This is a genomic window from Parasphingopyxis lamellibrachiae (assembly GCF_003385775.1).
Taxonomy (GTDB): domain Bacteria; phylum Pseudomonadota; class Alphaproteobacteria; order Sphingomonadales; family Sphingomonadaceae; genus Parasphingopyxis; species Parasphingopyxis lamellibrachiae.
In genome coordinates this window covers 955,612-1,011,058 of sequence record NZ_QRDP01000004.1, presented here as the reverse complement: position 1 = coordinate 1,011,058, position 55,447 = coordinate 955,612, and the positions used below count along the sequence as shown (strand labels likewise).

Sequence of the window (55,447 nt, the reverse complement as noted above, 5' to 3'; positions counted from 1 at the left end):
CCGACCATCGCCACGACCTCGCCATCCGTACGCATGGCGACCATGGCGATCTGCGCGCCCGCCGGAACGTTGCTCCGGGTTACGCGCTCGGCCAGCGTCTGGAGATCCCAGTCCAGCGTGGTCGGTATTTCCAGGCTCTCATAACCGATTCCATAGGCCGCCCGTGCTTCCTCCTGCACCCATTCGGCGAAATGGCTGCCGCGCGGCATGGGCGGGGGCGGGCGGTGGTCGACCGTTGCGAGGGGAACGGCATCCGCCTCTTCCTGCGTCAGATAACCGGCATCGACCATCGCGGCGAGAACGACGCGCTCGCGTTCCTGCGCGCCTTCCAGGTTACTGGTCGGCGCAAGGCGGGAGGGCGCGCGGACAAGGCCGGCCAGCATCGCCGCCTGGGTCAGCGTCAGATTCTCGGGGTGACGGTAGAAATAGTGGAGCGATGCGGCGCGCAGCCCGTAGACATTGTCGCCGAAATAGGCGTTCGACAGATAGCGTTCGAGGATTTGATCCTTCGTCAGCCAGATTTCGAGCCACAGGGCTATCGGCACTTCCTGCGCCTTGCGGAACAGGGTCTGGTCCGAACTGAGATAGGTGAGCTTGGCAAGCTGCTGGGTGATCGTGCTGCCGCCGTGTCGCGTGCTGGATGTGAGGTTCGTCCAGAGCGCCCGGGCGATGCCGCGCGGGTCGATTCCCCAATGCTCTTCGAACCGCCGGTCTTCGATGGCGAGAAAGGCGTGCACAACATGAGGCGGGAGTTCGGCAATCTCGACCGGCCTGTCCATCACCGGCCCCATCCGCGCAATGGGCGTGCCATTGGAGGCCTGGAGGATCATCGGTGGCGGAACCAGCGGCTGGGCGGTGCGTGAAACGGGCGCGAAGATCGCCAGCCAGGCGATCAGCAGGAACAGGAAGATCGCAAAGGCCCGGAGCGCCCATTTCAGGATCAGCCAGCGGCGTTTCCGGCGCGGGGGAAGCGGCGGCCCATAGTCTCCGTCATAGTCCTCCGCATATTCGGCATCGTCCGGGTCGCCGAACACAAAATCATGGCAAGTGAGGTCTGGCTCTGGCTGCTCAAACGTACGCGCGTCGATGCGGTGCTCGGGATTGCGCCGATAATAGGGATCGAATGCCGGATCGTCTGCATAGGGACCGATCAACCGCGATTGGCGGTCGTCATAGCTTTTCCGCGGGAAAGATAGGTCGTCATCCGCCATAGTGTATTATGTGAATACTACACAAAGAACAATCATACCAGCCCGATCAGTTGCGCTGTTCAGAGGGCAAGATTCTCTTCGCCAAGTAGCTGCCCGAAATCCACCGGCTTTCGTACCAGATCTGCGACTGTAAACCTGTCCAGATGAACAAGGAATTGCTCTACTGCACCGCTTAAAGCATGTTTCAGGCCGCAGGCGGGCGTAACCACGCAATGGTTGGTTCCACTGTCGAAACATTCGACGAACTGGCTGGTGTCTTCCATCTGGCGGACCAGTGCGCCGACATTGATCTCGTCCGCCGGCCGGGCAAGGCGCAGGCCGCCATTGCGCCCGCGCTGGCTGTGGACAAGGCCGAGCGTTGCCAGGCGCTGGACGACTTTCATCACATGGTTGCGTGAGATGCCATAGGCTTGCGCGATCTCGTCGATCGTGCGCTGCTCGCCGGTTACCGCCAGCTGCATCAACACGCGCAGGGCATAGTCCGTCTGTACGGTCATTCTCATGAAACAGGCATATTATATATTGTTTTTACCGACAAGGACGCTAAACAAGTATATGAAATACATGTTTAGGAGTCGGCAATGGGTACAACGACCGAATATGCAATATCCGCGCGGCGGGACAAAGCCGAACATGCGGCCCGTATCGGCATAGACGATGCGCTGATTTCGACTCTTGTCGAGAGCTTTTACGCCGCCATTCGCCGCGATCCGCTGCTGGGCCCGATTTTCGAGAGCAAAATTGCAGACTGGCCGGCGCATCTTTCCCGGATGAAGGATTTCTGGGCTTCGATCGCCCTCGAGTCCGGCCGCTTTCACGGCAATCCCATGGTCAAGCATATCGCCATCGGTACGCTCGAACGTCACCATTTCGAAGCCTGGCTGAACCTGTTCTCGGCGACGCTCGATGCCGTCGTCCCAGGCGAAGCCGCGCGCATGTTTTTCCAGGAACGCGCCGCCCGGATTGCCGAAAGCCTGTTGATGGGCATCGAGGTCCAGCGATCGGGGCTGAAGGATATGAGTTCGCAATTGGTTGGGGAGACAAACCGTGTTGATGGATGAAATCGATGTTGCCGCAGCGACCGGCGCCGATGGCGTGGAAGTGCAGGAAGCCCGGGAAGGGCGGCGGGGTCCGACACACGAGGCCCGCACCTTCGACCTTCCGGGTTCGATCTGGGCAATCATGTTCCTGAGCTATGGCGTGTTCTTCGGGTCGCTCGCGCTGACGGTCGGGGGAACATTCGACGCGCTCGGCATGGTGATCATCAGCGTTTGTTACACCGTCATGTTTTTCGGCACGGCGATCGTTATGAGCCGGGTTGCGCGTAACCATCGGCCGGAGCAGGGAGCAGGGGCCGTGCACTCAGGCCCCGTCGAAACGGCAACCGGGCCGTTGGGCTATGGCGCGGCCGCCGCCCAGATTCTGACCGTGCCGATATTGTTTGCCTTTTTCGCAATCTGCATTGGCCTGATCAGCGCGCTGACGCTTACGGGTTGACCGGCAATGCCCGCCAAGCCGTATCGATCGACGCCAATATTCGATGAAAACAGCCTGCCATCCGCCCTGCGCCGCGACCACAGTCTGAAAGCGGGCGCATGGGGGAGGCTCAACGTCCTGTCCGGCGCGTTGCGCTATACTGTCTCGGAAACAGGGGAGGCGCTGGTTCTGGAGGCCGGCCACAGCACGACCATCCTGCCCGAACAGCTCCATTTCGTCGAACCGCTCGGACCGGTCGAAATGCGGGTGGATTTTTACGACGAGCCGCCGGACATGCTCGAAGAGATCAGCGGCGACAGGCCATAAAGCCTCTTGCCGCCTGAACTTTCGCTACACTTCGGCTTCGGGCGTTTTTTTCTTTTTCTTCTTCGGCGGCTTGCGCTTGGGCGGGGCAGGGGTGAGCAGGAAGTCGAGCGTGTCGTCCTTCACCGTCACGTCCACCTCACCGCCATTGACGAGTTTACCGAACAGCAGTTCCTCGGCGAGCGGCTGTTTGACCTTCTCCTGGATCAGGCGGCCCATCGGGCGGGCACCGTATAACTTGTCGTAGCCGCGCTCGGTCAGCCAGTTCTTCGCCTCATCGTCGAGCCGGATATGAACTTCGCGGTCGGAAAGCTGCAGTTCGAGCTCGAGAATGAATTTGTCGACAACGCGGGCGACCACGGCCGGCGGCAGATAGCCGAACGGAACAATCGCATCGAGGCGGTTGCGGAATTCAGGGGTGAACATCTTTTTCACCGCTTCCTCGCTCGCATCTTCACGAGAGATATCGCCAAAGCCGATGCCTTCGCTCGCCATGTCGGCGGCCCCGGCATTGGTCGTCATGATCAGCACGACATTGCGGAAATCGACGGTCTTGCCGTGATGATCGGTGAGCTTGCCGTTATCCATAACCTGCAACAGGACGTTGAAGAGGTCCGGATGGGCTTTCTCGATTTCGTCGAGCAGCAGCACGCAATGGGGGTGCTGGTCTACGGCATCGGTGAGAAGGCCGCCCTGATCGTAACCGACATAACCCGGAGGCGCGCCGATCAGGCGCGACACACTGTGCCGTTCCATATATTCGGACATGTCGAACCGCTCGAGCGGGATCCCCATGATCGAGGCAAGCTGCCGCGCGGCTTCCGTTTTGCCTACGCCCGTCGGGCCGGTGAACAGGTAATTGCCGATCGGCTTGTGCGGCTCGCGCAGGCCGGCGCGCGACAATTTGATCGCGGACGAAAGCGTCTCGATAGCCAGATCCTGGCCGAACACGACCCGTTTCAGATCGGTTTCAAGGGTTTCGAGGGCCTGCTTGTCGTTGGTCGACACCTGTTTCGGCGGGATCCGGGCCATCATCGAGATTACCTGTTCGATCTCGTTCGGCGTGATCATTTTGCGGCGCTTTGACGGCGCGACCAGCATCTGGCTGGCCCCGGTTTCGTCGATCACATCGATGGCCTTGTCCGGCTGTTTGCGGTCATTGATATAGCGGGAGGACAGCTCAACCGCGGCCTTGATCGCATCGGCCGTATATTTGACGTTGTGGTGCTCCTCATAATGGGGGCGCAGGCCCTGGAGGATCTTGATCGTATCTTCGGTCGACGGCTCGTTGACGTCGATCTTCTGGAAGCGCCGGAGCAAGGCCCGGTCCTTCTCGAAATGGTTGCGGAACTCTTTGTAGGTCGTCGAACCGATACACCTGATCGTGCCGCTGGAAAGCGCTGGCTTGAGCAGGTTCGAGGCATCCATCGCGCCGCCCGATGTTGCGCCCGCACCGATCACAGTATGAATTTCATCGATGAACAGGACTGCATCGGGCAGTTTTTCAAGCTCGTTGACGACGGCCTTCAGCCGTTCCTCGAAATCGCCGCGATAGCGCGTACCGGCGAGCAGCGCCCCCATATCCAGCGCGTAGATCACAGCCGGAAGCAGCACTTCGGGAACATCTTCTTCCACGATACGCCGCGCCAGGCCTTCGGCGATGGCGGTTTTGCCGACACCGGGTTCGCCCACATAAAGCGGATTGTTTTTTGATCGGCGGCAGAGAATCTGCACTGTCCGGTCGACCTCGACGGCTCGGCCGATCAGGGGATCGATTTTTCCGGCTTGCGCTTTCTCGTTAAGATTGACGCAGAACTGTTTGAGCGCGCTTTCATTCTTCTTCTTGCCGCCGGGCTTTTGCTCCGGCTGCTCTTCATCGTCCGCGCCACTGATTTCCCGGCTCTCACTGCCGGTTTCACCCTTGCCGACGCCATGCGAGATAAAGCTCACCGCATCGAGACGGCTCATATCCTGCTGCTGGAGGAAATAGACGGCATAGCTCTCGCGCTCGGAAAACAGGGCAACCAGCACATTGGCCCCGGTCACCTCGTCGCGGCCTGAAGACTGCACATGAAGAATAGCGCGTTGCACCACACGCTGGAAACCACTGGTCGGCGACGGATCGGTCGTGCCCTCGATACGCAGCGCTTCCAGCTCATTGTCGAGATAGACGCCCACGGCTTCCTGGAGCTCCGAAATTTCGACGCCGCAGGCCGTCATCACCTGCGCGGCGTGATCGTCATCGGTCAGCGCGAGCAGCAGATGTTCGAGCGTTGCATATTCATGTTTGCGGTTCGCGGCTTCCGCGAGCGCATTATGCAGCGTTTGTTCCAGTTCACGAGCAAAAGAGGGCATTAGTTAACTCCTTGCCGGTCTCTACACAGCTGAGACGCGGTATATCCTATATGGGAATGGTTAACGAAAAAGTTAACAAAAGGAATATTTTTGGCGGGAAAGGGCCGAAAATCTGCCGATTGAGGCGAGGTTTTCGTCCATTGCCTCATCGTTTGAACAGCTCGTCGGCTGCTTTGCGATGGGTGATCGCGCCGTCCAGCTTGGTCCTTACCCTGGCAATTTCACCTTCAAGTGCGTCAATTCGCGTTTCCAGTTCCTCAACGGAATATGGGTCGAGATCCTCCTTGCACAACAGTGTGAGAGGATCGCCGGGCGTTTTGGCGAAAAGTTCGTCCAAATCCATGACTGTAACGTTGACGCTCGACCCCCGGCTGTCAATATGGCCGCTCAAATTCGCGTACATGGACAGGGGATAATCATGGCCGCGGTGCCAGATCAAATGACTGCTATCGATATGGAAAATCCGGGAGGACCGGAGGTTCTGCAAGCCGTTGTCCGTCCCGTACCACAGCCGGACCCTGGCGAAGTGCTCGTGAAAGTGGCGGCAGCAGGGGTCAACCGGCCCGATATTGTCCAGCGCAAGGGCTTTTACCCGCCGCCGCCCGGCGCGCCGTCTATTCCGGGGCTGGAAATTGCCGGCCAGATTGTTGCCCTTGGCGAAGGCGTGGAAGATGCAGTGCTGGGCCAGTCGGTATGCGCGCTGGTTTCCGGCGGTGGCTATGCCGAATATTGCGCGGCGCCCATCGTCCAGTGCCTGGGCGTCCCGGAGGCGCTGTCGATGCAGGAGGCGGCGGCCTTGCCCGAAACGCTCTTCACCGTCTGGCACAATCTGTTCGAGCGCGCCTATGCGCGCGAGGGCGAGACCGTATTGGTCCATGGCGGCACAAGCGGGATCGGTTCGATGGCGATCATGCTGGGCAAGCTGTTCGACCTGACCGTGATCGTGACCTGTGGCAGCGACGAGAAATGCGCTGCCGCGCAGGAGATCGGCGCGACCCATGCAATCAACTATAAATCCCAGGATTTCGTCGAGGAAGTAAAGCGCTTAACCGACGGCGCGGGGGTGGAGATCGTGATCGACATGGTTGCCGGTGACTATGTCGCGCGCAATCTCCAATGCCTGAAGGAAGATGGCCGCCATGTGACGATCGCGGTTCAGGGCGGGCTCGAAGCGACCATCAACATGGCGCAGGTGATGAGCCGACGATTGATGCTCACCGGATCGACATTGCGGGCGCGTTCGGTGGAGTTCAAGGGCCTGCTCGCCGAAGAGATCGAGCGCAATGCCTGGTCGTTCGTCGAACAGGGCAAGCTGCGTCCGGTGATGGATCAGAGCTTCCCGCTGATCGATGCCGCTGCGGCCCATGCGCGGATGGAGGCGGGCGCACATATCGGAAAGATCATTCTGGAAATCTGAGAGGCGAGGCGGGGCGCTTGCCTTATGGCAAGGGCCCGATGGAGCCGGCAAACGCGCGGACTGCCTGGCGCATCCGAAAAAATTTCGGCCCGTCGTTTAGCTGTAACAATGAATCGCCATAGGCTTCCAGGCGGAACGACCGATGAGGTTTGTCATGGATACCCCGCAGGATTTTCTCATAGACGCGGCGATTTTCAATCTTTCGAACCGGCAGGTTTCCGGGCCGGAGCCCGACCGGCGACGCCGGCGTTTTCGCACCATCTGGGTGTCCGATATCCATCTCGGCACCAAAGGCTGCAACGCCGAACTGCTGATCGATTTTCTCGACAATACGGACAGCGAGACCATGTATCTGGTCGGCGATATTATCGACGGCTGGCGAATGAAGAAGAAGTTCTTCTGGCCGCCCGGGCATAATGACGTGATCTGGCGCGTGCTGAAACGCGCGCGGCGCGGCACACGGATTGTTTACATTCCCGGAAATCACGACGAGATGTTCCGCCAGTTCACCGGCCTCGATTTCGGCAAGGTCGAGATCCGGCGCAAGGCGATCCATGAAACCGCCGATGGCCGCCGACTGCTCGTTCTGCATGGCGACGAGTTTGACGCGATCATGCTCTCGCATCGCTGGCTCGCCCATGTCGGGGATTTTGCCTATGCGATGCTGATGGCGCTCAATCGCTGGGTCAACGCGGCCCGCAGGCGCTTCGGCATGCCTTACTGGTCGCTCTCGAAACACGCCAAGCACAAGGTGAAAAACGCGGTCGAATTCATCTCCAAATTCGAGGAAGTCGTTGCCGAGGAGGCCGGCAAACGGGGCGTGGACGGGGTCGTATGTGGCCATATCCACACCGCCGAGATCCGGGACATCAAAGGCATCGAATATTTTAACGACGGTGACTGGGTCGAGGGCTGTACTGCGCTGGTCGAACATTTCGACGGGCGGATGGAGATACTCCACTGGGCGGAGGAAGTGGCGACGCGGAATGCGGAGGCTGCCCGCATGTCGGAGGCGGCCTAGCCCATTTTATCACAAAGGACGGGATCATGCGGATTGCGATTGTTACCGATGCCTGGGAACCCCAGATCAACGGCGTGGTCCGCACGCTCCAGTCGGTCCGCCGCGAGCTCGAAAAGATGGGGCACGACGTGCATGTCTTCTCGCCTGACCAGTTCTATTCGCTCCCTTGTCCGACCTATTCGGAGATCAGGCTGGCGCTCGTTACGGCCGAGCAGCTGGGGGCGGCGCTGATGCGTATCGCGCCCGACGCCATCCATATCGCGACCGAAGGCCCGTTGGGTTTTGCCGCACGGCGCTGGTGCCGGCGCAATGGATTGGCCTTTACCACCGCCTATCACACGCAATTTCCCGATTATGTGTCCAAGCGCACCGGTTTGCCGGCCGACTGGATATGGCCCCTGATGCGCCGTTTCCACGCGCCGTCGAGTGCCGTCCTGACGGCGACCGACTCGATCCGGCGCGAGTTGCGGGTTCATGGGATCACCCATGTTGCGCCATGGGGCAGGGGCGTCGACCTCGCCAGCTTCTCGCCGGGCGCGCCGCCGCATCCCGCCCTTGCCGATCTGCCCGGGCCGGTGATGCTGTATGTCGGCCGGGTGGCGATCGAGAAGAATATCGAGGCCTTTCTCGGGTGCCGCCATCCCGGATCGAAAGTGGTTGTCGGGGATGGACCGGCGCGCACCGCCCTTCAGCGTCGCCATCCGGAGGCGCTTTTTCTCGGAGCCTTGTCGGGCCCGGCGCTGGCGGGGGCCTATGCCGGCGCCGATGCTTTCGTGTTTCCCAGCAGGACGGATACGTTCGGACTGGTGATGATCGAAGCGCTCGCGTCGGGAACGCCGGTTGCCGCCTATCCGGTTTCCGGCCCGCTGGATGTCCTCAACAGCGAGGTCGCCTGTCTCGACCCCGATCTCGATGCCGCGATTGCCGGAGCATTGACCCGGGATCGTTGCGCCTGTGCCCGCTATGGCGCGCTGTTCAGCTGGGAACGCAGCGCGCGGGAATTTCTGAGCGCGCTCGTTCCGATCATCCGGGAATTTGACAAAGCGGCCTGAGGGTTGCCGGAACCGGGAAGCGCAGAGCCGCTATTGCTCTTACGGCCCGGTTCGCCTAAATAGATGCCATATTCGGCCGTCCCGTGAGGGGCGGCCCTTTTATTATCCGGAGCCTATCATGTCCCACCCCCTGATGCCGCACGCAACCGCCAGCTGGCTGGTCGACAACAGCGCGCTTTCCTTTGAGCAGATCGCGGATTTTTGCGGTCTGCATATTCTCGAAGTGCAGGCGATTGCCGACGATACGGCAGCCACCAAGCTCACTGGCCGCGATCCTGTCGCCGCCCATGAAGTGACGATGGAAGAGATCGAAAAGGCCCAGGCCGACCCCGATTACCGCATGGAAATGCTCAGGGGTCCGGAACAGGTGCGTCGGACAAAAGGGCCGCGCTACACGCCGGTTTCCAAGCGTCAGGACAAGCCGGACGGCATCGCATGGCTGCTCCGCAACCACCCGGAAATTTCGGATGCGCAGGTTGGTAAATTGATCGGCACGACGCGCAACACGATTCACGCGATCCGCGACCGGACGCATTGGAACATCGTCGAGATCGTTCCCAAGGACCCGGTGACGCTGGGCCTGTGTTCGCAGCGCGAACTGGATGCGGTTGTGGAGAAAGCGGCCAAGAAAGCCGGTATCGAGGCGCCGAAGGACGAAACGATGGAAGGCGACCGCGAAGCGCTGATCGAAGAGCTGCGCAATGAACGCCGCGTAGCGGCCGCCGAGGCCGAGGCGGCTCTGGCTGCGGAAGCCGCAGAAGCGGCTGGCGAAACTGCGGAACCGGCTGCCGAGACGGAAGACGAAGCAACGCCGGGCGGCTGGCCTGATATGCCCGCCGAGAATACGCCCGCCAAACAGCTCCCCGAGGGCGCGGAAGAGCTATTTCGAAAGAAAGACGACTAGAAACCGGCGATTTTACTTACAATCCTGTCAGTAATTTGAATTGTCGTAAAGCCTTGCTATAGGGCGATTATGGTTGAAATTCCTGACATCTGGCGCAAGAAATACCGGCACCCCGAGCCTTGGGACCGGAGCTTCGCGCCGCTCACCGTACCGCAAATGTTTGCGAACAGCGCCGCGGCGCATCCTGACGCCTATCTGGCCGACTTTATGGGCCGGAAATACAGCTATGCTGATGTCCGCCTGGGCGTGAATCGCGTTGCCCGCGGCCTGCAGAAGCTGGGTGTAAAAAAGGGCGACCGGGTGGGGATATTCCTGCCCAATGTGCCGCATTATCTGGCCGCCTATTATGGCGCGATGAAAATGGGTGCGACGGTTGTCAATTTCTCGCCGCTCTACACCGTCGACGAGCTGGCCCATCAGGTTGAGGACTCGGGCACTAAAATACTGTTCACCTTGTCGGCAAAGGCGCTGTTGCCGACGGCGCTGGAAGTACTCGACAACAGCTCGCTCGAAAAGCTGATCGTCGGCACCGTGGTCGAGGCTTTGCCGCTCGCCAAATCCCTCATGTTCCGCGTGTTCAAGGGCGGGGAGTCGGTAGATATACCCAAGCGCCGCGATGTCATCCCGTTCAGCGAACTGGTCGACAATAAAGGCGATTGCGGCCGCGTTCCAATCGACCCGCGCAAGGATGTCGCGCTCATCCAATATACAGGCGGTACCACAGGCACGCCCAAGGGCGCGATGCTCACGCATCAGAATATCACCGCCAATGCGCGGCAGATACAGGCCCTGGACCCGGAACCCGAAGCGGAAGACCGGATCATGGGCGTGCTGCCCTTCTTCCATGTTTTCGCCAATGCCACCGTGCTTAACCGCACCGTGCTGCGCGGCGGCGAGATCATCATGCTGCCGCGCTGGAACGCGGCGCAGGCGCTGAAGGCGATCGAACGGACCAAGGCAACCGCGCTGCCCGGCGTACCGACCATGTACACGGCTTTGCTCGATCATCCGCAGACGGCGAAGACCGATTTCAGTTCCTTGCGGGTTTGTATTTCGGGCGGGGCGCCGCTGCCAGCCGAAACCAAGGCGAAGTTTGAGGCGATGACGGGCTCCAAGCTGGTCGAAGGCTATGGTCTTACCGAAAGCTCGGGTGTCGTTTCGTGCAACCCTTATGATGACGAGAACAAGACCGGATCGATTGGCCAACCGATAGCGGGAACGATTGTCAAGCTGGTCGACAAGGAAGATCCCAATGAGACGCCCCCGGACGGGGAGCCGGGCGAGATCGTCATCGCCGGGCCGCAGATCATGTATGGTTATTGGAACCGGCCCGATGCGGACGATCAGATATTGTATGACGGTTTCCTGCGCACCGGCGATGTCGGCAAGATCGACGAAGACGGCTATATCTTCATCGTCGACCGGCTGAAGGACATGATCGCGGTGTCGGGCTTCAAGGTTTTCCCCAGCCAGCTCGAGGAAATCCTCTACAGGCATCCGGCGGTTAAAGAGGCGCTCGTGATCGGCGTTCCCGATACCTATACCGGCGAAAAACCCAAGGCTTTCGTGACGCTGGAAAAAGGCGCGGATGTTACGGGAGAGGCGCTGGCCGACTGGCTGAACCCGCAGCTCGGCAAGCATGAGCGGGTCGATGCGGTGGTCGTCCGCGAGGAGCTGCCGAAGACGATGATCGGCAAACTGGACCGCAAGGCGCTCAGGGCTGAGGAACAGGAATAACTCAGCCTTCGCTGCGCTCTTTCATCAGCTGTTTGTGCGTCGCTTCAACTTCGCGAAAAGCGGCGAATACTGATCGGTCGGGTACAGTGTTGCCGGTACGGCCGAGCGCGTAGAGCTGGCTGTAGAACCAATAGGTTGTGGCAAAGCCGTCAATGGCCTTGAAGAGCTGAAAGCGTTTCAGAAAACCCAGCCAGCCCGGAATGAGGGCGAGATTGTCTTCAGGTGTCGGGAGCGCGTCCAGCCCGGCGAAAAGCCGTTTCGCGGCATCGGGCATATGGCAGAAGGGGCGGCCGATACCGACAATATCGGCAGCGCCGCTTTCCAGCGCATAGTCCATCGCCGCGCGGCTGCGGAAACCGCCCGTGACCATGAGCGGCACCGTGACTTTCTCCTGCATCGCCAGCGCGAAATCGACGAAATAGGCTTCGCGGCGTGCTGTCGAAGGCGCGACATTCTGCGTCTCTTCGCTTTCCATGCCCTCAATGCCGAGCAGCTTGGGCTGTTCGTAATTTCCGCCCGATATTTCGAGCAGGTCGATACCGGCTTGGCCGAGCCATTGCGCGACCTGCAAACTGTCTTCGAACCGAAAGCCGCCGCGCTGGAAATCGGCGCTGTTGAGTTTGACGGCAATCGGGAAGTCTGGACCGACAGCATCACGCACCGCCGCGACGGTTTCGAGCAGGAAACGCGCACGATTCTCGAGCGATCCACCATAGATGTCGTCACGCTGATTGGCCCGGGGCGACAGGAAAGACGAGAGGAGATAGCCATGGGCCGCGTGAATCTGTGCACCGGTAAAGCCCGTTTCTTTCACTGTCTTTGCTGCAATGGCGAAGCGATCGCGAATGTCGTGAATCTCATCGATCGTCAGCGCTACGGGTTCGCCGAACTGGCCGCCGGGTAGGCCAAGCTTAACCGCCGATGGTGCCTTGGGATGCGGATTGACCGCCGCCTGGGTCTGGCGCCCGGCATGGCTGATCTGCGCCCAGAAATGGTTTCCGCCCCGGGTCGCGGTTTTAGCCCAGCGCTCCAGCCGGGAGCGGAGCCCGGCATCGGGTTCGCCCTGAATGACGACATTGCCGGGCCGTTCCAGATGATCGCGATCGACCTGGATATTGCCGGATAACAGCATTCCCGCGCCGCCATCAGACCACAGGCCGTAAAGGCGCTCCAGTTCGTCAGTCGGCACGCCGTCCGCTGTCGCCAGGCCTTCTGTCATTGCGGCCTTGGCTATGCGGTTCGGCAGTATTGCTCCGCAGGGCAGGGAGAGAGGCTCGGTGAGTGCCGGGGCACTCATTCGGGCAGCATCACATTCTTCAGGTTCATGAACTCATGCAGGCCATGCGATCCCAGCTCGCGGCCATGACCGGAGCGCTTAATACCGCCAAAGGGCGCATAGGGATCGGAGGCCAGCATCTGATTGATCGCCGTCATGCCCGCCTCGATGTCGCGGATGAAGCGTTCCTTTTCGCTCTCATCGTTCGTCCAGGCACTTGAACCAAGGCCGAAGGGAATATTGTTCGCGACCTCGATCGCTTCGTCCAAATCCTTGACCTTGAACACCATCGCAACCGGGCCGAAAAATTCCTCGCGCGCGATTGGTGCGTCATCGGGAATATCGGTAAGGATAGCGGGCGTCATCCAGGCGCCGGGCTTGTCCGGGATTTCACCGCCATACAGTTTGGTTGCCCCCTGTTGCACGGCCTGTTCCAGCTGCTCGGCGATTTCGTCGCGCGCGCCTTCGCTCGACAATGGTCCCATTTCCGTGATTTCGTCGGTCGGATCGCCGATCTTTATCGTCTTCACGCCTTCAGCGAAGATTTCCATGAACGCGTCATAGACATCTTCATGAACGATCATCCGCTTGCCGCAGACGCAGCTTTGCCCGGCATTTTGCAGGCGCGCCGTAACGGCGGTCGTCGCCGCCTTTTCGATGTCGGCGCTCGGCATCACGATGAACGGGTCCGAACCGCCCAGCTCCAGCACGACCTTTTTCAGGTTGAAGCCGGCGGCTTCCGCAACCTTCTGCCCCGCAAATTCGCTGCCGGTGATGGTGACCGCGACGATCCGGTCGTCGGCGATGATCCCGGCCACCTTGGACGAACTGATATGGAGATTCTGGAACAGGCCTTCCGGCCCGCCTGCGTCGAGAACAATCTGTTCAAGGGCTGCAGCGCATCCGGGCGTTGAGCTTGCATGTTTGAGCAGGCCGACATTCCCGGCCATGATCGTTGGCGCCATGAAGCGCACGACCTGCCAGAACGGATAGTTCCAGGGCATGACGGCAAGCACCGGCCCATAGGGAAGCCAGTGCGATACCGAGCGGCCGCTGACCAGTTTCTGTTCCGTCGGAGCGAGCATGGCCGGGCCATTTTCTGCATAAAAACGAAAAGCCTTTTCGCATTTGTCCATTTCGGTGAGCGCCTGTTTGACAGGCTTGCCCATTTCCTTGGTAACGATGGCGGCGAGCGTGGTGCGCTGCGCGGCAAACTGGTCGGCAATTTTTATCAGCAGGTCGGTGCGTGTTTGGTAATCGGTATTGCGCCATTGGCGAAAAGTCTCGACGGATTTGGCCAGCTTCACTTCGATCTGGTCGTCGTTCAGGGCGGGGAAGGTATCACCCTCTTCACCGGTAGCCGGATTGACTTGCGTAGGCATGATTTAATTCCCCCGATTTTGGCAGTTGGTGCACTGGACCCGTCTAATCTTATATAGCGTGAGGCTCTTGCTTGACCATAGCTTGGTCGCTCGCCCATAGCGACACTATGACCGATGATAATAGCAACGATATTGCCACGCTCAGTTTCGAGGCGGCCCTCGAAGAGCTTGAAGCAATCGTCCGCAAGCTGGAGGCCGGGGAAGCCCCGCTCGATGAATCGATCGAACTCTATGCGCGCGGAGACAAGCTGCGACAGCAGTGCCAGGCCCGGTTAAAGGCTGCCGAGGCGCGGATCGACAAGCTCCAGCTTGATCCCGAGGGCAAGCCGGTCGGCGTCGAACCGCTTGATCCGGCCTAGCCGATGCCGGTTGTTTCCATCGGCCTCAAGCCCGCGCTCGAGCGCATGGGCAAGGATATCGATATCCTGTTCGATACCTGGCTCAAGGTGCCGGGCGATTCCCGCGTCAGACTCTATGAGGCGATGCGCTATGCGGCGATCGGCGGCGGCAAGCGGTTGCGGCCTATGCTCGTTGTTGCTGCGTGCGAAGCCTTCAACGTTGATCGGGACAGCGCGATGCGCGCCGGTTTCGCCGTGGAATGCATCCATGTCTATTCGCTGATTCACGACGATCTGCCCTGCATGGACGATGACGATATGCGCCGCGGCAAGCCCACGGTGCACAAGGCGTTCGATGAGGCCACCGCCGTGCTGGCCGGCGATTGCCTGTTGGCGCTAGCGTTTGAAATTCTCGGCGATGAGGCGACGCACAGCGATCCCTTTGTTCGCGCGGAACTGATGTCCGCGCTTGCGCTGGCCAGCGGGCCTTCCGGCATGGGCGGTGGCCAGATGATGGATCTGGAGGCCGAGCATCGCGAACTGGATCTCCCGGCCGTGACCCGGCTTCAGCAGCTCAAGACCGGCGCGCTGATCGGTTTCTGTCTCGAAGCAGCCTGTATCATGGCGCGAATCCCGCCCGAAAGCCGGACCCATTTGCGGGGCTATGCCCGCGATCTCGGTCTGGCATTCCAGATTGCCGACGATCTGCTTGATGAAACCGGCGACGAGAAGGAAACGGGCAAGCGGGTCGGCAAGGATGCGGATGCCGGAAAGGCGACATTTGTATCGCTTCTGGGGCTGGAACGGGCGCGGCAGCAGGCCGAGATGCTCGTCGAACAGGCGATTGACCATTTGCGGGACTTTGGCGACGAGGCAGACATGCTGCGCGCCATTGCCCGATTCTCGATTGAAAGGACGCATTGATGAGCGCCAAAAGAGTGGGAGTGTATCCCGGAACCTTTGACCCGATTACGCTGGGCCATATGGATATTATCCGGCGCGGCGCGAAGCTGGTCGACACGCTGATCATCGGGGTGACCACCAATCCCAGCAAATCGCCGATGTTCAGCGATGCCGAGCGACTGGAGACGGTGAAACGCGAAGTTGCGTCCTGCGACGGCGATATCCGCGTCGTACATTTCAACTCCTTGCTGATGGACTTTGCCGAACGGGAAGGCGCTACCGTTATCGTCCGCGGCCTGCGGGCCGTTGCGGATTTCGAATATGAATTCCAGATGGCGGGCATGAACCAGCAGCTCAACGACAATATCGAAACGCTGTTCCTGATGGCGGATGTGGCGTTGCAGCCTATTGCATCGCGGCTGGTGAAGGAAATTGCCATGTATGGCGGCAACATCCATAAATTCGTGACCCCGGCTGTCGAAAGCGAAATGAAGGCGCGGGTGGAAAAGATCGGGAAAAAAGGCGATTAACGGTTCGTCGTTCAGCCTCCTTTCAGCCGGAAGCTGGTTGGGCTAAGGGAATATCGAGATCCATCCGCCGATGCATGATGCACGCGGCGAGAGCGAATGTATGAGGATAGTATGCGTTTGAAATTATTCCTGTTTTCCCTGCTGGCTTTGATCATGGGCGGGACCGCCCATGCGCAGGACGACAATGGCATCACCGACGTCAGCGCGGCATCCAACATCACCTATGCCTCCGGCGTGACGCCAGCCGCCGATCCGGAAAATACGCTGCTGCTCGACCTGTCGACCGGCGGACGTGTCACGATCCGCCTGCGGCCAGATGCAGCGCCCAACCATGTGGAACGCATCAAAACGCTGGCCCGGCAGGGATTTTACAACGGTATCATCTTCCACCGCGTGATTGACGGTTTCATGGCCCAGACCGGGGATCCGACCGGAACCGGCCAGGGCGGTTCCGAGCTGCCCAATATCGCAGCCGAATTTTCGACTCTCCCGCATGTGCGCGGCACGGTTTCGATGGCGCGGGCGACCGATCCGAACAGCGCAAACAGCCAATTCTACATCATGTTCATGCCCAATCTCGGCCTCGACCATAACTATACCGCGTTCGGCAGGGTCGTGTCCGGCATGGAATATGTCGACATCATTCCGCGCGGCGAACCGCCGGCAAATCCGGCCCGGATCATCCGCGCATCGATTGCCGCTGACAATGTTCCGCCGCCGACCGCCGCCGAAATCGCTGCGATGACGCAGCCTGCCGCAAATAGCCAGGCGGCAGCGCTCGATGCGGCGCTGGGTGCCGCAGCGGCGGACGATACGCCGCAATAACCGATCCGTGCGCGTCGATCTTTTCGATTTCGCGCTTCCCGAAGACCGTATAGCGCTTCGCCCGGCTAGCCCGCGCGACAGCGCGCGCATGCTGGTTCTGGACGGGGATGCGATGGTGGACCGGTTGGTCAGTGATCTGCCCGACTGTCTGCGCGCGGGCGATATACTTGTGTTCAACGATACGCGGGTCATCCCTGCGCAGCTTGAGGGACGGCGCGGAGAGGCGAAGATCGGTGCAACTCTCCACAAGCGGGAGGGGCTGCGCCAATGGCGAGCCTTTATTCGCAACGCCAAACGGATTCGCGAAGGAGACCGGATCGATTTTGGCGGAGAGGTTGCGGCGATAGCCTCCGATCGCGGGGCCGATGGCAGCTTTCTCCTGACATTCGAAGGAAGCGAGCCTGTCGAGATATTGCTGGAGCGCGCGGGCACGATGCCACTGCCGCCCTATATCGCCGGCAAGCGCCCGACCGACGATCGCGACGCTGCGGATTACCAGACCATGTTCGCGCGGGAAAAGGGGGCGGTGGCCGCGCCGACTGCCGCGCTGCATTTTACGCCAGAGCTGCTGACACGCCTGACCGCCGCCGGTGTCGACCATGTCACGCTGACCCTGCATGTCGGGGCCGGGACTTTTCTGCCGATGAAGGCGGATGATAGCGACGACCATGTCATGCATGCCGAATGGGGCCGTATCGATACGGGCACGGCGAAGCGCCTGAACGCAGCGCGGGCCGCCGGCGGCCGGATTATAGGGGTCGGCACGACGAGTTTGCGCCTTCTGGAAAGCGCAGCCGACGAGGAGGGCCTTATCCATCCATTCGAGGATGACACGGCGATCTTCATCACGCCCGGCTATCGCTTCCGCGCGATCGACGGGCTGATGACGAACTTCCACCTGCCGCGTTCGACCCTGTTCATGCTCGTCAGCGCGCTGATGGGCCGCGAACGGATGCAGTCAGCCTATAAGCACGCCATTGCCGAGAAATACCGTTTCTACAGCTATGGTGACGCGAGCCTGTTGCTGCCCTAAGGCGCGCGGATGAGTGACCGTTTTTCCTTTTCCATCGCCGCGACCGATGGCGCTGCGCGCACCGGCACAATTGCCATGCAGCGCGGGGAAATCCGTACGCCTGCTTTCATGCCGGTGGGTACGGCGGCGACCGTCAAGGCGATGAAGCCGGCCGATGTGCGTGCGACGGGCGCGGATATCATCCTCGGGAACACTTATCATCTGATGCTGCGGCCGGGTGCCGAGCGTGTCGCCAAGCTGGGCGGGCTGCATGACTTTATGGGCTGGGATCGGCCTATCCTTACCGACAGCGGAGGGTTTCAGGTGATGAGCTTGTCCGAGCTTGCAAAGATGAGCGAGGAGGGGGTGTCTTTCAAAAGCCATCTGGATGGCTCGAAACATATGCTGACGCCCGAGCGCTCGATGGAAATCCAGCGGCTGCTCGGCTCCGATATCGTGATGGCCTTTGACGAGTGTACGCCTTTCCCGGCGACCCGCGACCAGGCCGCGGCATCGATGGACCGCTCAATGCGCTGGGCCAAACGATCCCGAGAGGGGTTCGATGCGGGCGGCGAGCATGCGTCGCGCGCAGCCCTGTTCGGAATCCAGCAGGGTTCGATGGATGAAACGCTTCGCCAGAGATCCTCCGATGCTCTGCGCGAGATCGGTTTCGATGGCTATGCAGTCGGCGGACTGGCGGTTGGCGAGGGGCAGGAGGAGATGTTCCGCGTGCTCGATTTCGCCGTGCCGATGCTGCCAGATGAAGCGCCGCACTATCTGATGGGGGTCGGCAAGCCCGACGATCTGGTCGGCGCCGTCGCGCGCGGGATTGATATGTTCGATTGCGTACTGCCGACACGATCCGGCCGCACCGGGCAGGCCTTTACCGCAGACGGACCCATCAACATCAAGAATGCGCGGTTTGGCGAAGATACCGGGCCGCTCGATCCCGAATGCGGTTGCCCGGTTTGCGGGCAATGGTCACGTGCCTATCTGCACCACCTGATCCGTTCGGGCGAGATACTCGGCGCGATGCTCATGACCGAGCATAACCTGTTTTTCTACCAGTCGCTGATGGCCGGTATGCGGGATGCTATCGCGACGGGCACATTCGCCGCCTTCGCTGCCGATTTTTCCACGCGCTACCGAAAGCCGCGCACGGAAGGATAGGGTATCGCGCTATTCGGCCGCGATTGCAGCGGTTTCTTCGGGTTCGGATGCAGTCGATGCCGCCGCCGATCTTTTCCGGAACTCGATCGCGCCATCGTCGATCGCGCCATGTTTGAGCGCGCGAATATCCTTGGGATAGTTCTGCAGATTCTGCCACACGCCCTTATGGCCCTGAGAAGGCAATTTGCTCTCGGCCCGCTTGAAATAACCGGATGAGAAATCGACCCAGGGCCTCCGTTCGATGACATCATCGTCCGGCAGGCGCGGCGTTGCGATTTCGACGCCATTGTCGTCCATATAATTGATCATCCGGCACACATATTCGTTCGTCAGGTCCGCGCGCAGCGTCCAGGAAGCATTGGTATAGCCGAAGGAGATGGCAAAGTTGGGCACGTCCGAGAACATCATCGCCTTATAGGTGATCGTGTCGTGGAAATTGATCGCTTTCCCATCCACCGTAACATCTATGCCGCCTGCCATTTGCAGATCGAGGCCGGTTGCCGTGACGATAATGTCGGCGGCTAGTTCCTCGCCGGACTGCAGTTTGATCCCCGTCTTGGTGAAGCGATCGATATGGTCGGTAACGACCGACGCTTTTCCGGCCTTCACCGCGCTGAAGAAATCACTGTCCGGCACCAGGCAAAGCCGCTGCTCCCAGGGGTTGTAGCTGGGCGTGAAATGGGTTGCGACATCGTAATTCTCGCCCAATTCCTCGCGCACATGTTTGAGCAATACCTCTTTCACCTTGTCCGGTTTGGTTCGGGCGCGGCGGAAGATCAGCTGCTGGAGCGTCACATGTTTCTTGCGGATAAGCGAATAGGCCCATTTCGAAGGGAGAATTCTGCGCAGGAAGTTGGCAAATCTGTCGCTGGCCGGGCGCGAGACCATATAGGTGGGGGAGCGCTGGAGCATGGTGACATGGCCGGCGGGATTCTCGCTGTCGAGCATGGCCGGGACCAGTGTCACGGCCGTCGCGCCGGACCCTATGACCAATACCTCTTTGCCCGCATAGTCGAGATCCTGGGGCCAGTGCTGGGGGTGCACGATCTGGCCTTCGAAATCCCCAAACCCTTTCCAGTCCGGCGTGTAGCCGGATTCATAATTGTAATAGCCGCTGCACATATAGAGGAAATTACAGGTATATTGCCGCGGCTCGGCATTCTCGCCCGCTTCGACATCCACCGTCCAGCAAGCGGTTTCGGATGACCAGCTCGCCGCTTTCACATTGTGGCGATAGCGGATCTTGTCATGGATGCCATATTCGGTGGCGGTCTCGTCCAGATAGTTGAGGATCGAGGGCCCGTCGGCGATGGCTTTCTGTTCGGTCCAGGGTTTGAAGGCATAGCCAAGCGTGAACATGTCGGAGTCCGAGCGGATCCCGGGATAGCGGAACAGGTCCCATGTGCCCCCGAAGCTCTCCCGATTTTCCAGGATCGCATAGCTTTTCCCCGGGCAATTCTGCTGCAGGTAAACGCCAGCGCCGATGCCGGAAATCCCGGCTCCAACAACTAGAATATCGAAATGCTGGGGTGCATCGTCTCGGGCCATATTCGCTTCCTCTCGCGCCAATCAGTTTCAATATAGAACGGATTGACGTTAACGGCAAGCTGACGGGACTCTCAGCCCAGTTGCTGTATTTTCTGCATATCGTCGTAAAGGCTGTACACGCTATCGCCGACCTTCACGATTACGCCAGCGACCTCCACATAAGGATTATTCTGTAGCGCGGGAACGGCCAGTTTTACGACATCGACCAGTTCGACCAGTGCGCGGCTCGATTTGATCATGGGCTTCACATAGGATTTCCGCTCGGGATCGGTGAAAGCATCGATCGCCGCGTGCGATGAGAAGACAAGTTCGACGCCGTCGACAGGGCCGATCGCTTCCGGAAAATATTTCTTGACGAGGCCAAGATTCTTGCCGGCGAAGCCAATGAGCGAATTGTTGAAATGCCGCCGTTGCGAATCGTTCCAGCCTTGGGTTTCCTCATCCAGTGCATGCAGGGCCTGATCGTCGGAGAGGGCAACATAACTGTTGGCCAGGGTTTCCGTCTCGGAAACGATGTCGCTGGAAACCGATATCGTATGACTGTCGCTGCCTATGTAAGACAACAGATCGTCCCGCGTTTTCGAATTCGTCTGCGATTTTCGGGTCGTCGTAGTGATATGCATGATATCCTCCGCGCTCGGTCGACCCGTTCAATCATAAGGGCGCGATCGCGCCCTGCAAATCAGCCGCCCAATTTCACGTTGAGAAAACCGGGCAGCGGGCCATTCCAGTCATCGTCATCGAAATCCGGCTCAGGCGCAGTTTTCTGTTCCGCGCTCTGGGCTTTCTGAGCCGATTTTTTTGGTTTCGTTATTTTCGGTTCTGCAGGGGCAGGGGATGTGTCCCCAGAATCCGCTTTGGGGCGCCGTTTCGATTTTCTCTTCGGTTCCTCGGCTGGCGTCTTTTCAGGCGCTTTTGGCGTATCAGCCTTGGGCGTATCGGTCTTTGGCGTTTGCTTGCCGCTGCTCTTGGCTCCGCGGCCAATGGTCTGTCCGGTCAGTTTTTCGATATTCTCGATAGCTTCTTCGTCGGCCGGCGTGACCAGCGTGATCGCGGTGCCGGTGGCGCCTGCGCGGCCCGTGCGGCCGATGCGGTGAACATAATCGTCGGGATGCCATGGCGCATCATAGTTGAAGACATGGCTGACGCCCTTGATGTCGAGCCCGCGGGCGGCAACATCGGAAGCGACGAGGATGTTGATCTCGCCCGCCTTGAAGAGGTCGAGCTCTTTCATCCGTTCGGGCTGGCTCATATCGCCATGAATCTGGCCCGCCTTGAAACCGTCCTGCTGGAGGGATTTCTGGAGGTCGCGAACCGTCGTCTTGCGGTTCGAGAAGATGATTGCGGTGCTGATATCTTCGCTACGCAGAAGCTTTTTGAGCGTTGTCTTTTTGGTGCGGGAGCTCGTTTCGACCAGGCGCTGCGCGATGTTGGTCGCGGCTGTTGCCGGACGGGCCACTTCGATCTGTTTCGGGTTGCTCAGGAATTTGTCCGACAGCTTCTTGATCGGCGGGGGCATCGTCGCCGAGAAGAGCAGGGTCTGGCGGTTCGCGGGGAGTTTCTGGCAGATGCTCTCGATATCGGGAATGAAACCCATGTCGAGCATCCGGTCGGCCTCGTCGATGACAAGAATATCGCACCCGGAAAGCAGAATTTTCCCGCGATCGAACAAATCCATCAACCGGCCCGGGGTGGCGATCAGCACATCGACGCCCTTTTCGAGTGCCTTCATCTGGTCGCCCATGCTCACGCCGCCGATAAGCAGCGCCATTTCGAGCTTCTGATATTTGCCGTATTTCTCGAAATTCTCGGCAACCTGCGCGGCGAGTTCGCGCGTCGGTTCGAGGATCAGCGAGCGCGGCATCAGCGCGCGACTGCGGCCATGGCTCAATATATCGATCATCGGCAGCACGAAGCTTGCCGTTTTCCCGGTGCCCGTCTGCGCAATGCCGACAATGTCCTTCATCATCAGGATGGGAGGAATCGTCTCCGCCTGGATCGGTGTCGGTTCGGTATAACCGGCATCGCCTACAGCGCGCAGTAATTCATCAGAAAGGCCGAGGTCGGCAAAATTCATAAAATATCCGAAAAACGTTGAGTGTGCGCGGTTTTGATGCATCGCGCTTTCGCGGCTGGCGATTGGGCGCTGGAGCCTGAAAAGTCAAGTGAAAGGCCGTCCATAACACCGGATTGACCGGTTAGTTGCCCGAGCGCGGCTCGAGGATGTGAAAGTCGGAGATCGTGCATTCGCTCCCCGCCCGGGAAACGATGGAGTCGCGGGTTGCGCATATGCGTCCATCGTCGCCGGGAACAAGGTAAAAGGCCGAATAATAGCCAAGCGTTACGCATTCGGAATCGAGCCGTGCGCGAATCAGGCGGTTGTCGTGCGTCAGCAGGTCGACAACTCCGGGCCGGGTGAAGCGTGCGCGCGCGATTGTGGACACGGCCTGGCAGTCATCGGCGGGCCGCTCGCGCCAGACGATGCCGGTCGGCGCCCGGCGGCGGGGCCTCAGGGTCCGGCGGGTCGGGATACGGATGATGATCCGCCGTTCAACGCTTTGCATGGCGAGCTGGACGGGGGCGCTCACCGGCCCAGTCGCGCTGGCCAAAAACAATAGTGCTGCACTGACGAGTGACACGGGCAATCCTAACGTTGTCAGCCGTGTCGCGCTTTCCCGTTTAACCGGAGATGAATTGGCCAGGCGGCGCAATGCGGCTATTGCGAGCGGCATGGAAGATCGCGCCATTCTCGAACGGCTTGAAACGATAGCGGGGCCGCGCAACGTGACGATGCATGCAGACGATCTTGCGCCGTGGCTCTCGGACTGGCGAGGCCGCATAACGGGGCGGGCGATTGCGCTGGTGTCTCCGGAAACCGCGGAGCAGGTGCAGGCCATAGTGAGGCTGGCGGGGGAAACCGGGCTCGCGATCGTTCCGCAGGGCGGCAATACAGGCATGGTAGCGGGCGGCATTCCGCGCCCCGATGATCGCGCCATCCTGCTTTCCCTGCGCAAGATGAATATGATCCGGTCGATCGATCCTGACGACAACAGCATCACGGTCGAAGCGGGCGCAGTACTGAGCGTGGTGCATCAGGCCGCCGAAGAGCATGGCCGCCGCTTCCCGCTCTCGCTTGGTTCCAAGGACAGTGCAACGATTGGCGGGCTCATCGCCACCAATGCGGGCGGTACGCAGGTGCTGCGGTTCGGGTCGATGCGCGCGCTGACACTCGGGATCGAGGCGGTACTTCCCGATGGCAGCCTGTTCGAGGGGCTTTCGACACTGCGCAAGGATAATCGCGGCTATGACATCAGGCAGTTGCTGGCGGGATCGGAAGGAACGCTTGGCGTGATAACCGCCGCCAGCCTGGAACTCGTGCCGGCCGCGCCGCACCGCGTCGTTGCCTGGCTGGGCCTCGGTTCGGCGCGTGGAGCGCTTGCCATGCTGCGCAGGCTTGAGGGCGTGCTTGGGGATGCGGTCGAGAGTTTCGAACTGGTTCCCGATACGGCGCTGGCGCTCGTCCTCGAACATATTCCCGATACGCGCGCACCGCTTGCCGGGGGCCATCCGTGGCACGCGCTGGTCGAACTGCGCACGGCGAACGACCCCGAAGAGATGCGGAAATATTGTGAAGATGTGCTGGCGAAGGCGTTGGACGACGGGCTGATTGCGGACGCGGTGCTGGCTGAAAGCGAAGGCCAGGCTGCGGCTTTCTGGAAATTACGGGAGGTGATTTCCGAGGCGGAGCGGGCGGACGGGATGGCCGCGAAGCATGACGTTTCCGTGCCGGTTTCCGCAATGCCGGAGTTCATTGAAACGGCGCGCGAGGCTGTGGAGGCCCGCTTTGCCGGAGCCCGGGTCATCGCGTTCGGCCATCTGGGCGACGGCAATGTCCATTTCAACGTGCGGGCACCGGCGGGAAGCGATGACCGCGCCTGGTTTGCGCAAACCGGAGATGCGGTCAGCCGGTTCGTGCATGACATGACGCGGGATGCGGGCGGATCACTGTCGGCCGAACACGGTATCGGACAGCTCAAGCTTGCCGAATTCGGGCGGCTGGCCGACCCGGTCCGGCTTGCGACCATGCGGGCCATTAAGCAGGCGCTCGATCCACTGGGCATAATGAACCCCGGAAAGCTCGTTCCGCTTGCGAATCCGCCCAAGAATCCATAGAGGGCAGGGCAATCCGGGCTACCATGTTCAACGGCAGCCTTTCTTTATTCCGGCCGCAGGAGATATTTCATGGCTAAGGCTGCCCCGCAGCAGAATTTTCCGCTGTTGTATAACGACCTTGTTCCGCTTTCGAGCCAGGAGCATGCAAAGTATAAATTGCAGGTCCGGCCGAAGATGCCCTTCCTTGCGGAAACGCATGCCGTCCCCGTGACGATCGATGAGTTCGTCATGGTCCAGCGCCACATGCCGATCGTTTTTTCATCGGGCGAGAATCCGGTGCCGCTTGCGTTGATGGGGCTCAACCAGGGCGTTAACGTGTTCCTGAACGAAGAGGGCGAACTGGCCGGTAACCCGACCTATATGCCCGCCTATGCGCGCCGCTATCCGTTCCTGCTGGCGAAAATTCGCGAGGATTCCGAAGAATTGTCGCTGTGTTTCGATCCGACGACCGATATTGTCGGCGAGTATGACGAGGGCGAAGATCTGTTTACGGACGGTCAGCCGTCCGAAACGACCAAGAGCCTGTTGCAGTTCTGCGAACAGGTCGAAACCTCCGGTCATCGCACCGTGCAATTCGTCGAAGAGCTGGTGAAAGCCGAACTTCTGATGGAAGGCGAAGTTTCGATCGACACGCCCAATTCGGACAAACCGTTCGTATATCGCGGCTTCCAGATGGTGAACGAAGAAAAATTGAAGGAAATCCGCGGTGACCAGGCCCGGAAATTCGTGCAGAGCGGCATGATGCCGCTTATCTATGCACATATGATGTCGCTGCAGCTGGTGCGCGATATTTTCGGGATGCAGCTCCAGCAGGGCAAAGTTCCGCCGCAGCCGGATGCCAATGTTCCCCAGGGAATGGACCAAGGCTAGCAAGAGTGGCGGTTTGGACGGGATTTTCGATCGCCGCTTGAAACCCTGACACTTCGTTAATATCTTTGGGGGGCGCGTGGCTACGTGCCCCCCCTTTCGTGGCCATGCGTGGGTGCATCCTATGATGTCCCCTCCCTGAACCTGGCCGCCTCGCGCTCCCCTGCGCGGGGCGGTTTTTTATTCCGCAGCCAGCGCGTCGGGCGGCGCAAGCGCTTCGCTGGCCAGCCCATCGGCTATTGCGGCGATCAGGCTCGTGATGCGATGCAAGGCAGGGCCGGGCTGGTCATGCGCCCGGTCGAGATAGAGGGACCGGCAGATTTCAAGTTGCAACCCGTGCACATCCCGCTTGGGCCGGGCATGACGGCTCAATATGTGGCCGCCCGCATAAGGAGTATTCAGGGCCGTACGAAATCCAAAATCCCGGCAGATATCGACAGCGCGACCGGCAAAGGCCGGCGCCGAGCTTTTCCCGTGGCGGTCCCCGACAACGATCTTGGCCGGCGCCATGCCATCCCGCGCGCGCAGCGGCGGCATGGAATGGCAATCGAGGAGTATGGCTATTCCGAAACGCCGACGTGCGGCATCCAGCATATCCGATATCTGTCCGTGATAGGGCCGGTGCGCGCTGCATATGCGGTCGGAAAGATCGGTCCGGCTGATTGCGCGGCGATAGATATTGCCGTGGCCGGCCAGACGCCGCGGAACAAGGCCCAGTCCGCCGCGCACTTTCGCCGTCAGTTCGTATCCGGCCTGTCCGGGCGAAGGCGTAACCATCGCCGGATCGATCTCGCGTTCCGAGCGGTTCAAATCGATCCAGGCACGGGCGATCTGGGCAATGATGATCGTATAGCCCTTGTCCGCCAGCGGTGTAACGATGCTGTCGACATGGCGGTCTTCGAGCGACCGCAGCGCGAATTCGTCGAGCCGGGCGGCCTCGAGCAGGCTTGCCGGATAGTGACGACCGGCATGTGGGATCGAAAGGATGACCGGAGACTGCGGTACTGCCGGCCCCAATCGGATAATATGTTCGGGCCGTGAGCCGCTATATTCCATGGCTTCCGGCCTATTATTCCCGTGAATCAAAGGCAAGGGCTTCCAAAACTTCGGTCAAGGCTGGAAAATTTTAAGAGCTCTGTACTATAGTCGGTTCAACGATGCGCCAGGGGTGGCGCGCAGACAGGTGATGGGACGAAAATGATCCGTATCCTTTTGGCAGAGGACGATATGTCGATGCGCGAATATCTGAAGCGCGCGCTCGAACGGACGGGATATGCCGTCGATACGGCGGATTCCGGTATTTCGGCCCTGCCTCTGCTTGAGAAAAATACCTATGATCTGTTGCTGACAGATATCGTCATGCCGGGCATGGACGGAATCGAACTGGCTCAGGAAGCCGCAAAAATCGCTTCCGATATGCGGGTTATGTTCATCACCGGATTTGCGGCCGTGGCACTGAAAAACAACAAGACGCCGCCCAATGCCAAGGTGCTTTCAAAGCCGTTTCACCTGCGCGATCTCGTACTTGAGGTCGACCGGATGTTCGAAGTCGGCGACGCATCGGGGCTTTGAGAAATCAGCGGTTGCGCAGTTGCAACCGCTCCACTAGATAGCCCGTTCGCGTGGGCGCGTAGCTCAGTGGTAGAGCACTGTGTTGACATCGCAGGGGTCGCTGGTTCAATCCCAGCCGTGCCCACCATTTTCCCCTAAAAGATGTTCAACACTCGGCTGAGAACAAGCCTTTTCCTTCGCCGAAAGCATGGAAAAACGGCCACCATGGCGTCCGGTCGGGTCGCAAAAAACCGGATGAACCATGATGGCCTTGGCGATTTCGGCTTTGGAGAGTCGTTATCGCCGCAAACAGCTATGGGCGGGTTCGGCGATTCGCTTTGTGATGCAGGTCACAGGATTCCGGATTGGCGGGCAACGCCCACCTTGCCGGCCGCTTGGTCTGCCGCACCGGTGCTCCTGGATCGTGCATGAAGCGGACGATACCGGTGAGCGCGAGCCGTATGACCAACAGATATCTTTTTTGAATAGCGCCGCACGGACGCCTATTGACCGCTATCCCTTCGGGGTTAGACGCGAAGGGCGAGGGAGGGGACGCGATGATAAGCACGATAGGCCTGGTTGGGGCGTTGGCGCTGTTGATCTGGATGACGGTGCGCGGCGTGAACATACTGATCGCCGGGCCGGTCGCCGCCGCTCTCGTCGCCGCAACAAGCGGCATCGCATGGCTGCCGCCACTGGCCGCTGCTGGGGCGCCTGATTTCGCGACAAGCTATATGGCGGGCTTCACGGGCTTTTTCGGGAACTGGTTTTTCATGTTCCTGCTCGGAGCCATTTTTGGCGAGGTGATGGGTGCATCGGGTGCGGCGGCGAGCGTGGCCCACTGGATCATAGAGAAAATCGGCATTAAACATGCGGTTCTAGCCGTTGTCGCTGCCTGCGCGCTGCTGACCTATGGCGGGGTCAGCGTCTTTATCGTCGCCTTCTCCGTCTATTCGCTGGCGGTCAGCCTTTTCCGTGAGGCCAATCTGCCCCGCCGCTTCATTCCCGCCGCCCTCTGCTTCGGCTCGGTTACCTTCACCATGACGAGTGCGGGCTCTCCCGAAATCCAGAACCTGATTCCGATGCAGCATCTCGGCACGACCGCCTATGCCGCCTGGGAGGTGAGCCTGGTGGTCGCGATCCTGATGGCGGCTCTCGGCTTTGTCTGGCTGCAACATATGGTGAAACGGGCGGTGGCGCGGGGTGAAACCTTTGAAGGTCGCGACACCGACGATGTTGTGGATGTCGGCAGGGTGCTGCCCAATCCCTTTCTCTGCCTGCTCCCGCTTATCGCCGTGCTCGGCGTGTTCATGATTTTCCAGTATCCGCAGCAATTGGGGCCGCTGTCCGCGATCATGCCGGCGGAATCCCTAGACAAATGGGCGCTGGTCGCAGCGCTGGGTTCGGGAACGCTGATTGCACTTCTGGTCGGCCTGAAGAGCAGGGCGAAGATGCCGGAAGCCTTTTCAAAGGGCGCAACCGGCGCTGTTGTTGCGATCACCAATACCTGCGCGGTCGTCGGCTTCGGGGCCGTGGCATCGCTGTCACCCGCCTTTCAGGAGGCGCTGATACTGGTACAGAATTTACCGGGAGACCCGCTTATCGGCGCGGCCATAGCGGTGACCGTGATTGCCGGCCTGACCGGTTCCGCATCGGGCGGGCAGAGTATCGCGCTGCCGCTTATCGCGCCGCATTATATCGATGCAGGGGCTAGCGCAGAAGAATTGCACCGGACTGTCGCTATTGCCTCGGGCGCGCTCGATAGCCTGCCGCACAATGGCTATGTCGTGACGACGATCCGCGCGATCTGCGGTGAGACGCATGCCGATGCCTATGGCCCGGTCGGCGCATTGACGGTGATCGTGCCGCTGATCGGCCTGGCTGTTGCGCTAGGCCTGTTCGCAATCTTCTAGGTCCTGTTTCCAGCCCAAAAACTCATATCTTCTTAACCATGTTTGGGGTAGAATCCCGGCCATGGGTACGGTGATAGACTTTGAAACGGGCGCGGTTGCGCAGTTGCAGCGCCGGGTGGCGCAGGCCGAAGAGGATAATCGAGACCTGCTGGCCTTTGCGCGCGGCCATTCGGGCGCGACAGCGGCTATTCACGATGCCGTGCTTGCGGCGATTTCTGCGGAAGGGCTCGATCATCTCCTCCATATCGTAACCCAGGAATGGCCCGATATCCTCGGCGTGGATGCGGTGAGCCTGGCTCTTTATGTCGGCGATAAGGGCGTGCGCGCCGATATTGCCGGGATGCAGTTCGTCGAGCGCCGACTGATCGAAAAGGCCGCTGCCGATGTTGCGGGCGTAGTCCTGCGCGATTGCGAGCGCGGCCATCCGCTGTTCGGCCCAGCCGCTGAATTTGTCCGCGCCGAAGCGTTGGTTCGGCTCGACAACGAAACGCCGTTGCCATCCGGCTTGCTGGCACTCGGGCAACGCGAAAGCCAGGATATGGAGGCCCATGAAGGGGCCGAATTACTAGGCTTTCTAGGCGACAGCCTGGCGCGTCTGCTCGGCCGGTGGTTGCTCCCCTGAGCCCTGATTTTCATCCCGCTGCCCCGCTCGCGGAAGAGTGGGCGGCTCATCTTGGCCGCGATCGGCGGCGTTCTCCCCATACAATCCGTGCCTATGTCGCTGCTGCACACCGGCTGATTGCCTTTCTCGGCAAACATCGCGGCGAGGCGATCACATCCAAAACTCTCCTCGCACTCGATGCCGCCGATTTGCGTGCCTTTCTGGCCTTTCGTCGCAATGAGGGGCTAGCCAATCGCTCGACGGCGCGGGAGCTTTCGTCGCTGCGCGGTTTTCTGGCTTTTGTCGCTGAACGAGCAGGCGAACAGGCAAGCATACCCAGGGTGAAGGGGCCCAAGCTCAAGCCGGGCGTGCCGCGACCGGTTTCCCCTGATGAAGCATTGGCGCTTGCCGGGGATGTCGCCGCGCAGGCCGATGAACCCTGGATCGCGGCGCGCGACTGGGCGGTGCTGCTATTGCTCTATGGCGCAGGATTGCGTGTCGGCGAAGCTCTGGGCCTGACGGGCGCCATATTGCCGCTCGGCGAGACGCTTTCGGTCACCGGCAAGCGCGACAAGACGAGGATCGTGCCGTTGCTCGACACGGTGCGCGCAGCGATCGAGGAATATGAGCGGTTGTGCCCCTATGCGATCGGGCATGGCGATCCGCTGTTTCGTGGTGTCCGCGGCGGCGCTTTGGGCAGCGATATCGTGCGCCGTGCAGTGCGGGGGGCGCGCGTTCGGCTCGGCCTGTCCGGCAAGACGACCCCCCATGCTCTGAGACACAGTTTCGCAACGCATTTGCTGGCGCGGGGCGCGGACCTGCGCTCTCTCCAGGAACTGCTTGGCCATGCGAGCCTCAGCTCGACGCAGATCTATACCTCAGTCGATGCGGCGCATCTGCTGGACGTGTACCGCAACGCCCATCCGCGCGCCTAAAGCTTACTTTCGATCGCATCCCAGATTTTCGCGCCGGTGTCCGTCCCGTTAAACGCGTCGATGGAGACAATCCCCGTCGGCGAGGTGACGTTGATCTCGGTCAGATAACCGCCGATCACGTCGATTCCGACGAACAGCAGCCCGCGTTTCTTGAGTTCGGGGCCAAGCGCTTCACATATTTCCAGTTCGCGGGGCGTGAGCTCGGATGCCGCACCCGATCCACCGACGGCGAAATTGGAGCGTATCTCGCCCTTTTTGGGCAGCCGGTTCACCCCGCCGGTCGGTTCGCCATCGACGAGGATGATGCGCTTGTCGCCCTGGCTGACATCGGGAAGGAAGGCCTGCACCATGAACGGTTCGACCCACACATCGCCGAACAATTCGGTCAGCGCGGCAAGGTTGCGATCCTCTTCGCCAACAAAGAAGACGGCGGACCCGGCATTGCCGTAAAGCGGCTTCACAACGATCGCGCCATGCTCGCGCTGGAAGGCGCGGGTATCGTCGAGGCTGCGGGTAATCATCGTTGGGGGCATGAAATCCGCGAAATCGAGCACGAACAGTTTTTCCGGCGCGTTGCGCACCGAAGCGGGATCGTTGACGACCAGGGTGTCGGGATGGATGCGTTCGAGCAGGTGCGTCGCGGTGATATAGGAAAGGTCGAAGGGCGGATCCTGCCGCATCAGAACGACATCGATATCTGCGCGCAGATCGATGTTTTCGAAGTCGCCAAAGCTATGATGATTGCCCTCGACACGCTGGACCGTCACCGGCCGTGCGCGCGTCGTCAGCCGTCCATCGGCATGATAAGTGAGTTCGCCGACGTCATAGTGCCAGAAACTGTGGTCGCGCGCCTGCCCGGCGAGCATGATGGCAAAGCTCGAATCCCCGGCGATATTGACCTTTTCCATGGGATCCATCTGGACCGCGATATTGAGTGGCATGGGTATCTCCTAATAGGCATCAGGCAATAGCGCTGGATGGCGCGCAATCAAGCGCAGTCCTGCTTTACCCCATCCAAGCATTTTCAATATGCCGGGGCCGGCGTCCCGGCGCCGTCAGGATGACATCGATCCGGATATCTTCGCCATTTCGGGCATAGCGAGGCGCGAGGATTTCCGCTGCGGCCGCCACGCGGGCCAGTCGGCGCTCGTCGATGGCGAGATCGAGTTCTATGGCCGTTTTGCGGGTTTTAACCTCGACGAATATGATTGTTTTGCCGCGTTTCGCGACCAGATCGACTTCGCCGCGCGGCGTACGCTGGCGGCGGGCAAGGATGCGATAGCCTTTGAGACGCAAATACCATGCGGCAAGTGTCTCTCCGCGCCGGCCGCTGCGTTCGGCGCGGGCGCGGTTCATCTTTCCTCTTTGAGCGCCATGGCGCGTTCGTAAAGGCCCTCGCTCGGCAGGCCGAGCGCTTTGGCGACCTCGCGCGCAGCCTTGCCCGGTGGCAGCCTGGTCAGGGCTTCGGCGAGCGCCGCGTCGATATCGACTGGACTCGCCGCGCAGGCCGAGCCGGGCGGGCTGACGATAATCACGATCTCACCCTTGGGCGGTGAGTCGGCATAGCGGGCCGCAAGCTCGGACAGTGTCCCGGTTACCGTTTCCTCGAATTTTTTGCTGATTTCCCGGGCGATAGCGGCTTCGCGTTCGCCCAGCGTTTCGGCCAGCGCATGAAGCGATTTTCCCAGCCGCGGGCCCGATTCGTAAAACACCAGCGTCGCCCGCACCGCGCCGAGCTCCGCGATCGTTTCCGTGCGCGCCTTGGTTTTGGAGGGCAAAAATCCAGCAAAGAGGAAGCGGTCGGTTGGTAAACCGACGAGCGTGAGTGCGGCCACGGCAGCGCAGGGCCCCGGGATCGTGGTTACAAGATGGCCGGCCGTGCGTGCCTCCCGTACAAGCTTGAACCCGGGGTCCGATATCAGCGGCGTACCGGCATCGGACACCAGCGCGACGGCCTGATCTCCCATCCGTGCGATCAGGTCTGCGCGTGCTTTTTCGGAAACATGATCGTGGTAGGCGATTATCTGTTTCTTGATACCCAGATGGTTGAGCAACTTTGCGGTCACCCGGCTGTCTTCCACCGCGATGATATCCGCGTGCCGCAAAGTCGATTCGGCGCGCGCCGACACATCTTGCAAGTTGCCGATGGGGGTCGCGACGATGTAAAGACCGGGTAGTAGCGTATCGTTCATAGGATTCACGTCATGGCATCACAGCGGCTCTCGGGGCAACGGCATTCGACTCTTTCACGGTTTGGCATTATCTGCATGGCCTTGGCCCTGGCAGGGTGTCAGGCAATCCTGCCGCGCTCCGGTCCTCCTGAAACGACACCGCCCGAACAAACCGAAATCACGACCGGCATTCCCGATGACGGGCTTCGGCGCATTGCTCTTCTGGTGCCGACATCCGGCAACAATGCCGGTGTCGGCCAGTCCATCGCCAACGCCGCGAATATGGCGATCCTGGATGCCGGCGGCGAAGGGGTCCGGATCACGACATATGACACAGCCAGCGTCGGCGGCGCTGCCAGAGCGGCAAACAGCGCGCTGACCGATGGCAGTCGCCTGATTCTCGGCCCGTTGCTTGCCGACAATGTTCGCTCGACCGCACCGGTCGCGCGCAGCGCGGGTGTACCCGTCATCGCTTTTTCGAACGATACCAGCGTTTCCGGCAACGGCACCTATCTGATGGGATTCACGCCCGACCAGTCGATTGCACGGGTGACCAGCTATGCGGCAGGGCAGGGCGCGCGGCGCTTTGCAGCCCTCGTCCCGGAAGGACTTTATGGTCAGCGCGCATCAGCGGCCTTTGCGCGGGCAGTGCGGGACGCCGGCGGAACCCTTGTCGGCACGCGCACCTATGCGCGCTCGCGCCGGTCGTTGCAGCTGGCGGTCACCCAGCTCAATGGAGAAGGGGAATTCGATGCCATCCTGATCGCCGACAGCGGAACGACGGCGCGCGAAGCCGCGCAGATGATCCGGGATCGCGGCGCTACCGACGCGCAAATACTGGGTACGGAACTCTGGAACAACCAGCCGAACCTGGTCCGCGACCCAGCGATGCACGGGGCGTTGTTCGCCAGCGTGTCCGACAGGATGTTCAACACGCTGAGCAATCGGTACCGGTCGCGCTTCAGCAGCGATCCCTATCGCTTGTCGAGCCTCGGCTATGACGCGGCCCTGCTGGTCGTGCGGATCGCCCGCGAATGGCCAACCGACCAGCCGTTCCCGGTAAACGAACTGCGCGACGAAGGTGGTTTTTCCGGCGTTGACGGTGCATTCCGTTTCGACAGCAATGGCGTTGCCCAGCGCGCGCTCGAGGTGCAGCAAATCCGGCCGAACGGGTTTACCGTGGTTTCGCCCGCTCCGACGGGGTTTGGCGGCTAGGCGGTCTCTTAGTCGACGAGGATTTCCGCGAGCAGGCTGTTCAGCACCAGCAGGCCTTGCGGCGTAGCGACAAGACGGTCGGTATCCGGATACAGCAGTCCATGGGCTGTCAGCCTCTCTATCGCCGACCGGTCGAGCAGTGCGGCGGGAAAGCGATCGCGCGATACGCCTTCGGTCAGTCGGAGGCCCATCATCAGCCTTTCCGCGCCCTGATCATAGGCTGAGAGTGGATCTTCGGACTGTAAGCCATGTCCGTTGCGGTCGACGGCCGATAACCAGTTTTCGGGTTTTTTGTGGCGGGTTGTCGCAAGGTCGCCGCGACGCCCATGGGCGCCGGGGCCGATGCCGGCATAGTTTTGATAGCGCCAATAGCTGAGATTGTGGCGGCTCTCTTCGCCCGGCCGGGCATGGTTGGAGATTTCGTATGCGGGCAGGCCGGCGGTGGCGGTGCACGCTTGCGTCAGTTCGTAAAGCTGCGCGCCGTGATCCGGCTCGGCCTCGCCAAGCTCGCCGCGCGCGGCAAGGGTCGCGAAGCGTGTCCCCGGTTCGATGGTGAGCTGGTAGAGCGAAAGATGGCCCGTGCCGAAGCCGAGCGCTCGCTCAAGCTCGGTCTGCCACGCGTCCGCACTCTGGCCCGGCAGGGCGTAGATCAGGTCGAAACTTGTGCGGGCGAACACTTTTTGCGCGATGTCCAGCGCTGCCAGTCCCTCGCGTACATCATGCGCTCGCCCGAGAAATTTCAGTGCTTCATCGTCCAGCGACTGCAGGCCGAGGGAAACGCGGTTGATCCCGGCCCCGGCAAGATCGGCAAAACGCGCGGACTCGACCGATGACGGGTTTGCCTCAAGCGTGATCTCGATATCTTCGGCAAATCCCCAATGGTGCTCGGCGGCCTCGATTAGCGCGGCAACGGTTTCCGGCGGCATCAGCGAGGGCGTACCGCCGCCAAAGAAAATGGAACTGAGCGGCGTGCCGCCGGTCAGTGCCGCGTCATGCGCCATATCGGCGATCAGGGCCGCGCGCCACATGTCCTGGTCGACGCTGTCGCGGACATGGCTGTTAAAGTCGCAATAGGGGCATTTGGAGACGCAGAAGGGCCAGTGGATATAGAGCGCAAGGCCGGCCATCGGCTCAGAATACGGCTTTCAGCATTTTTGCAAAGGCATTGGCACGGTGGCTGATTGCGTGTTTTTCCTGCGGATCGATTTCGGCGAAGGTCCGGTCCTGCCCCTCGGGCATGAAGACGGGATCATAGCCGAAGCCCAGTTCGCCCCTTGGGGGCCAGGTCAGCATGCCCGCGATCCGCCCCTCGAAAACTTCGCTATGTCCGTCGGGCCAGGCCAGCGCCAATGTGCAGGCAAAATAGGCGCTGCGGTCGGCATCGAGGCCTAGTTCGGCGAGTTTTCCCTCGACCTTGCCCATCGCCATATACCAGTCGCGCCCCGGGCCGCCTTCGAATGGCCGGGTCTCGGCCCAATCGGCGGTATAGACGCCGGGGGCGCCATCAAGCGCGTTGACGCATAGCCCGCTGTCGTCGGCCAGCGCCACATAACCTGACCCGTCCGCACCCGCCCGCGCCTTGATCAACGCATTTTCAGCAAAGGTCGTGCCGGTTTCTTCGGGTTCCGGAAGGCCCAGCTCCCCGGCACTGACGGCATTCATGCCATGGGGTGCGAGCAATGCCCCGATTTCGCGCACCTTGCCCGGGTTATGGCTGGCGATGACCAGTTTTCCCGGGGTCAGCTTGCGGCTCACGATATGACGGCGTCCTGAGCCGCGAAGATTTCCGTGCAGCCGATACGGGCGAGGCGCAGCATGCGCAGCAGCGCTTCCTCGTCATAGGTTTCCCCTTCGGCCGTGCACTGCGCTTCGGCGATATTGCCGTCGCCGGTCAGGACGAAATTGGCGTCGGCGCCCGCATTGCTGTCCTCGGCATAATCGAGATCCAGAACAGGTTCGCCATTGTAGATACCGCAGGAGATTGCCGCGATCTTCTGCGTCATTGGATCGTTTTCCAGCTTGCCGGAAGCGACCAGCGCGTTGATCGCCAGTTTCAGGGCGACCCAGCCACCGGAGATAGAAGCGGTACGTGTGCCGCCATCAGCCTGGATCACGTCGCAATCGACCGTTATCTGGCGTTCGCCAAGCGCATCCAGATCCGTAACGGCGCGCAGCGAGCGGCCTATCAGGCGCTGAATTTCCTGGGTGCGGCCCGATTGCTTGCCGCGCGCGGCTTCGCGATTGCCGCGGGTATGGGTGGCGCGGGGAAGCATGCCATATTCGCCGGTCACCCAGCCTTTTCCCTTTCCGCGCATCCAGGGCGGAACCCGGTCTTCGATGCTTGCCGTGCACAGCACGCGTGTTTCGCCGAAACTGATCAGGCAGCTGCCTTCGGCATGTTTGGTGAAACCGGGTTCGATCGTGATGACCCGCATTTGATCGGGCGCGCGGCCGGATGGGCGCATGGGCATGGTTCCTTCTGGATGTGTCGGTCAGCCCCTATCGTTCACAGCTTCCCGCGTCCAGCGGCATTGCAGGCTGAAACTGCTATGCGGCTTTGGAAAGGGGTTATCCCGCCGTTATTGAAGCGATCTGAGCGATGGCTTCCGCAGATGCCGCCGACGCAGCTACCGCCGATGCGGCAGCGCGGCCATCCTCTAGGTTGAAGCTGATCGTTATCACCGGCTGTGGTGGCTCAGGCGGCTCGGGGAGAACGGAAGGGGACGGGTGCCGACGCCCGGATCGCTCGGAACGGGCGCGAGCGGTGTCAGCCAGGGCGCGGGCGCGATCCAAATGCGCTTCGATGCGCGTTTCCAGATGGGCGCTCAGGGCCGTCATCTGCGTGGCGAGCAGGCTAAGCTCCCGTTCGAGCTCGGCTCCCTCGATTTCCCCCAGGCGTTCCATCTGCTGTTCGACCCGCTCCATTTCGCGCTCGAATTGCGCGACCTCGCGTTCCATCTGGCGTTCGATCCGGGCTTCGGCCCGCTCAACCTCTCGCTCATGCCGTGCTTCGCGGCGCGCATTCTCGCGTTCGATCTGTGCCTCAAGGCGCTCGGCTTCGCGTTCGTGCCGATCGGCAATCTGTTCGCTTTTGTCCTCGCATTCCTCTTCGTCCGCCTCGATGCGGGTCGTGAGAACGGTGTCGGGATCGAATATCCCCGTCTGCAGGACGGCATTGCGCAGCAGACTGCCGGTTTCCGCTTCGAACCTTACAGGCTCGAACGACTGGCTGCGATTTTTGCTCTCGCTTTCACCGGTTCCGCGGAAGGTGAATGTCCAGCCGGGTTCCGGCGTAAAGCTCCACCCTTGCTGGTCGACCACTGCCCAGCGGTCTCCCGACCGACTGCCGCTTTGTTTTGGAGCGGAATGGTGTGAGCTGGCGGTATTCCGGGCAGCGGAAGAATGGACAGCGCCGGTTTCAGGCGTCGCGACGGCCTCTGCCGCCAGGAGCGCTTCCGTATCCGCCATTTCCGACACATCGCTCTCGGGGTCTTTCTCTTCACCATCTTTGGACGCATTGGAAGAGAATGAAGCATCTGCGGACGCGGCGATGGTCAGGCATCCGACCAGCATCAGCGTCAGGGCGGCAAAGGGCATCGTCGTAGCGCTTTCACGGCGGAACGGGCGCTCGCGCAGCCGCGTGATCCGGTCCATCAACGGCGTTGATCCGCCATCGGCAGCCATGGCAAAGCCGGGCAGCAGGTCGCGGCTTTCCAGCGCCACCTTGCCTAGACCCTGAGCAAGAGCATTGGTGTTGCCGGTTTCCTCGACGACCCGCGCATCGCAGGCATATTCCCGTTCGATGTCGATCTGGCGCGACAGATAGGCGATCGCGGGATGGTAGAAGAAGATGTTGCAGATCAGCGCCTGGATCAGTCCGAGCAGATAGTCCTGCCGGCAGATATGCGCAATTTCATGGACCAGAACGGCTTCCGCCTGATCGATGGGCAAGCGCAGGAAAAATCCTGTCGGGACGAGCACGATCGGCTTGAGCGTTCCGATGGTCAGCGGGGTCGTGATCCGGGAAGATTGCAGGATCATTGCGCGCGGATCGGCGCCCAGGCGCTCTACCCACAGGCGAAATCGCATTTCCCAGTCGGCCGGAACCGGTCCGGTGCCCTCATGCTTGAGGCGTGCCGTTGCCCGCAGGGCCTGGCCGTACCGCACGCCGAGCCAGCTGAAACCCATGCCCCAGATAAGGCTGATCAGCCATGTCGTGCGGCCGAGCGTATTGATAACCGCCTGCCAGCCTTCGGCGGGGGCCGCAATCGCGCCCGGCACCGGTTCGATTGCACCGATCGTCCGGTAGCAGATGCCCCAGGTGACGATGAAAAGCAGGAAACTGGCGGCAAGCCCGGCATAGGCCGTTACGAAACGCAGCTGCGCATTGTGCCGCGGGATGATCCGCAGCGCGACGAATATCAAAGCGGCGACCAGTGCGACCTGCCAGAGACTGTGCAACAGCGCCCAGCCAAGGCTGTCCACGATCACGCCCGCTTCAATCGACATCCTCTGAGTCCCCCTTTTCGGCTTCCAGTTCTGCGATGAAAGCCTTGAGTTGTTCTATTTCACTGGGCGACACGTCGTCGCGGCCCAGTGCATGCATGACCAGATCGTTGGTCGAATTGCCAAATACGGTCCGTACCAGCCGGTTCAGCAGTGTGGTCCGCGTTTCCGACGCCGGTTGCGTCGCGATATAATCGAACGATTTGCCCTTGCCGTGAATGCGGTCGACAAGCCCCTTGTCGAGCATCCGCTGAAGCTGTTTGAGCACTGTCGTATAGCCAACATCGCGAATTTGGCGGATTTGTTCATGGACCGTGCGCACAGACACAGGCTGGCATTCCCAGACAATCTGGAGAATTTCCGCTTCCGCCTCGGAAGGCGCGGGGGGAGGTGAGTTCTTGTCTGCCATCGGTCTGTTTTGCCGGTTCCATACCGATTTTCGCAATTTACGGCAAGTGTCGTTACCTTGATGTCGACCAACGACATGATAGGCGCGACGAACAGCAACTGCGATGCGCCGGAGGAAAGGGCAGGTGGCAGGGCTGGCAGTTTGCGAGCGGAGTTTCTACATCCTCTTCATGGCTGGTCCGAACGTCAATGAACTGTCCGAGCGCGCGCGCGATGTATTTCGCACGGTCGTCGAGTCCTATCTGGAGAATGGCGAGCCGGTCGGATCGCGAACGATTTCCAAAATGTCGGGGCTCAGCCTTTCGCCGGCATCGATCCGCAACGTCATGCAGGATCTGGAGGAGCTCAGCCTGCTCGCGGCGCCGCATACGAGTGCCGGACGCATGCCGACGGAAACCGGCCTTCGTCTGTTTGTCGACGGGATGATGCAGGCCGGCCGGCTGACGGCGGCTGAGCAACAGGCCATCGAATCCCAGAGCAAGGCGGACGGCCCGGTCGAAGAAGCCGTGGCGAATACGACGGCCGCTTTGTCCGGCCTGTCTGCCTGCGCGGGCATCGTCCATGTCTCGAAGCGCGAGCCGGTGCTCAACCAATTCGGATTCGTCTCACTTTCCGAACAACGAGCGCTTGCGGTGCTGGTCGGCAGCGACGGGACCGTGGAAAACCGGATCGTCGATCTTCCGCATCCAGTGCCCGCCTCAACCCTTAACGAGGCGGCGAACTATATCAGCCGGCGTCTTTCCGGACTGACACTCGAACAGGCGACGGCGCGTCTGCAGGAGGAAATCGGACATGGGCAAGCGGCCCTCGATGCGGCCGCTCAGGACCTGATTGCCCGCGGGCTGGCGACCTGGTCTCGCGATAATGCGGCGCGCCCGGTATTGATCGTGCGAGGCCAGGCGAACCTGCTCGACGAAACCGCTGCCGCCGATCTCGAACGGGTGCGCCTGCTGCTTGGCGAGCTGGAGGGTAAGGAAGAAATCGCGCAGTTGCTCGACCATGCCCGCGATGCCAGGGCCACCAAGATATTTATCGGATCGGAGAATAAACTGTTCTCCCTTTCCGGCTCTTCGGTTATTGCCGCGCCCTATCATGACGGGGACGGTCAGGTCGTGGGCGTGGTCGGCGTTATTGGGCCGACACGCTTGAACTACGCGCGTGTCGTTCCCATGGTGGACTTCACCGCAAAAACTCTTTCGAAACTAGTGAGCTGAATGACAAAAATGGACGGCGAGAAAAGCGACAACATGGATAATGAAAACCTGTCTGAAGAGGCCGAGGCTGAACTGGCCGGCGTTCCGGAGAGCATGCTGGACGATGAGGACAGCGAGCAGGTTTCGGATGCCGACCGGATAGCCGCGCTGGAAAAAGAGCTTGCCGCGGCAAAGCAGGATATTCTGTACGCCAAAGCCGAGGAACAGAACACACGCCGGCGGCTTGAGCAGGAAAAGCAGAATGCCAGCACCTATGCCGCGACCGGCTTTTCCCGCGACATCCTGTCGGTAGCGGACAATCTCGAGCGTGCGCTCGACGCGATCCCGCAGGAATTGCGTGACGATGAGAAATTCAAAGGCCTGGTTGCCGGGCTGGAGGCCACTGGCCGCGAACTGGAAACGGTTTTCGGCAAGCACGGCATCGCCCCGATCGAGGCGGTTGGCGAGGAGCTGGACCCGAACAGGCATCAGGCCATGGTAGAGATTCCGAGCGTCGAGGCGGAACCCGGGGTGATCGTCCAGCAGATGCAGCGCGGCTATATGATCAAGGATCGACTGCTTCGCCCGGCCCTGGTCGGTGTGGCGAAAAAGCCGGACTAGAATTCCAGCAGCAGCTGCGTGTTGCAGCGGCTATAGGGCGTCGGCCAGAATTCTTCGCTGGCGAGTTCTCGAAAGCCGGACGATCGGTACAAGCGGTTGGCGGCGGTCAGTTTTTCGGCCGTTTCGATCCAGATGCCGTCGGCCTTCATGGCGCGCGCCTCATCGATGAGCCGCGCCATGATCGCGCCGCCAATGCCATGGCCGCGCATTCCGGCTTTTGCCGCCATTTTGACGATCTCGACATAATATTTGCCCGCAAAGGGCTGGATATGGGCGGGCAGAACGGCGCCGCATCCACAAACCTCGCCGTCAATTTCGGCGATGATGATCCGGCCGCCCAGGGCGATAATCGATTTTTCCGGATCGTTCAGCTGTTCGCGGTCGGACTGTTCGACCGTGAATCCCTCTTCGATCCAGGCGAGATTGAGGTCGGCAAATGCCTTTCTGTCCGATGTCTCGAACGGGCGGACAAGCATCGCGTCGCGGGCCGGCCCTAGGCCGCCAATGTGTACCGGGATTCGCCCGGGCCGCGGCACATGCGTTTGGATATGCGCGTCTCTTCGCCGCTGACGATCACAACATCCGTCACGTCCATGCAGCGTGCGCCATTGGGCCGCGAATTCAAGGCGGTTACCGTGGAGGAACCCGAAACATCGGCGCGGGTCGGGCTGACCCAGCTTGCAGTCGCGCCAACCTCTTCCTGGGTGGTTACTTCCTCGGTCGCTTCGGCCATGCGCTCCTGCTCTTCGGGCTCAAGCTGGCAGGCGATTTCGGCGACGAGTACGCCGGCGAACTGGCCGACTATAAAGCCGCCCAAGGCGCCTACGCCGGTCGCTTCCCCGACCACGCCGCCAAGTATGCCGCCCAATATGCCGCCGCCGGCGCGCTCCGTGTTGCAGCTGTTGCTCTCAGCGCGGTCTTCGCGCCGGGTTGGGCGCACAGTGCCGTCTTCAAGGTCGCGCGCCCGGGACTCGGCGGTTTGCGCATAGCCCGAACAGACACCCGAATAACGGCAGAAACGTTCCTGCAGATAGGCCCGGTCTTCCTGCCAGCGCGCCAGCATTTCCCGATAGGTGGCCATGTTCGGGCCATCCGCATTGGAGTCTTCCATTTCCTGCAGGGTGCGGGCGAAGAACCGGTCCGCCTGATCCTGAGGATAATCGAAATTGTTCATCACCTGGGCTTCGTAGATATCTCGAACGCGCTGCTGATGTTCGACCATCCTCTGCGGAAAATCGGCAAGCGCGATGGCCTGATAGGCGTCCAGCTCCTGGATACAGGCGGTCGTCGCATCGGCCCGGGCATATTCGTCGCGCTCGGCCCTAAAATCATGGATGCAATCGGGATAGGCGGCCTGGCTCATGACCGGGCGCGCCGGCATCTCGGGCAGCGGTGGCGGCGCAGCGCGTTGTGCCGGTGCCGTAAAGGGAATTGCGATCAGCGCCGTCAAGGCAATCGCTGCCGCCATCAGTTGTTTTACGCCGCCAGACATTTCCACCCTCCACATGTTTGGGATTCTGTAGCGTTCTATGACGAGGCGGGCAATGATCGGGATCGTGAATCGGGTTTCTGCAGATCAGGGCGATGAGAAGGGCAGGATGGCCTCATAGCTGCCCAGGGCGGGCGCGCCGGGAACGGGCAGGCCTTTGCGCAGAAGGAATATATGCCGCACGATTTCAGCCTGTTGCTCTATCCCGTAGCGTTTGAGCGGCCATCCCGGCTTCAGGCTGTAGTGATAGCGACAAAAGGGATGGCGGCGCAGCGGGAGGAAGATGCCCGACTGATACTGCCAGACATGGGTCATCTCGTGCAGGAAAAGCGCCTGGAGCTTAAGCGGCGCCTGGCCGAAATCCTCATGCCAATAGGGGCCTTTGGGGTGAAACCAGATACCGCCAGTCGGCGCCATCAGGCTGTTGACCGGCTGGAACGGAAACCATTTTTTCCGGTGCAGCTTCACCGCGTCATATTCGATCGCCTTGCCGAACATGCTGGCGGAAAGCGTGCGTTCGGCCTCCGTCAGCGGACGGCTTGGGGATGTTTGCGCCATGGCATCATTTGAGCCGAGCGCGTCCAACTATTCAAGGGGATAGGGGGCGGGGCGGTTAGCCTTTCGCCGCGCCCCCGGAATATTACTGGCTGTAAAGCTCGGAAATCGACAGGCGCGTCTCTTCTAGCGAGCGACCGCCATAGGTTCCCACCCAAATTTCGTATCGCCCGCTCATGGCGGGATCGAAACGCACCGACGGGTTCAGGCCGTCGCCGCTATCGTCGTCGCAATACCAGCGGCCGTTCGGCGCGTTGATCACCAGGGTTGTATCGGAGTCCGACAGTGCGGAAATCAGGAGGGGCAGCTGCCCCGCTTCGAAATGGAGGCGGACATCCGGCGCATCGGAAATGAAGCCCCGGCAGCTGTTGCTGATCGTCTGCGCATCGATGCTGCCGCCGGACTGGAGCCTGATATAATGGGGATCCGGCGTGAAACCGGTGCTGAGCTGGACCGTCTCATAATTCGGGTCGGCGTTGATGTTTTGCGCCGTTGCCGGTCCGACCGAAACAGCCGTAACGGACAAGGCCAGGGCCGCAGCCAGGTTTTTCACGAGCATAATTCAAAGTTCCTCTGTTGAAGCGCCGCCATGGGGCGGCGTTGCCAGCACACCGGGCATGGCGAGCTAACCCGTTTCACGACCCGATTTCACCGCTAGCGCGCGGAAACTTAACCGGCGATGATCCCCTGCTACACCATCTGTTCAGATTGGCTCACATGGCCAGCGAGCCGGCGCCGAACCAGACGCAGGGGCCAGGTTTCATGATGGACCGGCCTCGCGGCGCGGCGATCAGTTGCTGTAGAGTTCGGATATGTCGAGAATGGCCGATTCAAGCTGGGTATCGCCATAGGTGCCGACCCAGATATCATATTGCCCCGAACCCGGTGTATTGAAGCGGATCGACGGGTTGAGGCCAATGCCGCCATCGTCGTCGCAATACCAACTGCCGTCCGGCCCGTTGATAACGAGTGTCGTATCGGCGCTGGACTCTGCCGAGATGATCAGCGGAAACCGCCCGCTGGAATAGCGGACGCGATAGTCTGGCGCGCGGGAGACATAGCCGCGACACGAGCTGCCGAGCGTCGAGGCATCGATCGGCCCTCCCGACTGCAGACGGATCCGGTGGGGATCGGGCGTGAAGCCTGCGTTGAGAGACACTGAACCGTAATTGGGATCGAGCGAGAAGTCGGGTGCGCCGCCGACATTGCCTGCAGGCCGGTCGGAAATATCGTTATAGAGCTCGGAAATGCCGAGTATGGCTGATTGTAGGCTCGTGCTGCCATAGGTGCCGACCCAGACCTCGTAGCGCCCCGAAAGAGGGCGGTCGAAGCGCAGCGCCGGGTTGAGGCCGCTGCCCCCGTCATCGTCGCAATACCAGCGGCCATCGGGGGCGTTCACGACAAGCGTGGTATCGGCGTCTGACGCGACGGAAAACATCAGCGGCAGACTGCCGCTCGAATAGACGACGCGTACATCGGGTGCGTTGCTCACATAACCGCGGCATCCGCCGCCGACCGACGAGGCGTCGATATTGCCGCCCGAAGACAATTCGATGAGCCGGGGATCGTCCGCAAAACCGGCATTGAGCTGGATCGTGCCGTAGTTCGGGTCCAGGTTGTAATTCTGTGCCTGCGCGGGTGCCGTCGCAATCGCCACCGTGGACAATGCCGCTGCAGCAGCCATGTTTTTCATGAGCATGATTGATTTCCCCATTTCAATCGTCGCCACCGGGCGACTGGTGAACGAATTGGCAAGGCCGACCATGCAGCCGTGCGATCCGCTCTCGAATATAGGGGGCAAAGCGTCAATCGAACATGATCGAGATCAAAATTGTCTATTCAGGCTGGGCGGCTTCGAACGGCGCATCGCCCCCGGCAGCGATCGTTACGGCGTCGACGCTGACATCGCGGCCGCTGTCGAAACGAAAATTGAGGGACACGGACGTGCCAGGCGTTATTTCCGGATCGATGCCGAACAGCATCGCGTGGCGTCCGCCGGGTTCGAATGCCACGGTTTCGCCCGCGGGGACATCGGCGGACATGATCGGGCGCATCCGCATCACCCCGTCCTCCATGGTAGTTTCATGCAGCTCGATGGTTGCAACGCGCTCGCTGTCCACCGCAAGCAGCGTATCGCCGGCTTCGCCGCCATTCAGCATGAAATAGGCGGCGGCCGGTCTGCCGTCGACTGCCGGGAGCCGAACCCACGCATTTTCGACTGTCTCTAACGGCGCCGCTTCTTCGGCGGAACTGCAGGCAAACAGGGCGATTGAGGCGATGGCAGCGGTAATTGGAAAGCGCATGAAAAATCCCATATCTGAACAGATGGTTTCCTTTAGTGCTGTCCGACGCTTGCAGCAAGAAAAAGCCCACCTATATCGCCCCTGTAATGCCGCGCCGACGGTTCTTGCTTCATCGTGAGGGGAGCCATCGGCTCCGCCGAATATTGGGGAAATAAAGAGGAATAAAATGGCTAAAGTTATTGGTATCGATCTGGGCACCACGAATTCGTGCGTTGCTGTCATGGAAGGCGGCAAGCCCAAGGTTATCGAAAATTCGGAAGGCGAACGGACGACCGCGTCGATGGTCGCTTTCACCAAGGACGGCGAGCGCCTGATCGGCCAGCCTGCCAAGCGCCAGGCCGTCACCAATCCTGACAGCACGGTTTTTGCAGTGAAGCGCCTTATTGGCCGCCGCTTTGATGATCCGCTGACGAAGAAAGATATGGAACTGGTTCCGTATACCATCGTCAAAGGCGGCAATGGCGATGCATGGGTCAAGGCTGGTGGGGAAGAATACAGCCCGTCCCAGATTTCCGCCTTCATCCTGCAGAAGATGAAAGAAACGGCCGAAAGCTATCTCGGTGAAACGGTTACCCAGGCGGTGATCACGGTTCCAGCCTATTTCAACGACGCTCAGCGTCAGGCAACGAAAGATGCCGGCAAGATTGCCGGCCTTGAAGTGCTGCGCATTATCAACGAGCCGACGGCGGCTGCGCTCGCTTACGGGCTTGAGAAAAATGACGGCAAGACGATTGCCGTATACGATCTCGGCGGCGGTACATTCGACATTTCCGTTCTCGAAATCGGCGATGGCGTGTTCGAGGTGAAATCCACCAATGGCGACACCTTCCTTGGCGGTGAAGATTTCGACAGCAAGGTTGTCGAATTTCTCGCTGAGGGATTCAAGAAGGACGAAGGCATCGATCTGCGCAGCGACAAGCTCGCGCTGCAGCGGCTCAAGGAAGCCGCTGAAAAGGCCAAGATCGAACTCAGCTCGGCACAGTCGACCGAAGTCAACCTGCCGTTCATCACGGCCGACCAGAATGGGCCCAAGCATCTCGTGAAGACGATCACGCGCTCGGATTTGGAGCAGCTGGTCGGCGATCTGATCAAGCGCACACTCGATCCCTGCAAAAAAGCGATTGAGGATGCCGGTGTTAAATCCGCCGATATCGACGAGGTTATCCTGGTCGGCGGCATGACGCGCATGCCCAAGGTGCGCAGCGTTGTGCAGGATTTCTTCGGCAAAGAACCGCATACCGGCGTGAATCCTGACGAAGTCGTTGCCATGGGCGCGGCCATCCAGGCTGGCGTTCTGCAGGGCGATGTCAAAGACGTTCTGCTGCTCGACGTAACGCCGCTGTCGCTCGGCATCGAGACGCTGGGCGGAGTCTTCACCCGGATGATCGACCGGAACACGACGATCCCGACCAAGAAGACGCAAACCTATTCGACGGCCGACGACAATCAGAATGCCGTGACGATCCGCGTTTTCCAGGGCGAGCGTGAAATGGCGGCGGACAACAAGATGCTCGGTCAGTTTGACCTGGTCGGCATTCCGCCCGCGCCGCGCGGCGTTCCGCAGATCGAGGTGACGTTCGATATCGACGCCAACGGCATCGTGAACGTGTCCGCCAAGGATAAGGGCACCGGCAAGGAACAGCAGATCAAGATCCAGGCATCTGGCGGTCTCGAGGATTCCGATATCGAGAAGATGGTCCAGGAAGCCGAACAGTTTGCGGAGGAAGACAAGGCCCGCCGCGAGGCCGCCGAGTCGAAGAACCAGGCTGAAAGCCTTGTTCACTCGACCGAACAGCAGCTCAACGAGCATGGCGACAAGATCGATGGCGATCTGAAGCAGGAAATCGAAACCAAGATTGCCGAAACCAAGTCGGCGATCGAGGCCGATGACGGTGCAGCGATGAAAACCAAGTCTGAAGAGCTGGCACAGGCGGCGATGCAGATGGGCCAGAAAATCTATGAAGCCCAGCAGGCCGAAGGCGGCGCTGCCGAAGGCGAGGCCGCTGCCGATGGTGGTTCGACAGACAGCGAAGATGTAGTCGATGCCGAATTCTCCGAGGTCGACGAAGACGCCGGAGCGGACGAAGAGAGCAAGGCTTAATCCAATGCCCCCTGCTGCGCTTGCCCTGAGCTTGTCAAAGGGTCGGTGTGGCGGGGGGTGTCGACAGGCACAGCCTGAGCACGATTTGTCGGGGGCACGGGTCGTATGACCGAAGTCGATTTTTACGAACTTTTGCAGGTGGACCGGGGCGCGGATGGCGCCACGCTGAAATCCGCCTATCGCAAGCTCGCCATGGAATATCATCCGGATCGCAATCCGGGAGATACCGAGTGCGAGGCGAAATTCAAATCCATCAACGAAGCCTATGAATGCCTGAAGGACCCGCAAAAGCGCGCGGCCTATGACCGGTTTGGCCATTCGGCGTTCCAGAATGGCGGTGGTGGCGGTGGCCATCAGCAGCAGGGTTTCGGCGGATTTTCCGATATTTTCGAGAATATCTTCGGCGAGGATTTCATGGGTGGCGGCGGCCGCGGCCGTGGCCGCGATGTCCGGCGCGGCGCCGATCTGCGTTATGATTACGAAATCACGCTTGAAGACGCGTTTCACGGTAAGAATGCCGAGTTGACGCTCGACGTGACCGCGTCATGCGAAACCTGTGACGGGTCGGGCGCCAAGCCCGGAACATCGGCCCAGACCTGCGGCACCTGCCAGGGACATGGCAAGGTGCGTGCGCAGCAAGGCCTGTTCCTTGTCGAACGGACCTGTCCGAACTGTCATGGACTGGGCCAGGTGATTGCCGATCCGTGCGAGGATTGCAGAGGCGAGGGCCGCGTCGATACGACCAAGACCATCGATGTGAAGGTCCCGCCCGGCGTGGACGATGGTACGCGGATCCGCGTTTCCGGCGAGGGCGAGGCGGGCGCGCGCGGCGGTCCCGCCGGCGATCTATATATTTTCGTGCATCTCAGCCGCCATGAGCTGTTTCAGCGAGAAGGCACAACGCTGTTCGCGCGCTGCCCGATTTCTTTCACTACGGCAGCTCTAGGCGGGACAATCGAGGTGCCCGGACTGGATGGTGAAGTACATGGCTTCCAGATTCCGGCGGGCATGCAGTCCGGCAAGCAGCTGCGCAAACGCGGCGCCGGCATGCCCGTATTGCAGGGCAGGGGATATGGCGATCTGGTCGCCCAGTTCGATGTCGAAACGCCAAGCAAGCTATCGGCGCGGCAAAAGGAATTGCTGCAGGAGTTTCGCGAAACCGAAACCGGCGAAGAAAGCCCCGAAAGCGCGGGCTTTTTCGACAAGCTGAAAACGATGTTCAGCGAATAGGCAGCGATGGCGGGGCCAGGCTCAACCGACGCGCAGGCCCAACGCAATGCCGCTATGGCCGCCTATCGGCGGGGTGACGGTGACGCGCTCGATCTCGTCGCGCGGGCGCTGAAGGCTGCGCCCGGCGATGGCGGGTTGCTGATCGGCGAAGCCACCCTGCGTGTGTCGGCCGGAGATCCGGAAGCGCTTTCCCGCCTGGAATCGATTGTCGCCCGCGTACCGGACTGGGTGGACGGGCAGATGGCGCTCGCCAATCTGCGTTGGGAAGGCGGCGATGAAGCTCGCTATCTGGCTGCAATCGAAGAGGCACTCGGAAGGATGCCGCGCCATTCGGGCCTTTGGAAAGCCTATATCCAGCTGCTCGCGGGAACCGGGCGCCATGACGACGCGGCCGATGCCGCCTCCACGGCGCGGGAGCAGGGCTTCGACCTGCCGATGCTGCGGTTGATCGAAGCCATGCATAGCGGCACCGCCGGCGATCTGGAGCGCGCCGGGGCTTTGCTTGCCGACCTGCCGGCCGATCTGCCCGACCTGCCGTTCCAGCTCGCACGTCATCGGCTGCGCACCGGCGAGACCGATGAGGCGATCGAGCTTCTCGACGAAGCCCGGCGGCGACATCCCGAGGATGTGTCCGTCTGGGCGCTGACGGAAATCGCCTGGCGACTGGCCGGGGATCCGCGCCATGACTGGCTCGTCGGGCAGGGGGCGTTAACCGGCGCGATCGAGGTCGACATGCCGACAGCGCAGATGGCTGCCCTGGCCCGGCTGTTGCGCATATTGCACAGCGCCAATGCCCGGCCAGTCGGCCAGAGCGTACGCAGCGGGACGCAGACGCGCGGAGATATCTTCGAACGGGCGGAGCCGATCATCGGCGATCTGCGGTCACGGCTGGAACAGGCGGCGCGTACATTCTGGAACGCCCTTCCAGGCCAAGATCCCGCGCATCCCTTGCTGCGCTGGCGCGGCGCGGCGCCAAGCCTGGTCACCGGATGGTCGGTCCGGATTGGCGGCGGCGGCTTTCATGTCAGCCATGTGCATCCCGGCGGCGCGTTGAGCTCGGCCTTTTATGTGGCGATACCCGGCAGTCTGGACGCCGCGCGTCAGGAAGGATGGATAGAGCTTGGCCGCCCACCCGCGGATCTCCAGCTCGATCTTGAACCACTCCGCACTTTCGAACCGAAGCCCGGGCGGCTCATCCTCTTCCCGAGCTATCTTTATCACGGAACCCGGCCGTTCGCGGATGGCGAAAGGCTGTCCGTCGCATTCGATGTCGCGCCCGGACCGGAAGGCAGGCCCTAGTCGAATACCCGTTCGAAAACCGTATCCACATGCTTGAAATGATAGCCAAGATCGAACTTCTCCTCGATCTCGGCATCGCTGAGCGCGGCAGTGACATCCGAATCGGCCTTGAGCAGTTCCATCAGCGATAATGCGCCGTCGGAATCCCAAACCTTCATCGCATTGCGCTGGACGAGCCGATACGCATCCTCACGGCTTACGCCCGCCTGTGTCAGGGCAAGCAGCACACGTTGCGAGTGCACAAGCCCGCCCATCTTGTCCAAATTCTTCTGCATGCGTTCCGGATAGACGAGCAGCTTGTCGATTACGCCGGTGAGGCGCGCGAGCCCGAAATCGAGGGTGATGGTCGCGTCGGGACCGATATAGCGTTCGACAGAGGAATGGCTGATGTCCCGCTCATGCCACAGCGCGACATTCTCCATCGCGGGAAGTGCATAGCCGCGCACCATGCGGGCCAGCCCGGTAAGATTTTCCGTGAGGATCGGGTTGCGCTTGTGCGGCATCGCCGACGAACCTTTCTGCCCGGGCGAGAAATACTCCTCGGCTTCCAGAACTTCGGTCCGCTGAAGATGGCGAATTTCGACGGCCAGTCGTTCGGCCGAAGAGGCGATCACGCCGAGTGTCGCGAAGAACATGGCGTGGCGATCGCGCGGGATAACCTGGGTCGAGATCGGCTCCACGGCCAGCCCCAGTTGTTTGGCGACATGGGCTTCGACGGAGGGATCGATATTGGCGAAGGTCCCCATCGCACCGGAAATCGCGCAGGTGGCGATTTCTTCACGTGCGAGAATGAGGCGCGCCTTGCAGCGTTCAAATTCGGCATAGGCCTGGGCCAGTTTCAGGCCAAAGGTTACCGGCTCGCCCTGAATGCCGTGGCTGCGGCCGATGGTCGGCGTCAGTTTATGTTCCATCGCGCGGCGTTTCAACGCGTCCAGCAACGCATCCAGGTCGGCAAGCAGAATGTCGGAGGCCCGGGTCAGCTGCACGGCGAGGCAGGTGTCGAGCACGTCAGAGCTGGTCATCCCCTGATGCATGAAGCGCGCTTCCTCGCCAACATTTTCCGCTACCCATGTCAGGAAAGCGATAACGTCATGCTTGGTTACCGCTTCGATGGCATCGATGGCGGGAACGTCGATCTCGGGCTCGGTCGCCCACCAGTCCCACAGTGCCTTTGCCGCCGATTCCGGAACAACGCCCAGTTTTGCGAGCGCATCGGTGGCATGTGCCTCGATCTCGAACCAGATCCGGAATTTCGACTCCGGTTCCCAGATGGCGGCCATTTCGGGCCGTGAATAGCGCGGGATCATTGCGGGCGGGTCCTTTGGAATCGGTGATGGTTGAATTAAGCGCGCCGCTTAGCAGGGGCGGGCGCGGGGGACAAACGCCAAGGGCAATCGATTTGCGTTATTCACCCGGCTTGATGATGACGCGCCCTACCACTTGACGGGTTCGCATCATTCCAAACGCCTCGCGCCACCCGCTGAGCGGAACAGCAGTGTGGACGTGTGGCTTTAGTCGACCCGCTTCGGCCAGCGTCCAGATCGCATCGAAATTCTCCACGCCGCGCTCCGGATAGCGGCGCCCATATTCTCCGGCCCGCACACCGACGACCGAAAAGCCCTTGATGAGCGGGATATTGGTCGGGACGGTCGCGATCCGGCCGGAAGCAAAGCCGATAACCAGCAAGCGGCCTCCGAACGCGATGCACCGTGTGCTTTCGTCGAAAATATCGCCGCCGACGGGATCGTAAATCACATCTGCGCCGCCACCGGTGATCTCCTTCACCGCCTCGCGAAATCCGCCTGTCACATTGATTGCGGCATCGGGCTGATATTCCCGCGCGATTGTCGCGAGTTTCTCGTCCGAAGCAGAGGCGGCAATCACCCGGGCGCCGAGCGCCCGGCCGAGATCTACTGCCGCAAGCCCCACGCCGCCCGCCGCGCCATGGACCAATAACCATTCATCCGGCTGCAGCGCTCCGCACCGGACCAGCGACACATAGGCAGTCAGATAGGCAACACCAAAGGCGGCGGCCGCCTCGAACGTCATGGCTTCCGGTTTGCGCCTGAGCGCGGCGATCGGGCAGAGCGCATATTCGCCGAAACCGCCGACACCCAAAGTCGCCACGACCGCGTCGCCAACCGCGAAATCGGCATCATCGCCGCCGAACGCGACAATCTCTCCCGCGATATCGTTGCCGGGCGTAAAAGGCAGTTCGGGCCGATGCTGATATTTGCCTTCGGTCATCAGGAGATCGGGAAAACCTAGCGCAGCTGCCTTGACCCGGAGCAATGCCTGGCCGGGGCCGGGTCGGGGAACCGAAACCTCCGCAACGGCGCAGCCTTTGAAATCGGGCGTTAGGCTGACGACCTGCAACGTCCGCATCATTGCCGGATACACCATTCTATATCAGTCCCTGGCTTCGCATGCTGGTCTGGCCCTGGGTGCCGACAATCAGATGATCGTGCACGGCGATGCCGAGCGGCCGGGCGGCCTCTGCAACTTCGCGGGTGAGCTGGATATCGGCCTTGCTGGGGGCCGGATCGCCGCTGGGATGGTTGTGCACGAGGATAAGCCCGCTCGCATGCAGATCGATGGCGCGGCGGATGATCTCACGCACATAGACGGCGGCCTGGTCGATCGATCCTTCGGTTACTACTTCATCGCGGATGAGGATATTCTTGCTGTCAAGATGGAGCACCCGCACCCGCTCAATCGGTTCGTGCGCCATGTCGGCATGCAGATAATCGATCAGCGCCTGCCAGTTGGCGAGTATCGGTTTTTCGCGGATATCGTCGGCCAGCAGGCGCAGCGCGGACGCCTTGGCGATCATCAGCGCGGCAACCGCCCCTTCGCTGAGACCGCCGATCCGCGACAGTGCTTCGGGCTCGGCCGACAGGAGCGGGCCCAGCCCGCCAAATTCCGCGATTAGCTGTTTGGCCAGAGGTTTGGTGTCGCGGCGCGGTATGGCGAGTGTCAGCAGATATTCGACCAGCTCATGATCGAGCAGCGCGCCATGACCGCCCTCGATCAGCCGTTTCCTCAGCCGGGCGCGGTGGCCTGTGCCATCTGTCGGTGCATCTGCCATGGTGCAACGCTATCGGGATGGCGGCCTGCGTGCAATCGCGCTAATTCAGCATCATGGAAGAAGACGAGCCTCGTCAGAAGGATACGCGCGGGCGATGGCGATATGGCCTTGGCGGTTTCATTCTGTTGCTGGCGATAGCTGCCGGCATCGCCTGGCTAAAGCGCGAGACGATTGCGGCCAGCTATATCGATGACATTCTCGCCGAGGCGGAGATTGAGGGCGGCTATGAGATTCAGGAGATCGGATTCGGCCGGCAGCGAATCGATAATCTTGTCATTGGCGATCCCAACAATCCGGATCTTACTGTGGATTCGGCATTTATCTATCTGCGCTATGGCTTGGGATATCCGGAAATCCGGCGGGTTGTGGCGCGCGGCGTCAGGATAAACGGCCGGCTGGTCGATGGCTCTTTCGATTTCGGCCAGCTCAACGGCCTTTTGCCGGAACCGACCGGGGAGCCGTTCAGCCTTCCCGATATGGAGCTGGAGCTGACGGATGCGATCATGCGCCTGCAGACGCCTTATGGACCGGTGGCGCTTGCCGCATTCGGGTCCGGAGCTCTCCAGAACGGCTTTCGGGGCCGACTTGCAGCGGCAAGCCCGGGCCTGAAATATCGGGGATGCGAGATATCGGCTGTGCGGACGGATTTCGCGGTTGCTGTCAATGATCGCCGCCCCGCCATTGAAGGGCCGGCCCGCGCCGGGGAACTGTCTTGCACTGATACCGGCTTTGCGATGGTCCAGCCGCAACTGGCGCTCGATGCCATTTTCTCTGAGAGCTTTCGCCGCTGGGGGGGGGAAGCCGAGCTTTTGGCCGCGTCAATCGTGCATGCACAGGCGCGCGCGTCCGCCACGCGACTTGCAGTGTCCTTCGATGGCGAGACGGGAAGCCAGACGACCGGCACCATGCGGCTAAGCGCAGCCGGTGCGAGCGGACAGGATATTCGGGCGGCGCGAACCGCATTGCGCGGCCATTACCGGATCAGGAATGGCGGAGGATCAATCGGTTTTGACGGCGATGTCGAGCTCGTCGGTGCGCAGGCGGGAGACCCTGTTCTGGATGGGCTGGTTGCCGCCCTGAGAGGCGCGGAAGGAACGCCGTTGGGCCCGGTGGGGACCGGTCTCGCCCGTGCCTTACAGGCGGCGGGACGCAATTTCGATGCGCAGTTCGCGATTACCGGAGCCTATGGGGAAGGCGGCGGCGCGGTGCGTTTTGCCGAAATACGCGGGACAAGCGAGAGCGGCGCCCGGGTCGCGCTCGAACGGGGAGAGGGGCTGCGCTACGCCTGGCCCGATCGTGGGTTGCGTTTCGACGGAGCGATGCGGCTGGCGGGCGGCGGCTTCCCGCAAAGCTTCGTGACGCTGGATCAGGCGGCGGCGGGCGCTCCGCTGGAAGGCTATGCCGAGATTGCGCCGATCCGTACCGGCAATGCCGTCCTCAACCTCGCTCCGGTGCGGTTCACCGCGGCAGCCGATGGAAACACGCGGATCGTCACCCAGATCGAGATGACCGGTCCGCTCGCCGATGGCCGGGTCGAGCGGCTGCGCATGCCGGTCGCCGGAACGATGGGGCGGGGCGGACGCCTCGCATTCGGCGAAGGCTGCGTCCCGGTTCGCTGGGATCGCCTTTCCGTGGCGGGGGTGACTGTCGGGCCTACCCGGTTGCCCTTCTGCCCGGTCGAAGGCGGCACGCTGGTGCGGTATGCGCCGGGTGTGGGCATGAGCGGCGGGGGCAGGCTGATCCGCCCCCGATTACGGGGAACGCTGGGCGGCTCGCCGCTGTCAATCAGCGCGCAGGATTTTCGTCTGCCCCTTGGCCGGCCCGCCTTTGCCGCAAACGGCGTATCGGTAAGGCTTGGCCCGGCGGGCGCACAATCCGAGCTGGATATCGGTCGCTTGGCGGCGCGTTTCGTCACCGGCGGCGTCGATGGCGAGTTCTCCGCCGCCGCAGGGGAGATCGCCAATGTGCCGATCCGGCTGGAGGACAGCTCCGGCGACTGGCGCTTTGTTGGCGGCATCCTGCAGCTAAATGGGGTTGCCGGCGTAACCAATGACGATCCGGACACGCTTTTCGAGCCCTTGGTCGTGCGCGACATGGCGCTGCGAATGGAAAGCAGCCTGATCACCATGTCCGGCGGTCTGCGTACGCCGGAACAGGATTTGCTGATTGCTAATGTTTCCCTGAACCATGATCTTCGCGACGGGAGCGGCGAGGCGGTTCTGGAGACTGACGACCTGGCGTTTAACGACCGGCTCCAGCCCACGGACCTGACCAATCTCTTGCTCGGGATCGTGGCCGAGGTGGAAGGGCTGGTGAGTGGCATCGGAACGATCCACTGGGATGCAGCCGGCGTGACCAGCGACGGCGTTTACCAGCTGACGGATGTTGACCTTGCCGCACCGTTTGGCCCGGTGCGGGGTCTCAACAGCGAGGTTCGCTTCACCGATCTGCTCGGCATGAATACGGAGCCCGGGCAGGTGGCGACGATTCGCGAAATCAATCCCGGTGTGCTGGTCGAGGACGGTCGTGTGCGCTTTGAGCTGCTTTCGGCGAACCGGGTGCGGGTAGAGGGTGCGCGCTGGCCTTTTGCCGGCGGTGCGCTGATCCTCGATCCCACGATTCTCGATTTCCGTGTTGATCAGGCGCGCGAGCTCGTTTTCCGGGTCGAGGGGGTTGACGGGTTCCAGTTCCTCGAATCGCGCGATTTCGAAAATATCGTCGCGACGGGCCTGTTCGACGGCGAATTG

56 protein-coding genes and 1 tRNA gene (2 of these 57 running past the window's edge) are annotated in these 55,447 nt (G+C 61.0%); 28 read left to right on the top strand and 29 right to left on the bottom strand.

Annotated features, from left to right (window positions below; genetic code table 11):
- Nucleotides 1-1,211, bottom strand: partial view of a transglycosylase domain-containing protein gene (locus tag DFR46_RS05065; RefSeq protein WP_116235457.1) — the 5' portion only. Its footprint begins 979 nt before the window's first position; 1,211 of the gene's 2,190 nt are visible here — the first part of the coding sequence; the start codon lies at nucleotides 1,209-1,211; the stop codon falls past the left edge of the window.
- Between the two features lie 59 nt (nucleotides 1,212-1,270).
- Nucleotides 1,271-1,714, bottom strand: a complete 444-nt coding sequence (locus DFR46_RS05060; protein ID WP_116235456.1) for an RrF2 family transcriptional regulator — start codon at nucleotides 1,712-1,714, stop codon at nucleotides 1,271-1,273.
- A gap of 78 nt (nucleotides 1,715-1,792) precedes the next feature.
- Here DFR46_RS05060 and DFR46_RS05055 point away from each other — a divergent pair, with 78 nt between their 5' ends.
- Genes DFR46_RS05055 through DFR46_RS05045 form a run of 3 tightly spaced genes read left to right on the top strand, consistent with a single transcriptional unit; the run spans nucleotide 1,793 to nucleotide 3,014 of the window.
- Nucleotides 1,793-2,272, top strand: coding sequence for a group III truncated hemoglobin (locus DFR46_RS05055; RefSeq protein ID WP_245953689.1), 480 nt, complete (start codon nucleotides 1,793-1,795; stop codon nucleotides 2,270-2,272).
- Nucleotides 2,259-2,708, top strand: coding sequence for a hypothetical protein (locus tag DFR46_RS05050; RefSeq protein ID WP_147297620.1), 450 nt, complete (start codon nucleotides 2,259-2,261; stop codon nucleotides 2,706-2,708). Before DFR46_RS05055 ends, DFR46_RS05050 begins: the two co-directional genes overlap by 14 nt.
- Nucleotides 2,709-2,714: 6 nt before the next feature.
- Entirely contained in the window at nucleotides 2,715-3,014 is a 300-nt protein-coding gene (locus DFR46_RS05045; protein WP_116235454.1) for a TehB-like domain-containing protein, read from the top strand.
- 24 nt (nucleotides 3,015-3,038) lie between these two features.
- Here the strand turns inward: DFR46_RS05045 and clpA are convergent, their stop codons facing one another.
- Both clpA and DFR46_RS05035 read right to left on the bottom strand, forming a co-directional pair.
- Complete coding sequence (gene clpA / locus DFR46_RS05040; protein ID WP_116235453.1) at nucleotides 3,039-5,366, bottom strand: ATP-dependent Clp protease ATP-binding subunit ClpA; 2,328 nt, start codon at nucleotides 5,364-5,366, stop codon at nucleotides 3,039-3,041.
- A gap of 145 nt (nucleotides 5,367-5,511) precedes the next feature.
- Entirely contained in the window at nucleotides 5,512-5,709 is a 198-nt protein-coding gene (locus DFR46_RS05035; protein WP_116237163.1) for a DUF1192 domain-containing protein, read from the bottom strand.
- A 75-nt stretch (nucleotides 5,710-5,784) separates the two neighbouring features.
- Between DFR46_RS05035 and DFR46_RS05030 the strand changes: the two genes are divergently transcribed.
- The 5 genes from DFR46_RS05030 to DFR46_RS05010 all read left to right on the top strand — a co-directional run bounded on the left by DFR46_RS05030 (nucleotide 5,785) and on the right by DFR46_RS05010 (nucleotide 11,497).
- Nucleotides 5,785-6,783, top strand: a complete 999-nt coding sequence (locus tag DFR46_RS05030) for an NAD(P)H-quinone oxidoreductase (protein ID WP_116235452.1) — start codon at nucleotides 5,785-5,787, stop codon at nucleotides 6,781-6,783.
- 154 nt (nucleotides 6,784-6,937) lie between these two features.
- Nucleotides 6,938-7,804, top strand: coding sequence for a UDP-2,3-diacylglucosamine diphosphatase (locus DFR46_RS05025; RefSeq protein ID WP_116235451.1), 867 nt, complete (start codon nucleotides 6,938-6,940; stop codon nucleotides 7,802-7,804).
- A gap of 26 nt (nucleotides 7,805-7,830) precedes the next feature.
- Nucleotides 7,831-8,856: a glycosyltransferase family 4 protein gene (locus DFR46_RS05020; RefSeq protein ID WP_116235450.1), complete on the top strand. Its 1,026-nt coding sequence runs from the start codon at nucleotides 7,831-7,833 to the stop codon at nucleotides 8,854-8,856.
- A gap of 133 nt (nucleotides 8,857-8,989) precedes the next feature.
- A complete protein-coding gene (locus DFR46_RS05015) occupies nucleotides 8,990-9,760 on the top strand; it encodes a DUF1013 domain-containing protein (protein WP_116235449.1) in 771 nt (256 codons plus the stop codon).
- A gap of 69 nt (nucleotides 9,761-9,829) precedes the next feature.
- On the top strand, nucleotides 9,830-11,497 hold the full coding sequence (locus DFR46_RS05010) for a long-chain-fatty-acid--CoA ligase (RefSeq protein ID WP_116235448.1): 1,668 nt from the start codon (nucleotides 9,830-9,832) through the stop codon (nucleotides 11,495-11,497).
- A 1-nt stretch (nucleotide 11,498) separates the two neighbouring features.
- On the opposite strand, the gene DFR46_RS05005 is transcribed toward DFR46_RS05010, so the two are convergent.
- Together DFR46_RS05005 and DFR46_RS05000 are read right to left on the bottom strand one after the other, a co-directional pair.
- A complete protein-coding gene (locus DFR46_RS05005; RefSeq protein WP_116235447.1) occupies nucleotides 11,499-12,794 on the bottom strand; it encodes an NADH:flavin oxidoreductase/NADH oxidase family protein in 1,296 nt (431 codons plus the stop codon).
- Entirely contained in the window at nucleotides 12,791-14,155 is a 1,365-nt protein-coding gene (locus tag DFR46_RS05000; protein WP_116235446.1) for an NAD-dependent succinate-semialdehyde dehydrogenase, read from the bottom strand. The genes DFR46_RS05005 and DFR46_RS05000 overlap by 4 nt, the downstream gene beginning before the upstream one ends.
- Nucleotides 14,156-14,262: 107 nt before the next feature.
- Here DFR46_RS05000 and DFR46_RS04995 point away from each other — a divergent pair, with 107 nt between their 5' ends.
- The 6 genes from DFR46_RS04995 (at nucleotide 14,263) to tgt (ending at nucleotide 18,933) form a co-directional block, all read left to right on the top strand.
- A complete protein-coding gene (locus tag DFR46_RS04995; protein WP_116235445.1) occupies nucleotides 14,263-14,514 on the top strand; it encodes an exodeoxyribonuclease VII small subunit in 252 nt (83 codons plus the stop codon).
- A gap of 3 nt (nucleotides 14,515-14,517) precedes the next feature.
- Entirely contained in the window at nucleotides 14,518-15,417 is a 900-nt protein-coding gene (locus tag DFR46_RS04990) for a polyprenyl synthetase family protein (RefSeq protein WP_116235444.1), read from the top strand.
- A complete protein-coding gene (coaD, locus tag DFR46_RS04985) occupies nucleotides 15,417-15,926 on the top strand; it encodes a pantetheine-phosphate adenylyltransferase (protein WP_116235443.1) in 510 nt (169 codons plus the stop codon). The genes DFR46_RS04990 and coaD overlap by 1 nt, the downstream gene beginning before the upstream one ends.
- 111 nt (nucleotides 15,927-16,037) lie before the next feature.
- Nucleotides 16,038-16,751: a peptidylprolyl isomerase gene (locus tag DFR46_RS04980; protein ID WP_116237162.1), complete on the top strand. Its 714-nt coding sequence runs from the start codon at nucleotides 16,038-16,040 to the stop codon at nucleotides 16,749-16,751.
- Nucleotides 16,752-16,758: 7 nt separating this feature from the next.
- Nucleotides 16,759-17,784, top strand: a complete 1,026-nt coding sequence (gene queA, locus DFR46_RS04975) for a tRNA preQ1(34) S-adenosylmethionine ribosyltransferase-isomerase QueA (RefSeq protein ID WP_116237161.1) — start codon at nucleotides 16,759-16,761, stop codon at nucleotides 17,782-17,784.
- 9 nt (nucleotides 17,785-17,793) lie between these two features.
- A complete protein-coding gene (gene tgt, locus DFR46_RS04970) occupies nucleotides 17,794-18,933 on the top strand; it encodes a tRNA guanosine(34) transglycosylase Tgt (RefSeq protein ID WP_116235442.1) in 1,140 nt (379 codons plus the stop codon).
- Between the two features lie 9 nt (nucleotides 18,934-18,942).
- Here tgt and DFR46_RS04965 read toward each other — a convergent pair whose 3' ends face one another.
- From DFR46_RS04965 to DFR46_RS04950, 4 genes are all read right to left on the bottom strand, one after another.
- Nucleotides 18,943-20,481: a flavin-containing monooxygenase gene (locus DFR46_RS04965; protein WP_116235441.1), complete on the bottom strand. Its 1,539-nt coding sequence runs from the start codon at nucleotides 20,479-20,481 to the stop codon at nucleotides 18,943-18,945.
- Between the two features lie 71 nt (nucleotides 20,482-20,552).
- Nucleotides 20,553-21,104: a hypothetical protein gene (locus DFR46_RS04960; protein ID WP_116235440.1), complete on the bottom strand. Its 552-nt coding sequence runs from the start codon at nucleotides 21,102-21,104 to the stop codon at nucleotides 20,553-20,555.
- Nucleotides 21,105-21,163: 59 nt separating this feature from the next.
- The gene (locus DFR46_RS04955; RefSeq protein ID WP_116235439.1) at nucleotides 21,164-22,558 is read right to left on the bottom strand and encodes a DEAD/DEAH box helicase; all 1,395 of its coding nucleotides are present in this window, start codon (nucleotides 22,556-22,558) and stop codon (nucleotides 21,164-21,166) included.
- Between the two features lie 121 nt (nucleotides 22,559-22,679).
- Nucleotides 22,680-23,120, bottom strand: a complete 441-nt coding sequence (locus tag DFR46_RS04950) for a hypothetical protein (RefSeq protein WP_147297619.1) — start codon at nucleotides 23,118-23,120, stop codon at nucleotides 22,680-22,682.
- A gap of 91 nt (nucleotides 23,121-23,211) precedes the next feature.
- Between DFR46_RS04950 and DFR46_RS04945 the strand changes: the two genes are divergently transcribed.
- Nucleotides 23,212-24,654, top strand: coding sequence for an FAD-binding oxidoreductase (locus tag DFR46_RS04945; protein WP_116237160.1), 1,443 nt, complete (start codon nucleotides 23,212-23,214; stop codon nucleotides 24,652-24,654).
- A 69-nt stretch (nucleotides 24,655-24,723) separates the two neighbouring features.
- The gene (locus DFR46_RS04940) at nucleotides 24,724-25,524 is read left to right on the top strand and encodes a SapC family protein (protein WP_116235437.1); all 801 of its coding nucleotides are present in this window, start codon (nucleotides 24,724-24,726) and stop codon (nucleotides 25,522-25,524) included.
- 177 nt (nucleotides 25,525-25,701) lie between these two features.
- On the opposite strand, the gene DFR46_RS04935 is transcribed toward DFR46_RS04940, so the two are convergent.
- Nucleotides 25,702-26,577, bottom strand: coding sequence for an N-formylglutamate amidohydrolase (locus tag DFR46_RS04935; protein WP_245953688.1), 876 nt, complete (start codon nucleotides 26,575-26,577; stop codon nucleotides 25,702-25,704).
- 141 nt (nucleotides 26,578-26,718) lie between these two features.
- On the opposite strand from DFR46_RS04935, the gene cpdR reads away from it, so the two are divergent.
- The 5 genes from cpdR to DFR46_RS04905 all read left to right on the top strand — a co-directional run bounded on the left by cpdR (nucleotide 26,719) and on the right by DFR46_RS04905 (nucleotide 30,521).
- Nucleotides 26,719-27,093 (top strand): cell cycle two-component system response regulator CpdR, encoded by a 375-nt coding sequence (cpdR, locus tag DFR46_RS04930; protein WP_116235436.1) that lies wholly within the window; start codon nucleotides 26,719-26,721, stop codon nucleotides 27,091-27,093.
- A 52-nt stretch (nucleotides 27,094-27,145) separates the two neighbouring features.
- A tRNA-Val gene (locus DFR46_RS04925) sits at nucleotides 27,146-27,220 on the top strand.
- A 409-nt stretch (nucleotides 27,221-27,629) separates the two neighbouring features.
- A complete protein-coding gene (locus tag DFR46_RS04915) occupies nucleotides 27,630-28,985 on the top strand; it encodes a GntP family permease (protein WP_116235434.1) in 1,356 nt (451 codons plus the stop codon).
- A gap of 61 nt (nucleotides 28,986-29,046) precedes the next feature.
- The gene (locus DFR46_RS04910; RefSeq protein ID WP_116235433.1) at nucleotides 29,047-29,607 is read left to right on the top strand and encodes a DUF484 family protein; all 561 of its coding nucleotides are present in this window, start codon (nucleotides 29,047-29,049) and stop codon (nucleotides 29,605-29,607) included.
- Complete coding sequence (locus tag DFR46_RS04905; RefSeq protein ID WP_116235432.1) at nucleotides 29,592-30,521, top strand: tyrosine recombinase XerC; 930 nt, start codon at nucleotides 29,592-29,594, stop codon at nucleotides 30,519-30,521. The genes DFR46_RS04910 and DFR46_RS04905 overlap by 16 nt, the downstream gene beginning before the upstream one ends.
- On the opposite strand, the gene gshB is transcribed toward DFR46_RS04905, so the two are convergent.
- The 3 genes from gshB to rsmI form a co-directional block, all read right to left on the bottom strand.
- Nucleotides 30,518-31,462, bottom strand: coding sequence for a glutathione synthase (gshB, locus tag DFR46_RS04900; RefSeq protein WP_116235431.1), 945 nt, complete (start codon nucleotides 31,460-31,462; stop codon nucleotides 30,518-30,520). The two genes, DFR46_RS04905 and gshB, sit on opposite strands and share 4 nt — an antisense overlap.
- A 64-nt stretch (nucleotides 31,463-31,526) precedes the next feature.
- Nucleotides 31,527-31,877 carry a YraN family protein gene (locus DFR46_RS04895; protein ID WP_116235430.1) on the bottom strand — a complete coding sequence of 117 codons (351 nt, stop codon included), beginning with the start codon at nucleotides 31,875-31,877 and terminating at the stop codon, nucleotides 31,527-31,529.
- Complete coding sequence (gene rsmI / locus DFR46_RS04890; protein WP_116235429.1) at nucleotides 31,874-32,713, bottom strand: 16S rRNA (cytidine(1402)-2'-O)-methyltransferase; 840 nt, start codon at nucleotides 32,711-32,713, stop codon at nucleotides 31,874-31,876. The genes DFR46_RS04895 and rsmI overlap by 4 nt, the downstream gene beginning before the upstream one ends.
- A gap of 75 nt (nucleotides 32,714-32,788) precedes the next feature.
- Here rsmI and DFR46_RS04885 point away from each other — a divergent pair, with 75 nt between their 5' ends.
- Complete coding sequence (locus tag DFR46_RS04885) at nucleotides 32,789-33,907, top strand: penicillin-binding protein activator (protein WP_245953686.1); 1,119 nt, start codon at nucleotides 32,789-32,791, stop codon at nucleotides 33,905-33,907.
- Nucleotides 33,908-33,915: 8 nt separating this feature from the next.
- Here the strand turns inward: DFR46_RS04885 and hemW are convergent, their stop codons facing one another.
- The 5 genes from hemW to DFR46_RS04860 form a co-directional block, all read right to left on the bottom strand.
- A complete protein-coding gene (hemW, locus tag DFR46_RS04880) occupies nucleotides 33,916-35,034 on the bottom strand; it encodes a radical SAM family heme chaperone HemW (RefSeq protein ID WP_116235427.1) in 1,119 nt (372 codons plus the stop codon).
- 4 nt (nucleotides 35,035-35,038) lie between these two features.
- Nucleotides 35,039-35,662: an RdgB/HAM1 family non-canonical purine NTP pyrophosphatase gene (gene rdgB, locus DFR46_RS04875; RefSeq protein WP_116235426.1), complete on the bottom strand. Its 624-nt coding sequence runs from the start codon at nucleotides 35,660-35,662 to the stop codon at nucleotides 35,039-35,041.
- A complete protein-coding gene (gene rph, locus DFR46_RS04870) occupies nucleotides 35,659-36,372 on the bottom strand; it encodes a ribonuclease PH (protein ID WP_116235425.1) in 714 nt (237 codons plus the stop codon). The genes rdgB and rph overlap by 4 nt, the downstream gene beginning before the upstream one ends.
- Nucleotides 36,373-36,475: 103 nt before the next feature.
- A complete protein-coding gene (locus tag DFR46_RS04865; protein ID WP_116235424.1) occupies nucleotides 36,476-38,416 on the bottom strand; it encodes a M56 family metallopeptidase in 1,941 nt (646 codons plus the stop codon).
- Nucleotides 38,406-38,822, bottom strand: coding sequence for a BlaI/MecI/CopY family transcriptional regulator (locus DFR46_RS04860; RefSeq protein ID WP_116235423.1), 417 nt, complete (start codon nucleotides 38,820-38,822; stop codon nucleotides 38,406-38,408). Before DFR46_RS04860 ends, DFR46_RS04865 begins: the two co-directional genes overlap by 11 nt.
- Nucleotides 38,823-38,991: 169 nt before the next feature.
- Here DFR46_RS04860 and hrcA point away from each other — a divergent pair, with 169 nt between their 5' ends.
- A complete protein-coding gene (gene hrcA / locus DFR46_RS04855) occupies nucleotides 38,992-40,035 on the top strand; it encodes a heat-inducible transcriptional repressor HrcA (protein WP_116235422.1) in 1,044 nt (347 codons plus the stop codon).
- A gap of 9 nt (nucleotides 40,036-40,044) precedes the next feature.
- Nucleotides 40,045-40,635, top strand: a complete 591-nt coding sequence (gene grpE, locus DFR46_RS04850) for a nucleotide exchange factor GrpE (RefSeq protein WP_116237158.1) — start codon at nucleotides 40,045-40,047, stop codon at nucleotides 40,633-40,635.
- Here the strand turns inward: grpE and DFR46_RS04845 are convergent.
- From DFR46_RS04845 to DFR46_RS04815, 7 genes are all read right to left on the bottom strand, one after another.
- Nucleotides 40,632-41,111: a GNAT family N-acetyltransferase gene (locus DFR46_RS04845; protein WP_116235421.1), complete on the bottom strand. Its 480-nt coding sequence runs from the start codon at nucleotides 41,109-41,111 to the stop codon at nucleotides 40,632-40,634. The two genes, grpE and DFR46_RS04845, sit on opposite strands and share 4 nt — an antisense overlap.
- Before the next feature lie 17 nt (nucleotides 41,112-41,128).
- Complete coding sequence (locus DFR46_RS04840; RefSeq protein WP_147297618.1) at nucleotides 41,129-42,127, bottom strand: hypothetical protein; 999 nt, start codon at nucleotides 42,125-42,127, stop codon at nucleotides 41,129-41,131.
- Between the two features lie 84 nt (nucleotides 42,128-42,211).
- Complete coding sequence (locus tag DFR46_RS04835; protein WP_116237157.1) at nucleotides 42,212-42,682, bottom strand: vgr related protein; 471 nt, start codon at nucleotides 42,680-42,682, stop codon at nucleotides 42,212-42,214.
- An 82-nt stretch (nucleotides 42,683-42,764) separates the two neighbouring features.
- On the bottom strand, nucleotides 42,765-43,238 hold the full coding sequence (locus DFR46_RS04830; RefSeq protein ID WP_116235419.1) for a peptidase S1: 474 nt from the start codon (nucleotides 43,236-43,238) through the stop codon (nucleotides 42,765-42,767).
- Nucleotides 43,229-43,291, bottom strand: coding sequence for a hypothetical protein (locus tag DFR46_RS15035; RefSeq protein ID WP_425453154.1), 63 nt, complete (start codon nucleotides 43,289-43,291; stop codon nucleotides 43,229-43,231). The genes DFR46_RS04830 and DFR46_RS15035 overlap by 10 nt, the downstream gene beginning before the upstream one ends.
- A 178-nt stretch (nucleotides 43,292-43,469) precedes the next feature.
- Entirely contained in the window at nucleotides 43,470-44,378 is a 909-nt protein-coding gene (locus DFR46_RS14875; protein ID WP_211306374.1) for a hypothetical protein, read from the bottom strand.
- A 136-nt stretch (nucleotides 44,379-44,514) separates the two neighbouring features.
- Nucleotides 44,515-44,982: a copper chaperone PCu(A)C gene (locus DFR46_RS04815; protein ID WP_116237155.1), complete on the bottom strand. Its 468-nt coding sequence runs from the start codon at nucleotides 44,980-44,982 to the stop codon at nucleotides 44,515-44,517.
- Between the two features lie 166 nt (nucleotides 44,983-45,148).
- Here DFR46_RS04815 and dnaK point away from each other — a divergent pair, with 166 nt between their 5' ends.
- From dnaK to DFR46_RS04800, 3 genes are all read left to right on the top strand, one after another.
- Nucleotides 45,149-47,083: a molecular chaperone DnaK gene (gene dnaK, locus DFR46_RS04810; RefSeq protein ID WP_116235417.1), complete on the top strand. Its 1,935-nt coding sequence runs from the start codon at nucleotides 45,149-45,151 to the stop codon at nucleotides 47,081-47,083.
- Between the two features lie 105 nt (nucleotides 47,084-47,188).
- Nucleotides 47,189-48,313, top strand: a complete 1,125-nt coding sequence (dnaJ, locus tag DFR46_RS04805) for a molecular chaperone DnaJ (protein ID WP_116235416.1) — start codon at nucleotides 47,189-47,191, stop codon at nucleotides 48,311-48,313.
- Nucleotides 48,314-48,319: 6 nt separating this feature from the next.
- Complete coding sequence (locus tag DFR46_RS04800) at nucleotides 48,320-49,612, top strand: 2OG-Fe(II) oxygenase family protein (protein WP_116235415.1); 1,293 nt, start codon at nucleotides 48,320-48,322, stop codon at nucleotides 49,610-49,612.
- On the opposite strand, the gene purB is transcribed toward DFR46_RS04800, so the two are convergent.
- The 3 genes from purB to radC form a co-directional block, all read right to left on the bottom strand.
- Nucleotides 49,609-50,919, bottom strand: a complete 1,311-nt coding sequence (purB, locus tag DFR46_RS04795; protein WP_116235414.1) for an adenylosuccinate lyase — start codon at nucleotides 50,917-50,919, stop codon at nucleotides 49,609-49,611. The two genes, DFR46_RS04800 and purB, sit on opposite strands and share 4 nt — an antisense overlap.
- A gap of 97 nt (nucleotides 50,920-51,016) precedes the next feature.
- Nucleotides 51,017-52,015 carry an NADPH:quinone oxidoreductase family protein gene (locus tag DFR46_RS04790; protein ID WP_245953684.1) on the bottom strand — a complete coding sequence of 333 codons (999 nt, stop codon included), beginning with the start codon at nucleotides 52,013-52,015 and terminating at the stop codon, nucleotides 51,017-51,019.
- A 1-nt stretch (nucleotide 52,016) separates the two neighbouring features.
- On the bottom strand, nucleotides 52,017-52,700 hold the full coding sequence (radC, locus tag DFR46_RS04785; RefSeq protein WP_116235413.1) for a RadC family protein: 684 nt from the start codon (nucleotides 52,698-52,700) through the stop codon (nucleotides 52,017-52,019).
- Between the two features lie 53 nt (nucleotides 52,701-52,753).
- On the opposite strand from radC, the gene DFR46_RS04780 reads away from it, so the two are divergent.
- Nucleotides 52,754-55,447, top strand: the 5' portion of a protein-coding gene (locus DFR46_RS04780) for an intermembrane phospholipid transport protein YdbH family protein (protein ID WP_116235412.1). 465 nt of this gene lie beyond the right edge of the window; 2,694 of the gene's 3,159 nt are visible here — the first part of the coding sequence; it begins with the start codon at nucleotides 52,754-52,756; its stop codon lies off the right edge, out of view.

Bases quoted from the DNA above. Each gene is read 5' to 3' on its own strand.
- DFR46_RS05060 (WP_116235456.1), bottom strand. From the start codon at position 1,714: ATGAGAATGACCGTACAGACGGACTATGCCCTGCGCGTGTTGATGCAG.
- DFR46_RS05055 (WP_245953689.1), top strand. From the start codon at position 1,793: ATGGGTACAACGACCGAATATGCAATATCCGCGCGGCGGGACAAAGCC.
- DFR46_RS05045 (WP_116235454.1), top strand. From the start codon at position 2,715: ATGCCCGCCAAGCCGTATCGATCGACGCCAATATTCGATGAAAACAGC.
- clpA (WP_116235453.1), bottom strand. From the start codon at position 5,366: ATGCCCTCTTTTGCTCGTGAACTGGAACAAACGCTGCATAATGCGCTC.
- DFR46_RS05035 (WP_116237163.1), bottom strand. From the start codon at position 5,709: ATGGATTTGGACGAACTTTTCGCCAAAACGCCCGGCGATCCTCTCACA.
- DFR46_RS05030 (WP_116235452.1), top strand. From the start codon at position 5,785: ATGGCCGCGGTGCCAGATCAAATGACTGCTATCGATATGGAAAATCCG.
- DFR46_RS05025 (WP_116235451.1), top strand. From the start codon at position 6,938: ATGGATACCCCGCAGGATTTTCTCATAGACGCGGCGATTTTCAATCTT.
- DFR46_RS05020 (WP_116235450.1), top strand. From the start codon at position 7,831: ATGCGGATTGCGATTGTTACCGATGCCTGGGAACCCCAGATCAACGGC.
- DFR46_RS05015 (WP_116235449.1), top strand. From the start codon at position 8,990: ATGCCGCACGCAACCGCCAGCTGGCTGGTCGACAACAGCGCGCTTTCC.
- DFR46_RS05010 (WP_116235448.1), top strand. From the start codon at position 9,830: ATGGTTGAAATTCCTGACATCTGGCGCAAGAAATACCGGCACCCCGAG.
- DFR46_RS05005 (WP_116235447.1), bottom strand. From the start codon at position 12,794: ATGAGTGCCCCGGCACTCACCGAGCCTCTCTCCCTGCCCTGCGGAGCA.
- DFR46_RS05000 (WP_116235446.1), bottom strand. From the start codon at position 14,155: ATGCCTACGCAAGTCAATCCGGCTACCGGTGAAGAGGGTGATACCTTC.
- DFR46_RS04995 (WP_116235445.1), top strand. From the start codon at position 14,263: ATGACCGATGATAATAGCAACGATATTGCCACGCTCAGTTTCGAGGCG.
- DFR46_RS04990 (WP_116235444.1), top strand. From the start codon at position 14,518: ATGCCGGTTGTTTCCATCGGCCTCAAGCCCGCGCTCGAGCGCATGGGC.
- coaD (WP_116235443.1), top strand. From the start codon at position 15,417: ATGAGCGCCAAAAGAGTGGGAGTGTATCCCGGAACCTTTGACCCGATT.
- DFR46_RS04980 (WP_116237162.1), top strand. From the start codon at position 16,038: ATGCGTTTGAAATTATTCCTGTTTTCCCTGCTGGCTTTGATCATGGGC.
- tgt (WP_116235442.1), top strand. From the start codon at position 17,794: ATGAGTGACCGTTTTTCCTTTTCCATCGCCGCGACCGATGGCGCTGCG.
- DFR46_RS04965 (WP_116235441.1), bottom strand. From the start codon at position 20,481: ATGGCCCGAGACGATGCACCCCAGCATTTCGATATTCTAGTTGTTGGA.
- DFR46_RS04960 (WP_116235440.1), bottom strand. From the start codon at position 21,104: ATGCATATCACTACGACGACCCGAAAATCGCAGACGAATTCGAAAACG.
- DFR46_RS04955 (WP_116235439.1), bottom strand. From the start codon at position 22,558: ATGAATTTTGCCGACCTCGGCCTTTCTGATGAATTACTGCGCGCTGTA.
- DFR46_RS04945 (WP_116237160.1), top strand. From the start codon at position 23,212: ATGGAAGATCGCGCCATTCTCGAACGGCTTGAAACGATAGCGGGGCCG.
- DFR46_RS04940 (WP_116235437.1), top strand. From the start codon at position 24,724: ATGGCTAAGGCTGCCCCGCAGCAGAATTTTCCGCTGTTGTATAACGAC.
- DFR46_RS04935 (WP_245953688.1), bottom strand. From the start codon at position 26,577: ATGGAATATAGCGGCTCACGGCCCGAACATATTATCCGATTGGGGCCG.
- cpdR (WP_116235436.1), top strand. From the start codon at position 26,719: ATGATCCGTATCCTTTTGGCAGAGGACGATATGTCGATGCGCGAATAT.
- DFR46_RS04915 (WP_116235434.1), top strand. From the start codon at position 27,630: ATGATAAGCACGATAGGCCTGGTTGGGGCGTTGGCGCTGTTGATCTGG.
- DFR46_RS04910 (WP_116235433.1), top strand. From the start codon at position 29,047: ATGGGTACGGTGATAGACTTTGAAACGGGCGCGGTTGCGCAGTTGCAG.
- gshB (WP_116235431.1), bottom strand. From the start codon at position 31,462: ATGCCACTCAATATCGCGGTCCAGATGGATCCCATGGAAAAGGTCAAT.
- DFR46_RS04895 (WP_116235430.1), bottom strand. From the start codon at position 31,877: ATGAACCGCGCCCGCGCCGAACGCAGCGGCCGGCGCGGAGAGACACTT.
- rsmI (WP_116235429.1), bottom strand. From the start codon at position 32,713: ATGAACGATACGCTACTACCCGGTCTTTACATCGTCGCGACCCCCATC.
- DFR46_RS04885 (WP_245953686.1), top strand. From the start codon at position 32,789: ATGGCCTTGGCCCTGGCAGGGTGTCAGGCAATCCTGCCGCGCTCCGGT.
- hemW (WP_116235427.1), bottom strand. From the start codon at position 35,034: ATGGCCGGCCTTGCGCTCTATATCCACTGGCCCTTCTGCGTCTCCAAA.
- rph (WP_116235425.1), bottom strand. From the start codon at position 36,372: ATGCGCCCATCCGGCCGCGCGCCCGATCAAATGCGGGTCATCACGATC.
- DFR46_RS04865 (WP_116235424.1), bottom strand. From the start codon at position 38,416: ATGTCGATTGAAGCGGGCGTGATCGTGGACAGCCTTGGCTGGGCGCTG.
- DFR46_RS04860 (WP_116235423.1), bottom strand. From the start codon at position 38,822: ATGGCAGACAAGAACTCACCTCCCCCCGCGCCTTCCGAGGCGGAAGCG.
- hrcA (WP_116235422.1), top strand. From the start codon at position 38,992: ATGGCTGGTCCGAACGTCAATGAACTGTCCGAGCGCGCGCGCGATGTA.
- grpE (WP_116237158.1), top strand. From the start codon at position 40,045: ATGGACGGCGAGAAAAGCGACAACATGGATAATGAAAACCTGTCTGAA.
- DFR46_RS04845 (WP_116235421.1), bottom strand. From the start codon at position 41,111: ATGCTTGTCCGCCCGTTCGAGACATCGGACAGAAAGGCATTTGCCGAC.
- DFR46_RS04840 (WP_147297618.1), bottom strand. From the start codon at position 42,127: ATGTCTGGCGGCGTAAAACAACTGATGGCGGCAGCGATTGCCTTGACG.
- DFR46_RS04835 (WP_116237157.1), bottom strand. From the start codon at position 42,682: ATGGCGCAAACATCCCCAAGCCGTCCGCTGACGGAGGCCGAACGCACG.
- DFR46_RS04830 (WP_116235419.1), bottom strand. From the start codon at position 43,238: ATGCTCGTGAAAAACCTGGCTGCGGCCCTGGCCTTGTCCGTTACGGCT.
- DFR46_RS14875 (WP_211306374.1), bottom strand. From the start codon at position 44,378: ATGCTCATGAAAAACATGGCTGCTGCAGCGGCATTGTCCACGGTGGCG.
- DFR46_RS04815 (WP_116237155.1), bottom strand. From the start codon at position 44,982: ATGCGCTTTCCAATTACCGCTGCCATCGCCTCAATCGCCCTGTTTGCC.
- dnaK (WP_116235417.1), top strand. From the start codon at position 45,149: ATGGCTAAAGTTATTGGTATCGATCTGGGCACCACGAATTCGTGCGTT.
- dnaJ (WP_116235416.1), top strand. From the start codon at position 47,189: ATGACCGAAGTCGATTTTTACGAACTTTTGCAGGTGGACCGGGGCGCG.
- DFR46_RS04800 (WP_116235415.1), top strand. From the start codon at position 48,320: ATGGCGGGGCCAGGCTCAACCGACGCGCAGGCCCAACGCAATGCCGCT.
- purB (WP_116235414.1), bottom strand. From the start codon at position 50,919: ATGATCCCGCGCTATTCACGGCCCGAAATGGCCGCCATCTGGGAACCG.
- DFR46_RS04790 (WP_245953684.1), bottom strand. From the start codon at position 52,015: ATGGTGTATCCGGCAATGATGCGGACGTTGCAGGTCGTCAGCCTAACG.
- radC (WP_116235413.1), bottom strand. From the start codon at position 52,700: ATGGCAGATGCACCGACAGATGGCACAGGCCACCGCGCCCGGCTGAGG.